Source organism: Achromobacter dolens (assembly GCF_902859745.1).
In the GTDB taxonomy this organism is placed as follows: Bacteria; Pseudomonadota; Gammaproteobacteria; order Burkholderiales; family Burkholderiaceae_B; genus Achromobacter; species Achromobacter dolens.
Genome location: NZ_CADIJW010000018.1, coordinates 1 through 56,511, shown reverse-complemented (window position 1 = coordinate 56,511; position 56,511 = coordinate 1). Strand labels below are relative to the sequence as shown.

The 56,511-nt window shown below is 68.6% G+C and carries 51 protein-coding genes (1 of these 51 only partly in view); 28 read left to right on the top strand and 23 right to left on the bottom strand.

Translation table 11 applies throughout. From position 1 onward, the window contains the following. Nucleotides 1–766, bottom strand: partial view of an ABC transporter substrate-binding protein gene (locus tag HV783_RS15060; RefSeq protein ID WP_054516234.1) — the 5' portion only. The gene continues 236 nt to the left of window position 1, outside the view; the window shows 766 of its 1,002 coding nt (coding positions 1–766); it begins with the start codon at nt 764–766; its stop codon lies beyond the left edge, outside the window. 186 nt (nt 767–952) lie between these two features. Here HV783_RS15060 and HV783_RS15055 point away from each other — a divergent pair, with 186 nt between their 5' ends. Continuing rightward, on the top strand, nt 953–1,651 hold the full coding sequence (locus HV783_RS15055; protein ID WP_064524330.1) for a Crp/Fnr family transcriptional regulator: 699 nt from the start codon (nt 953–955) through the stop codon (nt 1,649–1,651). Nucleotides 1,652–1,727: 76 nt separating this feature from the next. On the opposite strand, the gene HV783_RS15050 is transcribed toward HV783_RS15055, so the two are convergent. Beyond that, on the bottom strand, nt 1,728–2,501 hold the full coding sequence (locus tag HV783_RS15050; RefSeq protein ID WP_054417340.1) for an alpha/beta fold hydrolase: 774 nt from the start codon (nt 2,499–2,501) through the stop codon (nt 1,728–1,730). 159 nt (nt 2,502–2,660) lie between these two features. Between HV783_RS15050 and HV783_RS15045 the strand changes: the two genes are divergently transcribed. After that, entirely contained in the window at nt 2,661–4,106 is a 1,446-nt protein-coding gene (locus HV783_RS15045) for an HD domain-containing phosphohydrolase (protein WP_175189402.1), read from the top strand. Between the two features lie 18 nt (nt 4,107–4,124). Here HV783_RS15045 and HV783_RS15040 read toward each other — a convergent pair whose 3' ends face one another. Continuing rightward, a complete protein-coding gene (locus tag HV783_RS15040; protein WP_253825988.1) occupies nt 4,125–5,312 on the bottom strand; it encodes a serine hydrolase domain-containing protein in 1,188 nt (395 codons plus the stop codon). A gap of 203 nt (nt 5,313–5,515) precedes the next feature. Here HV783_RS15040 and HV783_RS15035 point away from each other — a divergent pair, with 203 nt between their 5' ends. From HV783_RS15035 to HV783_RS15025, 3 genes are all read left to right on the top strand, one after another. Next, nucleotides 5,516–6,559 carry an alpha/beta hydrolase gene (locus HV783_RS15035; protein ID WP_054417330.1) on the top strand — a complete coding sequence of 348 codons (1,044 nt, stop codon included), beginning with the start codon at nt 5,516–5,518 and terminating at the stop codon, nt 6,557–6,559. A gap of 401 nt (nt 6,560–6,960) precedes the next feature. Next, nucleotides 6,961–7,830 carry an RNA ligase family protein gene (locus HV783_RS15030; protein WP_144654745.1) on the top strand — a complete coding sequence of 290 codons (870 nt, stop codon included), beginning with the start codon at nt 6,961–6,963 and terminating at the stop codon, nt 7,828–7,830. Next, nucleotides 7,827–8,963 (top strand): AAA family ATPase, encoded by a 1,137-nt coding sequence (locus HV783_RS15025; protein WP_175189401.1) that lies wholly within the window; start codon nt 7,827–7,829, stop codon nt 8,961–8,963. The genes HV783_RS15030 and HV783_RS15025 overlap by 4 nt, the downstream gene beginning before the upstream one ends. 26 nt (nt 8,964–8,989) lie before the next feature. Here HV783_RS15025 and HV783_RS15020 read toward each other — a convergent pair whose 3' ends face one another. Beyond that, nucleotides 8,990–9,742, bottom strand: coding sequence for a GntR family transcriptional regulator (locus tag HV783_RS15020; protein WP_240317294.1), 753 nt, complete (start codon nt 9,740–9,742; stop codon nt 8,990–8,992). A 94-nt stretch (nt 9,743–9,836) separates the two neighbouring features. Here HV783_RS15020 and HV783_RS15015 point away from each other — a divergent pair, with 94 nt between their 5' ends. The 3 genes from HV783_RS15015 to HV783_RS15005 are packed head-to-tail and all read left to right on the top strand — an operon-like array spanning nt 9,837 to nt 13,737. Next, entirely contained in the window at nt 9,837–11,192 is a 1,356-nt protein-coding gene (locus HV783_RS15015) for a class-II fumarase/aspartase family protein (RefSeq protein ID WP_054502997.1), read from the top strand. Between the two features lie 49 nt (nt 11,193–11,241). Then, on the top strand, nt 11,242–12,222 hold the full coding sequence (locus tag HV783_RS15010; protein WP_116791859.1) for a Bug family tripartite tricarboxylate transporter substrate binding protein: 981 nt from the start codon (nt 11,242–11,244) through the stop codon (nt 12,220–12,222). A 12-nt stretch (nt 12,223–12,234) separates the two neighbouring features. Beyond that, complete coding sequence (locus tag HV783_RS15005; RefSeq protein WP_175189400.1) at nt 12,235–13,737, top strand: fumarate hydratase; 1,503 nt, start codon at nt 12,235–12,237, stop codon at nt 13,735–13,737. 12 nt (nt 13,738–13,749) lie between these two features. On the opposite strand, the gene HV783_RS15000 is transcribed toward HV783_RS15005, so the two are convergent. From HV783_RS15000 to HV783_RS14990, 3 genes are read right to left on the bottom strand one after another with little or no spacing between them, the layout of a single operon-like run. Further along, nucleotides 13,750–14,598 (bottom strand): IclR family transcriptional regulator, encoded by an 849-nt coding sequence (locus tag HV783_RS15000; RefSeq protein WP_064524323.1) that lies wholly within the window; start codon nt 14,596–14,598, stop codon nt 13,750–13,752. A gap of 28 nt (nt 14,599–14,626) precedes the next feature. Beyond that, the gene (locus HV783_RS14995) at nt 14,627–15,481 is read right to left on the bottom strand and encodes a fumarylacetoacetate hydrolase family protein (protein ID WP_175189399.1); all 855 of its coding nucleotides are present in this window, start codon (nt 15,479–15,481) and stop codon (nt 14,627–14,629) included. A 37-nt stretch (nt 15,482–15,518) separates the two neighbouring features. Next, a complete protein-coding gene (locus HV783_RS14990) occupies nt 15,519–16,289 on the bottom strand; it encodes an SDR family oxidoreductase (protein WP_020928760.1) in 771 nt (256 codons plus the stop codon). A gap of 247 nt (nt 16,290–16,536) precedes the next feature. Between HV783_RS14990 and HV783_RS14985 the strand changes: the two genes are divergently transcribed. From HV783_RS14985 to HV783_RS14955, 7 genes are read left to right on the top strand one after another with little or no spacing between them, the layout of a single operon-like run. Next, nucleotides 16,537–16,863 (top strand): UxaA family hydrolase, encoded by a 327-nt coding sequence (locus HV783_RS14985; protein ID WP_024069774.1) that lies wholly within the window; start codon nt 16,537–16,539, stop codon nt 16,861–16,863. A 10-nt stretch (nt 16,864–16,873) separates the two neighbouring features. Then, a complete protein-coding gene (locus HV783_RS14980; protein ID WP_020928762.1) occupies nt 16,874–18,106 on the top strand; it encodes a UxaA family hydrolase in 1,233 nt (410 codons plus the stop codon). Between the two features lie 22 nt (nt 18,107–18,128). Then, nucleotides 18,129–18,812: an amino acid ABC transporter permease gene (locus tag HV783_RS14975; protein WP_020928763.1), complete on the top strand. Its 684-nt coding sequence runs from the start codon at nt 18,129–18,131 to the stop codon at nt 18,810–18,812. A gap of 10 nt (nt 18,813–18,822) precedes the next feature. Beyond that, the gene (locus tag HV783_RS14970; protein ID WP_020928764.1) at nt 18,823–19,482 is read left to right on the top strand and encodes an amino acid ABC transporter permease; all 660 of its coding nucleotides are present in this window, start codon (nt 18,823–18,825) and stop codon (nt 19,480–19,482) included. Beyond that, nucleotides 19,466–20,197 (top strand): amino acid ABC transporter ATP-binding protein, encoded by a 732-nt coding sequence (locus HV783_RS14965; RefSeq protein WP_020928765.1) that lies wholly within the window; start codon nt 19,466–19,468, stop codon nt 20,195–20,197. Before HV783_RS14970 ends, HV783_RS14965 begins: the two co-directional genes overlap by 17 nt. Nucleotides 20,198–20,250: 53 nt before the next feature. Further along, nucleotides 20,251–21,069 carry a transporter substrate-binding domain-containing protein gene (locus HV783_RS14960; RefSeq protein ID WP_175189398.1) on the top strand — a complete coding sequence of 273 codons (819 nt, stop codon included), beginning with the start codon at nt 20,251–20,253 and terminating at the stop codon, nt 21,067–21,069. Between the two features lie 13 nt (nt 21,070–21,082). Then, complete coding sequence (locus tag HV783_RS14955; protein WP_175189397.1) at nt 21,083–22,186, top strand: mandelate racemase/muconate lactonizing enzyme family protein; 1,104 nt, start codon at nt 21,083–21,085, stop codon at nt 22,184–22,186. A gap of 84 nt (nt 22,187–22,270) precedes the next feature. Here the strand turns inward: HV783_RS14955 and HV783_RS14950 are convergent, their stop codons facing one another. Genes HV783_RS14950 through HV783_RS14935 form a run of 4 tightly spaced genes read right to left on the bottom strand, consistent with a single transcriptional unit; the run spans nt 22,271 to nt 26,556 of the window. Beyond that, nucleotides 22,271–23,869, bottom strand: coding sequence for a GMC family oxidoreductase (locus tag HV783_RS14950; protein WP_175189396.1), 1,599 nt, complete (start codon nt 23,867–23,869; stop codon nt 22,271–22,273). Nucleotides 23,870–23,887: 18 nt separating this feature from the next. Next, nucleotides 23,888–24,697, bottom strand: a complete 810-nt coding sequence (locus HV783_RS14945) for a shikimate dehydrogenase family protein (RefSeq protein ID WP_054503003.1) — start codon at nt 24,695–24,697, stop codon at nt 23,888–23,890. Nucleotides 24,698–24,753: 56 nt separating this feature from the next. After that, nucleotides 24,754–25,740: a transketolase family protein gene (locus HV783_RS14940; RefSeq protein ID WP_175189395.1), complete on the bottom strand. Its 987-nt coding sequence runs from the start codon at nt 25,738–25,740 to the stop codon at nt 24,754–24,756. Further along, nucleotides 25,741–26,556, bottom strand: coding sequence for a transketolase (locus HV783_RS14935; protein ID WP_175189416.1), 816 nt, complete (start codon nt 26,554–26,556; stop codon nt 25,741–25,743). 177 nt (nt 26,557–26,733) lie between these two features. Between HV783_RS14935 and HV783_RS14930 the strand changes: the two genes are divergently transcribed. Both HV783_RS14930 and HV783_RS14925 read left to right on the top strand, forming a co-directional pair. Continuing rightward, nucleotides 26,734–27,438 carry a GntR family transcriptional regulator gene (locus tag HV783_RS14930; protein WP_006387160.1) on the top strand — a complete coding sequence of 235 codons (705 nt, stop codon included), beginning with the start codon at nt 26,734–26,736 and terminating at the stop codon, nt 27,436–27,438. A 9-nt stretch (nt 27,439–27,447) separates the two neighbouring features. Next, on the top strand, nt 27,448–28,515 hold the full coding sequence (locus tag HV783_RS14925; RefSeq protein ID WP_049073028.1) for a glycerol dehydrogenase: 1,068 nt from the start codon (nt 27,448–27,450) through the stop codon (nt 28,513–28,515). 138 nt (nt 28,516–28,653) lie between these two features. Here HV783_RS14925 and kce read toward each other — a convergent pair whose 3' ends face one another. From kce to HV783_RS14910, 3 genes are read right to left on the bottom strand one after another with little or no spacing between them, the layout of a single operon-like run. Next, nucleotides 28,654–29,589, bottom strand: a complete 936-nt coding sequence (gene kce / locus HV783_RS14920) for a 3,5-dioxohexanoate:acetyl-CoA acetone transferase (RefSeq protein ID WP_054417316.1) — start codon at nt 29,587–29,589, stop codon at nt 28,654–28,656. Then, the gene (locus tag HV783_RS14915) at nt 29,582–30,544 is read right to left on the bottom strand and encodes a 3-hydroxyacyl-CoA dehydrogenase (protein WP_116791864.1); all 963 of its coding nucleotides are present in this window, start codon (nt 30,542–30,544) and stop codon (nt 29,582–29,584) included. Before HV783_RS14915 ends, kce begins: the two co-directional genes overlap by 8 nt. Next, nucleotides 30,544–31,326 carry an SDR family oxidoreductase gene (locus HV783_RS14910; protein WP_026383327.1) on the bottom strand — a complete coding sequence of 261 codons (783 nt, stop codon included), beginning with the start codon at nt 31,324–31,326 and terminating at the stop codon, nt 30,544–30,546. Before HV783_RS14910 ends, HV783_RS14915 begins: the two co-directional genes overlap by 1 nt. Nucleotides 31,327–31,706: 380 nt before the next feature. Here HV783_RS14910 and HV783_RS14905 point away from each other — a divergent pair, with 380 nt between their 5' ends. From HV783_RS14905 to HV783_RS14880, 6 genes are all read left to right on the top strand, one after another. Then, the gene (locus HV783_RS14905) at nt 31,707–32,858 is read left to right on the top strand and encodes an ABC transporter substrate-binding protein (RefSeq protein ID WP_374700852.1); all 1,152 of its coding nucleotides are present in this window, start codon (nt 31,707–31,709) and stop codon (nt 32,856–32,858) included. 149 nt (nt 32,859–33,007) lie between these two features. After that, complete coding sequence (locus HV783_RS14900; RefSeq protein ID WP_006387153.1) at nt 33,008–33,874, top strand: branched-chain amino acid ABC transporter permease; 867 nt, start codon at nt 33,008–33,010, stop codon at nt 33,872–33,874. A gap of 22 nt (nt 33,875–33,896) precedes the next feature. After that, the gene (locus HV783_RS14895; protein ID WP_144654738.1) at nt 33,897–35,678 is read left to right on the top strand and encodes a branched-chain amino acid ABC transporter ATP-binding protein/permease; all 1,782 of its coding nucleotides are present in this window, start codon (nt 33,897–33,899) and stop codon (nt 35,676–35,678) included. After that, nucleotides 35,671–36,375, top strand: a complete 705-nt coding sequence (locus tag HV783_RS14890; protein ID WP_175189394.1) for an ABC transporter ATP-binding protein — start codon at nt 35,671–35,673, stop codon at nt 36,373–36,375. The genes HV783_RS14895 and HV783_RS14890 overlap by 8 nt, the downstream gene beginning before the upstream one ends. A gap of 19 nt (nt 36,376–36,394) precedes the next feature. Continuing rightward, nucleotides 36,395–37,390, top strand: coding sequence for an NAD(P)H-quinone oxidoreductase (locus tag HV783_RS14885; protein WP_175189393.1), 996 nt, complete (start codon nt 36,395–36,397; stop codon nt 37,388–37,390). Continuing rightward, nucleotides 37,387–38,154, top strand: a complete 768-nt coding sequence (locus HV783_RS14880) for an SDR family oxidoreductase (RefSeq protein ID WP_054503011.1) — start codon at nt 37,387–37,389, stop codon at nt 38,152–38,154. The genes HV783_RS14885 and HV783_RS14880 overlap by 4 nt, the downstream gene beginning before the upstream one ends. Before the next feature lie 61 nt (nt 38,155–38,215). On the opposite strand, the gene HV783_RS14875 is transcribed toward HV783_RS14880, so the two are convergent. Together HV783_RS14875 and HV783_RS14870 are read right to left on the bottom strand one after the other, a co-directional pair. After that, on the bottom strand, nt 38,216–40,417 hold the full coding sequence (locus HV783_RS14875) for a TonB-dependent receptor (protein ID WP_054503012.1): 2,202 nt from the start codon (nt 40,415–40,417) through the stop codon (nt 38,216–38,218). Between the two features lie 289 nt (nt 40,418–40,706). After that, the gene (locus tag HV783_RS14870; RefSeq protein ID WP_175189392.1) at nt 40,707–41,678 is read right to left on the bottom strand and encodes a pirin family protein; all 972 of its coding nucleotides are present in this window, start codon (nt 41,676–41,678) and stop codon (nt 40,707–40,709) included. A 118-nt stretch (nt 41,679–41,796) separates the two neighbouring features. Here HV783_RS14870 and HV783_RS14865 point away from each other — a divergent pair, with 118 nt between their 5' ends. Both HV783_RS14865 and acnA read left to right on the top strand, forming a co-directional pair. Then, nucleotides 41,797–42,705 carry a LysR substrate-binding domain-containing protein gene (locus tag HV783_RS14865; protein WP_116791868.1) on the top strand — a complete coding sequence of 303 codons (909 nt, stop codon included), beginning with the start codon at nt 41,797–41,799 and terminating at the stop codon, nt 42,703–42,705. A gap of 392 nt (nt 42,706–43,097) precedes the next feature. Then, complete coding sequence (gene acnA, locus HV783_RS14860; RefSeq protein ID WP_175189391.1) at nt 43,098–45,803, top strand: aconitate hydratase AcnA; 2,706 nt, start codon at nt 43,098–43,100, stop codon at nt 45,801–45,803. A 101-nt stretch (nt 45,804–45,904) separates the two neighbouring features. On the opposite strand, the gene HV783_RS14855 is transcribed toward acnA, so the two are convergent. Together HV783_RS14855 and HV783_RS14850 are read right to left on the bottom strand one after the other, a co-directional pair. Further along, nucleotides 45,905–46,855 carry an OmpA family protein gene (locus HV783_RS14855; RefSeq protein ID WP_231132912.1) on the bottom strand — a complete coding sequence of 317 codons (951 nt, stop codon included), beginning with the start codon at nt 46,853–46,855 and terminating at the stop codon, nt 45,905–45,907. 168 nt (nt 46,856–47,023) lie between these two features. Beyond that, a complete protein-coding gene (locus HV783_RS14850) occupies nt 47,024–47,797 on the bottom strand; it encodes a DODA-type extradiol aromatic ring-opening family dioxygenase (protein WP_081330473.1) in 774 nt (257 codons plus the stop codon). Between the two features lie 248 nt (nt 47,798–48,045). Here HV783_RS14850 and HV783_RS14845 point away from each other — a divergent pair, with 248 nt between their 5' ends. From HV783_RS14845 to efp, 3 genes are all read left to right on the top strand, one after another. After that, nucleotides 48,046–49,248: a DUF2863 family protein gene (locus HV783_RS14845; RefSeq protein ID WP_054503018.1), complete on the top strand. Its 1,203-nt coding sequence runs from the start codon at nt 48,046–48,048 to the stop codon at nt 49,246–49,248. Between the two features lie 8 nt (nt 49,249–49,256). After that, nucleotides 49,257–50,369 carry an elongation factor P maturation arginine rhamnosyltransferase EarP gene (gene earP / locus HV783_RS14840; RefSeq protein WP_175189390.1) on the top strand — a complete coding sequence of 371 codons (1,113 nt, stop codon included), beginning with the start codon at nt 49,257–49,259 and terminating at the stop codon, nt 50,367–50,369. Between the two features lie 218 nt (nt 50,370–50,587). Beyond that, complete coding sequence (gene efp / locus HV783_RS14835) at nt 50,588–51,148, top strand: elongation factor P (protein WP_006220534.1); 561 nt, start codon at nt 50,588–50,590, stop codon at nt 51,146–51,148. A 95-nt stretch (nt 51,149–51,243) separates the two neighbouring features. On the opposite strand, the gene HV783_RS14830 is transcribed toward efp, so the two are convergent. From HV783_RS14830 to HV783_RS14810, 5 genes are all read right to left on the bottom strand, one after another. Beyond that, nucleotides 51,244–51,702, bottom strand: coding sequence for a DUF1178 family protein (locus HV783_RS14830; RefSeq protein ID WP_144654734.1), 459 nt, complete (start codon nt 51,700–51,702; stop codon nt 51,244–51,246). Between the two features lie 188 nt (nt 51,703–51,890). After that, nucleotides 51,891–52,598, bottom strand: a complete 708-nt coding sequence (locus tag HV783_RS14825; protein ID WP_054503021.1) for a DUF2968 domain-containing protein — start codon at nt 52,596–52,598, stop codon at nt 51,891–51,893. A 114-nt stretch (nt 52,599–52,712) separates the two neighbouring features. Next, nucleotides 52,713–54,119: a sigma 54-interacting transcriptional regulator gene (locus tag HV783_RS14820; protein ID WP_054503291.1), complete on the bottom strand. Its 1,407-nt coding sequence runs from the start codon at nt 54,117–54,119 to the stop codon at nt 52,713–52,715. Between the two features lie 49 nt (nt 54,120–54,168). Next, nucleotides 54,169–56,280 (bottom strand): pilus assembly protein TadG-related protein, encoded by a 2,112-nt coding sequence (locus tag HV783_RS14815; protein WP_254603908.1) that lies wholly within the window; start codon nt 56,278–56,280, stop codon nt 54,169–54,171. 59 nt (nt 56,281–56,339) lie between these two features. Next, a partial coding sequence (locus HV783_RS14810) for a DUF3613 domain-containing protein (protein ID WP_175189389.1) occupies nt 56,340–56,511 on the bottom strand: 172 nt, incomplete at its 5' end.

Below are 56,511 nucleotides of genomic sequence, written 5' to 3'. Positions count from 1 at the left end.
CGCGATGGCTGCGCACGGCCGGAATATCCGCGAACAGCGGATCGGCATAGATCATGGCGGGCGTCAGGCCCGACTCGAAGTTGTTCAGCAGGATCACATCGGGCGCCCAGGCCATGATCTGCTCGATGCCGACCGATTGGCCGGTGCCGACCACTGCCGCGGCCACGTTGCGCCCGCCAGTCAATTGGATGTCGTCATCGAAACTGCTGCCCGCGCCCGAGGTGCGCAATTGCGGCCGGTAGCGCGACAGGTACAGCACGCCCGGCCGCTCGTCGGCGCGCAGGCCGCCGGTGACGCGAAGGATCTGCGCGCGCACCTCGTCGCGCCACGCCAGCAGCCGGGCGGCTTGGGCATCCCGCCCGAGCGAATGCCCCATCAGCCGGATCCATTCGCGGGTGCGCACGTCGGTGCCGTAGAGCAGCGCGGCCACCGGCAGGCCGGCATTGCGCAGCGGCGCGATCAGGTCGTCTCCCATGTGACCCCACTGCCACACCATGTCGGGACGGATCTGCAGCAGGGTTTCCACGTTCGGCACGAAGCCCGACCGGGTGATGTCCGAGCGCACGCTTTCCATGTGCGGGAACAGGCGCGACGGCACCGGGTCGGCCATGCGCGCATAGGAGTCGGGATGCATGCCCGCCAGGTGGCGCGACGAGCCGCCGTCCAATGACATCAACAGCGTGCCGCCCGGCATCGGCAGCGAGACCGCGCGCGTCGCAGGCGCGGCCTGCGTGACCGGGTTGCCGAGCATGTCGGTGAAGCGCACGGGCCCCTGCGCCGCCGCGCCAGACGACCATGACAACGCCGCCGACAAGGCGCTCAAGGCAATGGGAGAACTTATAAGACGGCGCGGTTGCGGCGCGGTCCTGGCCTTGTATTTTTTCACGGGGAGGGCATCTTGAACAGGAATCATTTTCGATTCGAATTCTAGGTAGCCACCTCCGCCGATCAAATGACTATTGTCAATTCGTCTCAGTCGCTTCTGCTCGCCGCGTTGCGGCGCCATCCCTGGTTCGAGGGCATCGCCGACGCCGCGCTCGGCGCGCTGGCGGCGCGCGCCCATTGGCTGCGCTTCGAGGCGGGTGACACGCTGTTTTCCGAAGGCCAGCCGGCAACCGCGTGCCTGCTGGTGTGCGAGGGGCTGGTCCAGGGCCTGCGCTACACCGCTGATGGCGATGACAAGATATTTGGCGAAGTCGGCCCGGGCGGCTGGCTGTCGGTGCTGGCCATGTTCGAGCCGACGCCGCGCCACCTGCATCATGTCCGCGCCCGCCGCGACGGCAATGGTTGCCTGCTGCATCAAGGCGCCTTCCTGCAGCTATGTCGCGACGACGGCCGCTTCGCCTGCCGCGTCGCCGCCCACGGCGCCGCGCTGGTGCGGCATCACACCGACCGGATCGACTGGCTCACTTCCAGTTCGGCGCAGGAACGCCTGGCCGAATACGTGCTACGCGCTGGCAAGCCTCAGGCCGGCCAGCCGTTGACCCTGCCGCTCAGCCACTCGCAGATCGCCGTCAAGCTCGGCATGCGGGCAGAGACCCTCAGCCGCATCTTCTCCAAGTGGCGCCGCGAAGGCATCATCGCCAGCCGCTCCGGCACGCTCTACGTGCTGCGGCTCGCGGCGCTCGAACAACTGGCGTCCGGATGCTGAAACGCCGCGTGTCCCGACGGACGCGCGGCGTTCATGCGTGACCGCCCGGCGTCATGTCGCCGGGCGGTCACAGCCCTCACTTCACGCTCGCCACCGCGTCCAGGATCACCCGCGCCACGGCGTCCGGCTGCGATTGCTGCGGCACGTGGCTGGTCTGCAGGTCGGTGACCTTGGCGCCGATGCGCTTGGCCATCTGGTGTTGCAGCGCCGGCAGGATCATGCGGTCGTGGTTGCTGACGACGAACCACGACGGCTTGGTCTTCCACGCGGCGGTCGACACCGCTTCGCCAAAGGCGCTGGCCTTGATCGGGCCCTGCGTGGCCGCCATCACCCGGGCCTGCGCGGCCGGCACATCCTGCGCGAAATCGCGCGCCAGGCCGGCGGGCGACAGGCTCAGCCAGCCGTGGCTGTCGGCGCCGATGCTGTCCGAACCCGGCGCCTTGGGCGTGCCCTCGGTCAGCGTCGCCACCGACTGGCCGGCGTCGGGCGCGAACGCGGCCACGTAGACCAGGCTGGCGACCTTGGGATGGTTGCCGGCCTCGGTGATCACCGTGCCGCCCCACGAATGGCCGACCAGCACCACCTTGCCGGGCTGGTTGTCGATGGCGCGGTTGGCCGCGGCCACGTCGCCGGCCAGCGATTCCAGCGGGTTCTGCACCGCCTGCACCTGCACGCCCTTGGCCTGCAGCAGGGCGACCACCTTGGCCCAGTCCGAGCCATCGGCGAAGGCGCCGTGCACAATGACGACGGACGGCCGCGCGGCGGCCGGCTCGGCGGCGAACGATTGCGAGACGGGCGCGGCGAACAGGCCGGCTACCAGGAGGGAGGCTGCGATAATATGGCGCTTCATGACGGTTCCTTTTTTTCGGGATCAAACGCCGACATGGCGCTTGCTTGACGCCAGTGTCGTTTTCCCGCCCGTCGCGCGGTATCGGATGATTGACCGATGCGCCGGTTCTCGCTTTCCCGCCCTCTCCTGCCGCCCCCATTCATCGCCCCGCCTGCCCCCATGATCGCCGATAGCGCCATAGAACTGACCGACGCCGTGCTGGCCATGGCCTTCATCGGCGACCTCAGCATGGGCCGCGCCACCGACCATTCGCGCCGCACCGCCTGCCTGGCGGGCCTGCTGGCCGCCGCGCACGGCCTGGATGCGGCCGGCCAGGACCACGCCCGCGCGGTGGCGCTGCTGCGCTGGTCAGGCTGCACCGCCAACGCCGGCGGCTTCGCCGAACTGCTGGGCGACGACATCGCCTCGCGCGAGGCCATGATGGCGCAGACCCTGCCGCCGCTGGATGCGCGCACGCAGTCGCTGATCGTGCCGCTGGCGCTGATCCATTGCGAGATCTCCGGCGACGTCGCCGTCAGCCTGGGCATGCCCGACGCGGTCGTGACCGGTCTGCGCCACGCCTTCGAGCGCCACGATGGCAAGGGCATGCCGCAGGCGCTGGACGGCGGCGCCGTCTCGCCGCTGGCGTTCATCGTCAACGCCGCCAGCGACCTGGAGATCCTCAGCCGCGCCCATGGCCGCGACAGCGCGCTGGACTTCCTGCGCCAGCAGGCCGGCGCCAAGTATCCCGCCGACGTCGCCGCGCTGGCCGCGCGCCACGGCCCGGCCTGGCTCGACCGGATCGACGCCGATCCGCCCGACGGCGCCGACTGGAACCTGGCCGGCGGCCGCCCCGGCGCGCCCGCCGCGCTGACGCTGCTGGCCGACGTGGCCGAACTCAAGCTGCCCTGGCTGGCCGGCTATTCGCGCCGGGTGGCGGCGCTGGCGGTGGCCACCGCCGCGCGGCTCGACCTGGACGCGGCGACGCAGGCGCAATTGCAGGCCGCCGCGCTGGTCCACGGCATCGGCCGCGCCGCGCTGCCGAACCGCCTGTGGAACACCGCCGGCAAGCTGTCGCCGGACCAGTGGGAGCAGGTGCGCCTGATGCCCTACTGGACCGCGCGCGCGGCGCGCCAGATCAAGGGCCTGAGCGAGGCCGCCGAACTGGCCTCGTATGCCTACGAACGGCTGGATGGCAGCGGCTATTTCCGCGGCGCGGCGGGCGCGGCATTGGGCCTGCCGCAACGCGTGCTGGCCGCCTGCGTGGCCTTGCAGGCGCTGCTCGAGGACCGCCCCTGGCGTCCCGCGCTTGCGCTGGCGGACGCGGCGCGGCAACTGCGCCAGGAAGCCGCCACCGGCCGCTACGATGCTGACGTGGCCGAGGCCGCCATCGCCGCGGCGGGTGGCGAAACCGCCGCCCCGCGCCGCGCCGTCTCGCCGCTGTCGCAGCGCGAACTGGAAGTGCTGCGGCAGATCAGCCTTGGGGCCAGCAACAAGGAAGCGGCGCGCGCGCTGAACATCAGCCCCAGCACGGTGCGCACCCACGTCGAAAGCGTGTTCCGCAAGCTGGAATGCTCGACCCGCGCGGCCGCCACGCTCAAGGCGCTGACCTCGGGCCTGCTGTAGCCAGGGCCGCGCGCCGCCTCAACGATCGGCGATCGCCCGCAGCGCCCGATAGGTCTCGCGCTCGTCCTGGTTCTCGCCATAGTCGCTGAGCTTGACGATCACCACGCGTCGGCCGGGATGCACGTACAGGTACTGGCCATGGATGCCGACGGCCGCGAAGTCCGGCCCGCCCGTGGGCTCCAGTTGCCACCATTGCGCGGCGTAGCCCCAGCCGTCGACCGGATGCGGGGCGGGACGCGCGATGCGCGCCACCCAGGCGGCCGGGACCAGGCCTGCGCCCTGCCCGGACTCAAGCACGCGCTGCCCGACCCGCGCGAAGTCGCGCGCCGTGGCATTCAGGCAGCAGAACGCCTTCTCGATGCCGCCGGGCCGGTCCAGGTTCCAGGTGGCGGCGGACTCCGCGCCCATCGGCCCCCACAGCCGCTCGGCGAGCAGGTCGGCCAGCGGCTTGCCGGTCACCCGCGTCAGCGCCATGCCCAGTAGCTGGGTGTCGACGCTGCGGTAGTCGCCCGCGCTGCCCGGCGTGAAATGCATGCGCCGGTGGTCGTGCACAAACCCGGCCAGATCGCGCGTCAGATACATGCGCGCGGTGCCGGTGAAAGGCCAGTAGGCCCGGTAGTTCTCCGACACGTCGATGCCCGAGGCCATGTCCAGCAGATGCCCGAGCGTGACGCGGTCGTAATCGCCGGCGCCCGCCAGCTCGGGCAGCAGCGCGGTCAGGCGATCGTCCTCGCGCAGCTCGCCGCGCGCGATCGCCTGGCCCACCAGCAGCGACACCACCGACTTGGCCATCGACCACGACGACTGCGGGTCGCTGGCGCGCACGCCTGGCCGGTACCACTCGTACTCCAATTGGCCGTCGCGCAGCACCACCAGCGCATTCGTGGCGGTGCTTTGCAGGAACCGCTCGAACGGAATTTCGGCGCCTTTCCACGGCACCGTGGCGGGCGGCGGCCAGGCGCTGGCCGCCAGCACGGACGGCGTGGCCGAGGCCGGCACGACCCGCGCCGGCAACAGGTCGCCGCGGCGCGACGGCGCCGACGCCTCCAGCCGCCACAGCGTGTGCGGCGGCGGGATCTCCATCACGGCCGTGGCCGCATAGGCGGCGGCCGTCAGCGCGGCCAACCCCAGGGCCAGCCGCACGGCGGCGCGGCCCGCGCGGCGGGCGCGCGGGCGCGTGATGCGGGAGGTCGGGTCCGTTGCCATGGCGCGGATCATGCCAAGTCCGCGCCGAATGCACAACAGGCATCGCGCGCTCGTCATCCGCGCGCGACGGCGGCGGCGCGGACAAGGAGATTCAAGTCGCAATGTATCCGCCCGCCCGCGCCGTACATTGCGACACCCCCCACCCCGCCGGGCTGGCTACAACGGCGCCACACCCTGTCACTTCCCTTTCCCGGAGACCCGCCATGCCCGATCCCATCGACACCCGACGCCGCCGCCTGCTCGGCACCACCTCGGCCCTGGCCGGCGCCAGCCTCCTGAACCTGGGCCTGGGCGCCAGCGCGCGCGCCCAGGGCGCCGCGCCAGTCGCCCCTCGCGCCACCGGCACGGCCAGCTTCAGCGCCATCCGCCAGATCCGCGCCGGCGACCTGGACATCGGCTACGTCGACGCCGGCCCGGCCAACGGCCCGGTCGCCATCCTGCTGCACGGCTGGCCCTACGACATCCACAGCTTCATCGACGTGGCGCCGCGCCTGACCGCCGCCGGCTACCGCGTCATCGTGCCGTACCTGCGCGGCTACGGCTCGACCCGCTTCCTGTCGGCCGATACCGCGCGCAACGGCGAACAGGCGGTGGTGGCGGTCGACATCATCGCCCTGATGGACGCCCTGAAGATCGGCAAGGCCGTCATCGCCGGCTTCGACTGGGGCGCGCGCACCGCCAACATCATGGCCGCGCTCTGGCCCGAACGCTGCCAGGCGCTGGTGTCGGTCAGCGGCTACCTGATCGGCAGCCAGGAAGGCAACCGCAAGCCGCTGCCGCCGCAGGCCGAGTTCCAGTGGTGGTACCAGTTCTACTTCGCCACCGAACGCGGCGCGGCCGGCTACGCCGCCAACGTCGACGCCTTCAACAAACTGATCTGGCAACTGGCCTCGCCGCAATGGCGCTTCGACGACGCCACCTACGCGCGCAGCGCCCGCGCCTTCGCCAACCCCGACCACGTCGCCATCGTCATCCACAACTACCGCTGGCGCCTCGGGCTGGCCCAGGGCGAGGCGCGCTACGACGACCTGGAGCGGCGCCTGGCCGTGGCGCCGAAGATCGCGGTGCCCACCATCACGCTGGAAAGCGACGCCAACGGCGCGCCGCACCCCGCGCCCGCCGCCTATGCCGGCCAGTTCAGCGGCAAGTACCGTCACGTCGACGTGACCGGCGGCATCGGCCACAACCTGCCGCAGGAAGCGCCCGAGGCCTTCGCCGACGCGGTGCTGCAGGTGACGCGGCTGTGAATTTCAAAATCACTATCGTGATTTGAATGTAATAGCGCCGTGATACCGCGATACCGCCCGGCGCGTCCCCGTGCCGGGCACAACGCCGCGTGTCCGCCGGACAACAACCGGCGGACGCGGCGTTGACAGCCTCATCATCGTTGCCTTAGGATGCGCCCTTGCTTTTCAACAACCCCTTCTCTTCCGGGTGCCAACGTGTCTGCCATTCGTCAATTCGCCTAAACGCCGACGACTACCTTCCGGTAATCGCGGTCAGCCTGTCCATTCACGCGGCTCGACCTTCCCGGTCTTGAGCGCGACCCGCGGCAGGCGCGGTTCCGGAACGCGCAACACATCCCCCCTCGCTTCCCTTCCCCGCAAGACCGCGTCGTCGGCTTCCCCACTTTTCCTGGAGAAGACCCATGACGCCGGATTTCCGCGCCTGCGCGCAATCCCTTGAACTGTTCCGCTATCCCCGCACCCCGCACCTGGAAGGCTCGCGGCTGCAGGAGGGCGACCACGGCCACGACCACGTGCCTTACCGCGACCTGCGCGGCCTGCGCCTGGTGGTGGAAGAGAAACTCGATGGCGCCAACACCGGCATCAGTTTCAGCCCCGCGGGCGACCTGCTGCTGCAATCGCGCGGCCACTACCTGGTGGGCGGCGGACGCGAACGCCAATTCAACTTCATCAAGGCCTGGGCCCAGGCCCACGCCGGCTGGCTGCTGCAACGGCTGGAAGACCGCTACGTGATGTACGGCGAAACGCTATCGAAAAAGCACTCGGTGTTCTACGACGCGCTGCCGCACCACTTCTTCGAGTTCGACGTGCTCGACCGCCGCACCGGCGCCTTCCTGTCCACCGAGGCGCGGCGCGAACTGCTGGCCGGCGGCCCGGTGCTGTCGGTGCCTGTCCTGTACGACGGCCTGGCGCCCGCGCGCCTGGCCGACCTGAAGGCCCTGCTGCGGCCCTCGCTGGCCAAGACGGCGCGGTGGCGCGACGCGTTCGAGGCCACCGTGCGGCGCGAGGGCCTGGACCTGGCGCTGGCCTGGCGGCAATGCGACAAGTCGGACCTGTCGGAAGGCCTGTACATCAAGGTGGAGGCCGACGGCAGGACGCTGGGCCGATACAAATGGGTGCGCGCCGACTTCGTCCAGGCCATCCTGGCCGCCGACAAGCACCATTCCGAGCAGCCCTACGTCCCCAACCTGCTCGCGCCCGGCGTCGACCTGTACGCCCCGCGTCCGCGGGTCGATTGGGACACGCTGCGCGGCGACAAGGAGGCATCATGAACTACGAACAATTGCGGGCCCTGGCGCCCGCCGCCGGCCGGGCGCCGGACTTCGCCGCCTGTCTGGCGGCCTTTCCGGCGCTGGAGCTGGCCAAGACCACGCCGCAGGACCCGCGCTACCACGGCGAGGGCGACGTCTGGACCCACACCCGCATGGTGGTCGAGGCCCTGCTGGCGCTGCCCGATTACCAGGCCGCCAGCCGCGCCGACCAGGAGATCGTGTTCCTGGCGGCGCTGCTGCACGACATCGCCAAGCACGCCACCACGGTGATCGACCCGGCCAGCGGCGCGATTTCGCAACCCGGCCATTCCGCCCGGGGCGCGATCGACGCGCGCATCGCGCTGTGGGACGCCGGCGTGCCCTTCGCCGTGCGCGAGGCCATCTGCCGCCTGATCGCCGTGCACCAGGTGCCGTTCTTCGCCCTGTCCGGTTCGCGCCGCGGCAAATCGGTGGAATTCATCGTGCGCGAGCTGTCGTGGCAACTGAGCATTCCGCTGCTGGCAATGCTGGCCGAGGCCGACATGCGCGGCCGCGTCTGCCGCGACCAGCAGCAGGTGCTGGACAACATCGCGCTGTTCCGCGAGGCCGCGCGCGAGGAAGACTGCTACGGCCAACCGCGGCGCTTCGCCGACGCGCACACCGCCGTCAGCTACTTTCGCGGCGCCGACGTGCATCCGGACTACGCCCTGTTCCAGGAGCCCGGCTCGCGCGTCATCGTCATGTCGGGCCTGCCGGCCAGCGGCAAGAACAGTTGGGTGGCGGCGCATCACCCCGACCTGCCGGTCGTGTCGTTCGACGACGCGCGCGAGGCGCTCGGCCTGGCGCACGGCAAGAACGAAGGCAAGGTGGCGCACCTGGCGATCGACCGGGCCAAGGCCTTGCTGCGCGCGCGCCGCCCGTTCGTCTGGAACGCCACCAACCTCAGCCAGTTGATGCGCAAGAAAACGCTGGACCTGCTGTACGCCTACCACGCCGAGGTCGAGCTGGTGTACCTGGAGCAGCCGCGCGCCGAACTGCTGCGGCGCAACGCCCGGCGCGACACGTCGCTGCCGAACAAGACCTTGCTGGGCATGCTGCACCGCTGGGACCTGCCGCTGCCGACGGAAGCGCACCGGGTGGTGTACGCGGTGTAGGCGCGGCGGCGCGGGGACCAACCGGCTCAGTGCTCGCGGATCAGCGTCGTCGAAAACTCGTAGCGTCCGGCAGGATGGTACGAGCACGACGCTTCCACGATCTGCCCGGCCTGGTCCTTGTAGTGGCGCAGGATCAGCAAGCCGGGCGACTCCGGCGCCACCTGCAATTCGCCGGCCACCGCCGCCGGCATGGCGCAGGCCGAGATGGTCTGCTCGACCGAGGCGATGCGGCGGCCGTAGTGTTCCTCGATCAGTTCCGACACCAGCCGGTCGGGATGCTGGCGCGCCAGCTTGCGCACGCCCTTGTAGTGGGCGTCCACATACAGCTCGGTCCACACCACCGGCGGCTGCGCCGGCGTGCCTCGGGTCGAGACAAAACGCAGCCAGCGCGTGCCCGGCCCGACGCCCAGGCGCGCGGCCAGTTCCAGGTCGGCCACGATCTCCTGCACCTGCAGGATGGTGCGCGGCGTGCGCGCGGCCAATTGCACCAAGTCTTCCAGCGACCGCAGCGACTGGCTGAAACCGGCCTTGGGCCGGGCCGCCGTGACCACGGTGCCGCTGCCGCGCCGACGCGCGATCAACCCCAGGTCCTGCAACTGGCGCAACGCCGCCCGCAGGGTGTGACGACTGGCGTCGAACTCTTCGGCCAGGGCGTTCTCGGACGGCAGCACGGCCCCCACGGCATACACGCCGCCGGCGATCCGTCGTGCCAGTTCTTCGGAGATGCGGGTGTACAGCGAGATGGACATGGAACCGGGGGTGTTTGCGACAGGCTCCATTCTATCTGCTGCCCGGGCGCGGGTATTCCCCGGCATTGACGCCCGCCGAAGGCCCTGCTTAAATGTACGTACAACTTTTTAAGAGCGTACATTTATGCCAGTCTCGGTTCTCGAATCCACCCTCTTCAAAGATATGTTCGGCACCGCCGCGATGCGGGCCGTGTTCGACGATGCCGCCACCGTGCGACGCTATGTGGAAACCGAAGTCGCGCTGGCGCGGGTGCAGGGCCGGCTGGGCGTGATCCCGGCCGAGGCCGCCCGCGCCATCGAGGCCCGCGCCGACGCCGCCGCCCTCGACATGACGCTGCTGCGCGAGGAAACCGAGATCGTCGGCTATCCGATCCTGCCGCTGGTGCACCAGCTGTCGCGCCAATGCGGTCCGGAAGGCGAATACCTGCATTGGGGCGCGACCACGCAGGACATCATGGACACCGCCACCGTGCTGCAGGTGCGCGAGGCGCTGGAACTGGTGGATGCCGACCTGGCGGCGCTGGACGCCATCCTCGACAACCTGGCGCGCGAATACCGCGACACCCCCATGGCAGGCCGCACCCATTTGCAGCACGCCCTGCCGATCACGTTCGGCTACAAGGCCGCCATCTGGCTGCTGATGCTGCGGCGCCATCGCGAACGCCTGGCGCAGTTGCGGCCGCGGGTGCTGATCGGGCAATTCGGCGGCGCGGCCGGCACGCTGGCCTCGCTCGGCGAGCAGGGCCTGACGGTGCATGGCGCCCTGATGGACGAACTGGGATTGGGCGCCGCGCCGGTGACCTGGCACGTGGCGCGCGACGGCCTGGCGGAAACGGTGCAGTTCCTGGCGCTGGTATGCGGCTCGCTGGGCAAGATCGCGGTCGACATCATGCTGATGATGACCAACGAGCTGGGCGAGGCGTTCGAGCCGTTCGTGAAGGGCCGCGGCGCCTCCAGCACCATGCCGCAGAAGCGCAATCCGATCTCGTGCGAATTGATGTGGGCGGCGTCCAAGACCGTGCGCCAGCACGCCGGGCTGGCGCTGGACGCCATGCTGCAGGACTTCGAGCGCGCCACCGGCCCCTGGCACATCGAATGGTCGGCCGTGCCCGAGGCCTTCGTGCTGACGGCCGGCTCGCTGCGCCAGGCCCGCTTCATGCTCGGCGGACTGGAAGTGGACACCGCGCGCATGGCGCGCAACCTGGATCTGTCCGGCGGCCTGATCGTGGCCGAGGCCGTGATGATGGGCCTGGCGCCGCACATCGGCCGCCAGACCGCGCATGACGTGGTCTACGACGCCTGCCGCGAGGCGGCCACGTCCCGCCGCCGGCTGGCTGACGTGCTGCGCGAGGACGCGCGGGTCGCGCAGCGGCTCGGCGCGGACCAGATCGAACGGCTGTGCGATCCGGCCCACTACCTCGGGGCCGCGCCCCGGATGGTGGACCGCATGCGCGCGCATCTCAACCCCGGCGCCGCCTGAACCGCGGCGCCGGCTTTCCCCCGATAAAAAACACCCACGGAGACAAACCATGAAGAACTGGCTGGCGGCGATCACCGCCACGGCGGCATTCGCCCTGACCCCGGGCGCGCACGCGCAGGACACCTACCCCAACCGCGCCATCACCTGGATCGTGCCGTTCGCGGCCGGCGGCCCCACCGACGCGATGGCGCGCAACATCGCCAACCGCGTCGCGCAGGAACTCAAGCAGACCATCCTGATCGAGAACGTGGGCGGCGCGGGCGGCACCATCGGCGCGGCCAAGGCGGCCAAGTCGACGCCCGACGGCTACACCTTCCTGGTGGGCCACATCGGCTACATGGCGGCCGCGCCGTCGCTGTACCAACGGCTGCCGTACGACCCGACCAGGGACTTCCAGGCGGTGTTCCGCTTCCCCGACACGCCGCTGGTGCTGCTGGTGGGCGAAAGCTCGCCCTACAAGTCGGTGTCCGAACTGATCGCCTTCGGCAAGCAGCATCCGGGCAAGCTCAACTTCAGTAACGCCGGGGTCGGCTCGACCTCGCACCTGGTGGCCGCCATGTTCGCCAGCCAGGCCGGCATGGACATCACGCCCATCGCCTACAAGGGCGCCGGCCCGGCGCTGAACGACCTGATGGGCAACCAGGTCGACGCCATGTTCGACCAGACCAACACCGCCCTGCCTCAGACCCGCGGCGGCAAGGTGCGCGCGCTGGGGCTGACCTCCGCCACCGCCATGGCGCAGTTCCCCAACGTGGCGCCGATGGGCGCGCAAGCCCTGCCGGGCTTCCAGGTGTCCACGTGGTACGGCCTATATGCCCCAAAGGGCACGCCGGACGCGGTGGTGCAGACGATGTACGGCGCCTGGCAGAAGGCGCTGGCCGACAGTGACTTCACCGGCAAGATGGTGGAACAGGGCATCCAGTTGCTGCCGGAGGGCCAGTACGCGCCCGCCGCCTTCCAGCAATTCACCGCCGATGAAGGCAAGCGCTGGGCCGGCGTCATCAAGCAGGCCGGCATCACGCTGCAATAGGCCCGCCACATCATGCGCGTCCTGCTCGCTTCCGATATCGAGACCAGCATCGCCCAGGCCCTGCAGGCGGTCAGCCACACGCATCCGCCCGATTTCGTGCGGGCGCTGAAGGCCGCCCACGACCGCGAAACCGCGCCGGCCGCGCGCCACGCGCTGCTGCAATTGCTGGTCAACAGCAAGATGAGCGCGCGGGCGCGGCGCCCGGTCTGCCAGGACACCGGCGTGGCGCACGTCTATGCCCGGCTCGGCATGGACGCGCGCATCCGCGCCGACGGCTCCGGCCCCACGCCCAGCCTGCAAAGCCTGGCCGACCGGGCCGTGGCGCGCGCCTATGGCTGTGCCGCCAATCCGCTGCGGGCATCGATGGTGCGCGACCCGCTGGGCCTGCGCCGCAACACCCGCGACAACACGCCCGCCGTGCTGCACGTGGAACTGGTGGAAGGCGACGGACTGGAGTTGACCGTAGTCGCCAAGGGCGGCGGCGGCGACGTCAAGGCGCGCTATGCCATGCTCAATCCCAGCGACTCGGTCGCCGACTGGGTGGTGGCGCAACTTCCCGGCATGGGCGCCGGCTGGTGCCCGCCGGGCGTGCTGGGGCTGGGCGTGGGCGGTTCGCCGGAACAGGCCATGGCCCTGGCCAAGCGCGCCCTCTTCACGCCGATCGACATGCCCGAGCTGCTGGCACGCGGCGCGCAAGACCCGGTCGAGCGCTTGCGGATCGAGGTCCACCAGCGCGTCAACGCGCTGCGCATCGGCGCCCAGGGCCTGGGCGGCGACACCACCGTGCTCGACGTCAAGGTCGCCACCGCCGCCTCGCACGCGGCGCTGCTGCCGGTGGCGCTGCTGCCCAACTGCGCCGCCACCCGCTTCGTGACGTTCACGATGCCCGACAGCGGGCCGGCGGTACTGCCGCCGCCCGATCCCGCGGCCTGGGACGGCATTCCGGACGCCCTGCCGGACAGCGCCGGCCGCCGGGTCGACCTGGACTCACTGACGCACGCCGAGGTCGCCTCGTGGCAAGCCGGCGAAACGCTGCTGCTGTCCGGCAGGTTGCTGACCGGCCGCGACGCCGCGCACAAGCGCATGGATGAATTGCTGGCGCGGGGCGAACCGCTGCCGGTGCCGCTGCAAGGGCGCGCGCTGTACTACGTCGGCCCGGTCGATCCGGTGGCCGGCGAAGCGGTGGGCCCGGCCGGCCCCACCACCGCGGCCCGCATGGACAAGTTCATGCCGCGCCTGCTGGCCGACAGCGGCCTGCTGGTGACCATCGGCAAGGCCGAGCGCGGACCGCTGGCGGTGCAGGCGATCCAGGCCCACGGCGGCGCCTACCTCAGCGCGGTGGGCGGCGCGGCCTACCTGGTGTCGCAGGCCGTGCGCGCGGCGCGCGTGGTGGCCTTCGCCGACCTGGGCATGGAGGCGATCTATGAATTCGAGGTGCGCGACATGCCGGTGACGGTGGCGATTGATGCGCGCGGTCGCCCGGTGCATGCGGTGATCCCGATCCAGGCGGCGTGAGCGCGCCCTCCCCTACGCCTGCTCCGGCAGATAACCGCTATACCCCATCAGCGTCGACAACCGCTGGGCGACGTTGGCGACGATCTCCTGCACCTGGGCGATGCTGGGCGATTCCTTGCGGTCGATGCGCTCGATGTGGGGCACGTTGATGGCGGCGATGACCTGGTTGCCCACGCCCATCACCGGATAGGCGACGTTGGTGATGCCGCGGATCTGGCGGCTGGCCATGCAGGCGCAGCCGTTCTTGCGCACGTCCGCCAGGATCGGGAACAGTTCGCCCGGGTCGGACTCCAGCTCGCCTTCCACCTTGATGTGGGCGGCCAGCATGCGGGTGCGCTCGACCTCGTCGCGGAATGCCAGCAACACGTGGCCCGAGGACGTGTCGGTCAGGCCCATCATCACGCCCACCTTCAGGCCGAACGACCAGCGCTCGGGGCTGTCGACCTGCGCGATCACCACCACCCGGCCGGCCTGGTAGACCGCCAGGTGGCACGACTGGCGCGCGCGGTTGGCCAGTTCGCGCAGCAGCGGCAGCGCCACGCTCACCAGCGATTTCAGCGGCTGCTGGCGGTGCGCCAGCTCGAACATCTTCAGCGTCAGCGTGTAGCGGTCGTTGTCGTCGACCTGCACGAAGCCGCGCCGCTGCAGCGTCACCGCCATGCGGAAGATCTCGCTGACGCTGCGGCCGATCTTCTGCGCCAGCTCGGCCAGCGTGTAGCCGGCCGGGCTGGCGGCCAGCGCCTCCAGGATGTCCAGCCCCTTTTCCAGGGCGGGCGCGGCGTAGCGTTGCGCGCCCGGCGCGTCGGCGGCGTCGGCCTCGGTCGGCGTGGAATCGGCGGGGGAAATCTTGGAAGCGGTCATGGCGTCGGCGTTGGAGTGAAACCCGATTTTATTCGGCCCGGCTCCAGGCCCGCAGGGCCTGCCGCTGTTCGCCCAGGCCGGCGATGCCCAGGCGCATCTCGTCGCCCGCCTTCAGGTACACCGGCGGCTTCTGGCCCAGGCCCACGCCCGGCGGCGTGCCGGTGCTGATGATATCGCCCGGCATCAGCGACATGAAGCGGCTGATGTAACTGACCAGCGTCTTCACGCCGAACACCATGGTGCGGGTGCTGCCGTTCTGGAAGCGATGGCCGTTCACTTCCAGCCACATGTCCAGGTTCTGCGGATCGGCGACCTCGTCGCGCGTCACCAGCCACGGGCCGACCGGCGCGAAGGTGTCGCAGCCCTTGCCCTTGTCCCACTGGCCGCCGCGCTCGATCTGGTATTCGCGCTCGGACACGTCGTTGACCACGGTGTAGCCGGCCACGTAGTCCATGGCCTCGCTTTCCTCCACGTACGAGGCCTTCTTGCCGATGACCACGCCCAGCTCCACTTCCCAGTCGGTCTTGACCGAGCCGCGCGGGATGATCACCGGGTCGTTCGGGCCGCTCAGCGACGAGCTGGGCTTGAGGAACAGGACCGGCTCGGCCGGCACCGGCAGGCCGGACTCGGCGGCGTGGTCGGCGTAGTTCAGGCCGACGCAGACGATCTTGCCAACGCCGTTGACCGGGCAGCCGTAGCGCACCACGCCGTCCACGCGCGGCAGGCTGGCGGGGTCGAGCTTGGCCAGCCGGGCCAGTTCGGCCGGGGCGATGGCGGCGGTGTCGATGTCGGCCACCACGCCCGACAGGTCGCGCAGCGCGCCCTGGGCGTCGATCAGGCCGGGTTTTTCCTGGCCGGGCTGGCCGTAGCGTACGAGTTTCATGCGGAATCCTTGAAAGGGAACAAAGCGGAGCGGCGGCTCAGTTGGACCAGCCGCCGTCGATAACCTGGATGGTACCGGTAGTGAAAGCCGATTCGTCGCTGGCCAGGTAGACCGCCAGCGCGGCCACCTCCTCCACCCGGCCGACGCGGCCGATGGGCTGGCGCGCCACGAAGGCGGCGCGCACCGCGGCTTCGTCGCTGCCCTGCTGGCGCGCCTGCGCGGCGATGCGCTCGCGCAGCGAGGGCGACTCGACCGTGCCGGGGCAGATCGCGTTGCAGCGGATACCGCGCGCCACGAAGTCCGCCGCCACCGCCTTGCTCAGCCCGATCACGGCGGCCTTGGAGGCGCCATAGACGAAGCGGTTGGGCACGCCCTTCACGCTGGAGGCGGCCGAGGCCATGTTGATGATCGAGCCGCCGCGTTCCAGCATCAGCGGCAGGTAGGCGCGGATGGTGCGGTACATGGCCTTGACGTTCAGGTCCATGCTGAAGTCCCAGTCGGCCTCGTCGCAGTCCAGCACGGTGCCGGCGTGGACGAAGCCGGCGCAATTGAACAGCACGTCGACCGCGCCGGTCTCGCGCGCGCAGTCGGCCACGGCGGCGCCGTCGCGCACGTTCAGCACGCGGGTGCGCAATCCGTCCAGGCCGGCTTCGCGCGCCTCCTTCGCCAGGTCGGCCAGCGCCGCCTCGTTGATATCGGTGGCCCAGACCTGGGCGCCCTCGCGCGCCATGGCCAGGGCGCTGGCGCGGCCGATGCCGTTGCCGGCTGCGGTCACCAATGCGCGCTTGTCCTGCAAACGTAGGGTCATGTCTCTTCCCGTGGGTGGATAGGCCTGGAGTGCCGGCCGGATGGCCGCCTTCATTTGCCTTATGAAAATTAAATTTCATTCATAAAAACAAATATACTGGATTTATGGCGCATCGCAAGCCAGAGGCATGCCGAAAAACTCAGTAATTACCCGAATTTGAACCCTTTTTCCTCACACAAGGGCAAACGAGTGTTGACCACCAATATGAAACTTGCTTTTATATGCAAAACATCAACACATAAAAATCATGACGAGACAAGCCACCCTGGACCCTCAGCTCCTGCTGATCTCCCCTGAAGACAACTGCCTGATCGTGCGCCACGCCCTGCCCGCCGGCGCCCGCGTGCAGCTCGAAGACGGCAGCGCCGTCATCGCCGCGCCGCTGGGCCTGGGCCACAAGCTGGCGCGCCACGCCATGCCGGCCGGCGAAAAGATCCTGAAGTACGGCGCCATCATCGGCAGCCTGACCACCGCCGTCGCGGCCGGGGACCACATCCACACCCACAACCTCGACAGCGACTACACCCCCACCTACACGCTGGAAGAAGGCCGCGCCTTCACCGACCGGCACTGAGGTTTCCGCCATGACCGATCTGTCCCAGCCCCTGCAGGGCTATCCGCGCGCCGACGGCCGCAAAGGCATCCGCAACGTGGTCGTCGTCGCCTACCTGGTCGAATGCGCCCATCACGTGGCGCGCGAGATCGCGCTCGATTTCCGCGACCTGGCCGGCGACGTGCAGGTGCACCTGGTGGGTTTTCCCGGCTGCTACCCCAACGCCTATGCCGAACGCATGATGACGGCCATCGCCACCCACCCCAACGTCGGCGCCGCGCTGCTGGTGTCGCTGGGCTGTGAAAGCATGAACAAGCGCAAGCTGGAAGCGGCCATCGCCGACTCCGGCCGTCCGGTGCAGACCCTGACCATCCAGCAGCGCGGCGGCACCCGCAGCACCGTGGCGGAAGGCCGCGCCTGGGTGCGCGGCGCTGTCGCGCAACTGGCGCAACAGGCGCGCGTGCCCATGGGCATCGACGAACTGGTGATCGGCACCATCTGCGGCGGCTCGGACGGCACCAGCGGCATCACCGCCAACCCGGCGGTGGGCCGCGCCTTCGACATGCTGATCGCACAGGATGCCACCTGTATCTTCGAGGAGACGGGCGAGCTGGTCGGCTGCGAATTCCACATGCGGCGCCGCGCCGCCACGCCCGAGCTGGGCGAGGAGATCGTGGCCTGCGTCAACAAGGCGGCGCGCTACTACAGCATCATGGGCCACGGCAGTTTCGCCCCCGGCAATGCCGACGGCGGCCTCTCGACCATCGAGGAAAAATCGCTCGGCGCCTACGCCAAGAGCGGCGCCTCGCCCATCGACGGCATCATCAAGCCGGGCGACGTGCCGCCCTTCGGCGGCCTGTACCTGCTGGACGTGGTGCCCGACGGCGAGCCGCGCTTCGGCTTTCCCAACATCAGCGACAACGCCGAGATCGTCGAACTGATCGCCTGCGGCTCGCACGTGATCCTGTTCACCACCGGGCGCGGCTCGGTGGTGGGTTCGGCGGTCTCTCCGGTCATCAAGGTCTGCGCCAACCCCGACACCTACCGCGCTTTGGGCGAGGACATGGACGTGGACGCCGGCCGCATCCTGGAGGGCCGCGGCTCGCTGCAGGAAGTGGCCGAGGAGATCCACGCCCAGGTCCGCGCGGTCGCCAACGGCGCGCCCAGCAAGTCCGAGGACCTGGGCCACCGCGAATTCATCCTCACCTACAAGGCGTTCGAGCCTATCGGCCCGTCCTGCCTGCCCTTGAGCCGCGCGGCCTGAACCGGCCCCAGGGAGCGACACGGTGAACTACACGTTTGATTTCGCCTCGGTGCTTGAACAGTGGCCCCTGCTCGCGCAGGGCGCGTGGGTCACGGTCAAGCTGTCGTTCTGCGCCACCGTGCTGGGGTTCATCCTCGGCACGCTGTGCGCGCTGGCGCGCAACAGCGGCATGGGCTGGCTGCGCGCCGTGGCCGGCGGCTATGTGGAACTGATCCGCAACACGCCGCTACTGATCCAGGCCTATTTCCTCATCTTCGGCCTGTCCAGCGCCGGCCTCACCATGCCGATCATGGCGGGCGCGGTGCTGGCGCTGGTAATCAACATTGGCGCCTACACCTGCGAGATCGTGCGCGCCGGCATCGAATCCATCCCCAAGGACCAGCTCGAGGCCGGCGAGTGCCTGGCGCTGTCGCGGCTGCAGGTGTTCTGGCACGTGGTGCTGCGTCCGGCGGTCGAACGCGTCTATCCTTCGCTGACCAGCCAGTTCGTGCTGCTGATGCTGGCCTCCAGCATCATGTCGGCGGTGGGCGCCGAGGAACTGCTGGGCGTGGCCAACCGCATCCAGTCGGACACCTACCGCAACTTCGAGGTCTTCATCGTGCTGTGGGGCGTGTACCTGGCGCTGTCGTGGCTGATGCGGCTGGGGTTCTGGCTGCTGGCCCAGGTCGTGTTCCCGCGCCGGCGCAAGCTCGGCACGCCGCTGTAGGGGACGCGCCATGGCTTTCTTCATTCCCGAACAACACGCCTGGTATCTGGTGGAAGGCGCCTGGGGCACGGTCAAGCTGTCGGCCTGGACCTTCGCCGGCGGCGGCCTGGCCGGCCTGCTGCTGGCGCTGGCCCGCGTCTCGCCGCGCCGCGCCCTGCGCGCGGCCGCCGCCGGCTACATCCAGGTGATCCAGGGCACGCCGCTGCTGGTGCTGATGGGCCTGTGCTTCTTCGGCCCCAGCCTGTTCGGCCTGGGCGAGCTGTCGGCGCTGGCCGCGGCCGGCCTGGCCATGACCATCTATTCGAGCGCCTTCCTGGGCGAGATATGGCGCGGCTGCATCCAGGCGGTGCCGAAGAACCAGTGGGAAGCGGCCGAATGCCTGGGCCTGTCGCGGCTGCAGCGCATGGCCAAGGTGGTGCTGCCGCAGGCGCTGCGCATCGCCACCCCGCCCACCGTCGGCTTTCTGGTGCAGATCATCAAGAACACCTCGATCGCCTCGCTGGTGATCGGCTATCCGGAGCTGGCCTACAACGCCAAGATCCTCAACAACTCGACCTTCCAGCCCTTCGTCTATTTCGGCTGCGCCGCCGTCCTGTACTTCCTCATGTGCTATCCGCTGTCGCGCTGGAGCCGTTCCTTGGAAAGGAGACTCAATGCATCCCGTCGTTGAACTGGACCAGGTCCACAAGCGCTTCGGCGGCACCCACGTGCTGCGCGGCGTGTCGTTTTCCGTCAACCGCGGCGAGGTCGCGGCCATCATCGGCAAGAGCGGCTCGGGCAAGAGCACCGCGCTGCGCTGCATGGACCGGCTCGAAACCACCGACGCCGGCACCATCCGCGTCTGCGGCCACGCGCTGCACGACAGCGACGGGCTGGACCTGCGCGCGCTGCGCAAGGACGTCGGCATCGTGTTCCAGAGCTACAACCTGTTCCCCCACATGACGGCGCTGCAGAACATCACGCTGGCGCCGCGCTCGGTCAAGGGCGTCAAGCCGGCGCAGGCGCGCGAACAGGCGATGCAGGCGCTGGCGCACGTCGGCCTGGCCGACAAGGCCGACGCCTATCCCGAGCAACTGTCGGGCGGCCAGCAGCAGCGCGTGGCCATCGCCCGCTCGCTGGCGATGCAGCCCAAGGTGATGCTGTTCGACGAAGTGACCTCGGCGCTCGACCCGGAACTGACCGGCGAAGTGCTCAAGGTGATGGAAAACCTTGCCGCCGACGGCATGACCATGATCCTGGTCACGCACGAGATGGCATTCGCGCGCGAAGTGGCCGACAAGGTCATCTTCATGCACCAGGGACAGGTCTGGGAGCAGGGGCCGGCCAGCATGCTGTCGGCCCCCGCCACGCCGGAACTGCGGCAGTTCCTGGGCAGCGGACTGTAGGGCCGCCGGCCCCGCCCCTTGCCCCGACCACAACGACAATGGAGACAACCCGCATGAACAAGTCCGTATTCCCGCCGCGGCTGCGCGCCGCTTTCGCCGGCCTGGCCCTGATCGGCGGCCTGGCCCTGTCCGGCGCCGCCCTCGCCGACCAGCTCGACGACATCATGAAGGCCGGCAAGCTGCGCGTGGCCATCGATCTGGGCGTGCCGCCCTACGGCATGAAGGATGCCGCGCTCAACCCCACCGGCTCCGACGTCGAGACCGCGCGCCTGCTGGCCAAGGGCCTGGGCGTGACCCTGGAGATCGTGCCCACCACCGGCGCCAACCGCGTGCCGTTCCTGCAGACCGGCAAGGCCGACATCGTCATCTCCAGCATGTCGGTCACGCCCGAACGGCAGAAGGTCATCGACTTCTCGGTGCCCTATGCCGCCATCCTGGCGGTGGTCGGCGCGCCCAGGGACATGAAGCTGACCAGCGCGGCCGACCTGTCCAACAAGAAGGTCATCGCCACCCGCGGCACCACCAACGACACCGAGCTGACCAAGATCGCCCCCAAGGACGCGCAGATCATCCGCTTCGACGACGACGCCACCTCGATCACCGCGGTGGTCAGCGGCCAGGCCGACATCTTCGCCACCGCGCCGGCCCTGCTGCGCACCATCAACGACAAGGCGCCGGCCAAGCAGATGGAATCGAAGTTCGTGATGCGCCTGAACATGCTGGCGATCGGCCTGCGCAAGAACGAGCCGGCGCTCAAGGACAAGCTGGACGCCTGGGTGCGCGCCAATCTCAAGAGCGGCGAGCTCAACACCATCTACAAGCAGTTCCACGGCGTCGACCTGCCGCAGGAAGTCGGCAAGGTCGGCGGCTGACCCAGGAGAACCCATGGCCCGCATCGCTTCCGTCGAGATCCTGCAGGTCGACCTGCAGCCCAAGGTCAGGCGCACCGACGCCGTGCAGAGCTTCGAGCGCCAGGAAACGCCGATCGTGCGCATCACCGACGCCGATGGCGTCACCGGCACCGGCTACAGCTACACCATCGGCACCGGCGGTTCGTCCGTGATCCGGCTGCTGGACGACCACCTGGCGCCGCTGCTCCTGGGCCGCGAGGCTGACGACATCGAACAGCTCTGGCGCGACCTGATGTACCGCGTGCACGCCACCACCGTGGGCGCGCTGACCTCGATCGCGCTGGCCGCCATCGACACCGCGCTGTGGGACCTGCGCGCGCGCCGCGCCGGGCTGCCGCTGCACCGGCTGGCGGGCGGCGCCAAGGCGGACATTCCGCTCTACACCACCGAGGGCGGCTGGCTGCACCTGGCGCCGCCGCAACTGGTGGAAGAGGCGCTCAAGGCGCGCGAGGCCGGCTTCGGCGGGGCCAAGATCAAGGTCGGCCGGCCGCACGTGGCCGAGGACGTGGCGCGGCTGTCCGCGGTGCGCGCCGCCGTCGGCGCGGACTGGGACATCATGACCGACGCCAACCAGGGTTTCTCGTTGCCCGAGGCGATCCGCCGCGCGCGCTGCTTCGAGCCGCTGGACCTGGCCTGGTTCGAGGAGCCCATCCACGCCGACGACGTGCAGGCCCATCGCCGCCTGAGCCAGTCCACCACCCTGCCCATCGCCGTGGGCGAATCGCTCTACAGCCTGTCGCAGTTCAAGGACTACCTGCAGAGCGAGGCCTGCTCCATCGTGCAGGTGGACGTGGGCCGCATCGGCGGCATCACGCCGTGGCTCAAGGTGGCGCACATGGCCGAAGCCTACAACGTGCCGGTGTGCCCGCACTTCCTGATGGAGATCCACGTGGCGCTGTGCTGCGCGGTGCCCAACAGCCGCTGGCTGGAATACATCCCGCAACTGGACATGGTGACCGAGCACGGCATGCGCATCGAGAACGGCCGCGCCATTCCGTCCGAAGATCCGGGCCTGGGCATCGCCTGGGACTGGGACCGCATCGGCAAGCTGACGCTGCACCGCAGCCGCCACGGCTGAGGGCGCGCGGCGGACGGCGGCCGCCCCGCAAACCGCGCCGGCCCGCGCACCCGGCGCGGACTTCTCCTTCGAGGTCGCCCTCCGTCACGCCGCCGCAACATCCTCCAGGATCATCTCGGCGCCGCGCTCGGCCACCATCATCACCGCCGCCTGGGTGTTGCCCGACACCATCTTCGGCATCACCGAGGCGTCCACCACCCGCAGGCCGTCGATGCCGTTGACCCGCAGGCGCGGATCGGTCACCGCGCCGCCATCCGAGCCCATGCGGCAGGTGCCGATCGGGTGATAGATGGTCTGGCCGTTGCGGCGCGCGAAGTCCAGCCATTGCTCGTCGCTGTCCACGTCTGGCCCCGGACTCATCTCGCGCTCGATATAGCGCCGCAGAGCCGGCTGCTGCACGATACGCCGCGCCACCCGCATGCCGCCCACCAGGCTGTCGCGATCGATCTGCGCGGACAGGAAGTTGGGACGAATCGACGGCGCGGCGAAGGGATCGGGCGACTTGATGTGAATGGAACCCGTCGACTCCGGCCGCAGTTGCGCCACGCCGATGGTCATGCCCGGCTCGCGGTCGAGGATGCGCTCAGCCGCGTTGGCGTAGCTGGCGTGCACGAAGAAGTACTGCACGTCGGCCGCCGGCAGGTCCGGCGCGCTCTTGACGAAGCCGTGCACCAGGCCCGTGCCCAGCGTCAGGATGCCCTTGCGGCGGGTGTAGTAGCGCGCCACCTGTTGCGCCAGGCGCCAGCCGCGCGACATCTCGTTGAGCGTCACGGTGTTCCTGACCCGCCAGTTCATGCGCGTGGCGAAGTGGTCGATGTAGTTCTCGCCCACCTGCGGCTGCGCGTGCACCAGCGGAATGCCGAAGGATTGCAGCAGCGCGGGATTGCCCACGCCCGACAGTTCCAGCAGTTGCGGCGACTGCACCGCGCCCAGGCACAGCAGCGTCTCGCGCCGCGCCCGCACGGTGAACTCCTGGCCATTCTTGCGGTAGGCCACGCCGACGCAACGCTTGCCTTCGAACAACAGCCGCGTCACGTGCGCGCCGCATTCCACCGTCAGGTTCTTGCGGCCGGCGGCGGGCTTGAGGTAACCGTCGACCACGCTCCAGCGGCGGCCGTGGCGCTGCACCACTTGGTAGTAGCCGACCCCATCCTGACGGCCGGCGTTGTAGTCCGGGTTGAGCGGCAGGCCGTCCTCCTGCGCCGCGCGCAGGAAGGCGTCGGACAGTGGAAAGCGCTCGGCCACTTCCTCCAGGTGCATCGGCCCGGACTTGCCGCGGGTCTCGCCGCCGGGCTCATAACATTCAATCTTGCGGAACACCCGCTCGGCGGTGCCGCCGCCCCAGCCGGTGGCGCCGGCGGCCTCCCAGCCGTCGTAGTCCTGCGGCCGGCCGCGCACGTAGATCATGCCGTTGATCAGCGTCGAACCGCCCAGGCCCTTGCCGCGCGGCACGGCGATGGTGCGGCCGTAGACGTTGTCCTCCGGCTCTGTGGCGAAGCGCCAGTTGTAGTCCGGGTTCACCAACAGCTTGGAAAAGCCCGCCGGGATCGAGATCCACATGCTGCGCGCCTCGTGCCCGGCTTCCAGCATCAGCACCCGGTGGCGGCCGTCGGCCGTCAGGCGGTTGGCCAGGATGCAGCCGGCGGTGCCGCCGCCCGCGATAATGAAGTCGTAGTCGCCCATCGTCTCGTCCGTCGCGCCTCAGCGTTGCGCGGCCGGCGCCACGCCCATCATTTCCGCCATCAGCTCGATCTGCCCGGCCAGCATCGGCGCGCCGTAGTGCACCTTGCAGCCGCGCGCCCGCGCCGCCACCAGCAGCGGCGTGTCGGCCGGCTGCATGATGACCTCGCACACCAGTTGATCGGGCGTCAGCCGCGCCGCGTCCAGCGGCAGCGCGTCGTCCGGCTTCATGCCGAGCGAGGTGCCGTTGACCACCAGGTCATGGCCGGACGGATCGGCCGTGCCGACCGTGATGTCGGCCCCGGGATGCAGCGACAGGATGCGCGCCCTCAGGTCCTCGGCCTTGGCCGGCGTGCGGTTGGCAATGGTCAGCCGCGACACGCCCGCCTGCACCAGCGCGAAGCCGATGGCGTTGGCCGCGCCGCCGGCGCCGGCCAGATAGGCGCGCTTGCCCTCGGGCGCCACGCCGTGCGTGCGCAGGCCGCGCACGAAGCCCTCGCCGTCCAGCATGTGCGCCACCAGGCGGCCATCGGCCTCGCGCCGCACCACGTTTGCCGCGCCGATCTTGCGCGCCACCGGCGTGGCCTCGTCGGCCAGGGCCAGGATCGCCGCCTTGTGCGGCATGGTGACGATCAGGCCGCCCAGGTTCTCCAGCCGGCGCAGCCCGGCCACCACCTCGGCCAGGTTGTCGGGCCGCGCATGGAACGGCACGCAGACGCCGTCAAAGCCGATGCGCGCGAAATGCTCGTTCAGGCGCTGCGGGGTTTTGACGTGGTAGATCGGGTCGGCCAGGATGCCGAACAGGCGGGTGTTGCCGCTGATTTCCTTCATTGCTCTGTCTCCTTGTCGGGGCGCCGGTGGCCGGCGCCCGTGAATGCTGGCACGCCCTATCGCGCGATGAGTCCGCGCGCCACCGCCTCGATGCCGGCGCCGTCGAGTTGGTAGTGCGCGTACAGCGTGGTGGGCGGCGCGATCAGGCTGTATTCGTCATAGATGCCATGGCGCCGCAGCCGCGTGCCGCTGCCGGCATCGGCCAGCACCTCGGCCACCGCCGAGCCCAGGCCGCCCATCACATTGTGTTCCTCCACCGTCAGCAGCGCGCGCGCCTGGCCAGCCGCGGCCAGCACCGCCTCGCGGTCCAGCGGCTTGATGGTGGGCATGTCGATCACCCCCACCGACAGGCCGTCCTCGCGCATCCGGGCGGCCGCTTCCAGCGCCGCGTGCAGCGTGATACCGCAGGCGATGATGTTCAGGTCGCTGCCGGTTGAGTGGACGATGGCGCGGCCGAACGCGAACGGCGCGCCGTCCTCGTACACCTGCGGGTCGCGGCCGCGGCCGATGCGGAAATAGATCGGCTCGGGCCAGTCCACCGAGGCCTTGATGGCGGCGGCCAGTTGCGGCCCGTCGGCCGGCGACACCACGGTCAGGCCGGCGATGGCGCGCATGGTCGAGATGTCCTCGGTGGCGTGGTGCGAGGCGCCATAGAAACCCAGGCTGATGCCGGTGTGATGGCCGATCAGCCGCACCGGCAATTTGGTATAGGCCACGTCCATGCGGATCTGCTCGCAACACAGCAGGCCCAGGAACGAGGCAAAGGTCGCCACGAACGGCATCGCGCCGGTGGTGGCCAGGCCGGCCGCCGCCGACACCATGTTCTGCTCGGAAATGCCGAACTGCACGTAGCGGTCGGGATAGGCCGAGGCGAAGCGGTTCAGGCCGTTGGAATACTGCAGGTCTGCCGAGCCGGCCACCACCGGATGCCCGGCCCGCGCCAGGTCGATCAGCGCGTCGGAAAGATACGACAGCCCGGGGTTCACCGCGTTCAGCGCGCGGTACTGCCAGGAATCGGGGGAAAGCGTCTGTGCCTGTGCCATTCAGATCTCGCGGGTCATGATTTCGTCGATGGCGGCCTGCGCGTCCTGCGGCGCCAGGTAGCCCAGATGCCAGCCGGGTTCGGTCTCCATATAGGAAACGCCCTTGCCCTTGATGGTTTTGGCGATGACGCAGGCCGGCCGCGCGCGCGCCTCGTCCGCGCGCAGCCGCCGCAGCAGCGCGGTCAGCGCCGCCAGGTCATGGCCGTCGACCTCGTGCACCTCCCAGCCAAAGGCCTGCCACTTGTCGCGCAGCGATTCCACGCCGATCACGTCGTCGACCTTGCCGTCGAGCTGGTAGCCGTTGCGGTCGATGATGGCCACCAGGCGCGACAGCTTGTGGTGCGCGGCGAACAACGCGGCCTCCCACACCTGCCCTTCCTGCATCTCGCCATCGCCCAGCATCACGAACACGTTGAAATCGCGCTGGCTCATGCGGCCGCCCAGCGCCATGCCGGCGCCGTTCGAGAGCGCATGGCCGATGGAGCCGGAACTGAAATCGACGCCCGGCACCTTGGTCATGTCGGGATGGTCGCCCAGCGGGCTGCCCAGGCTGGTGTAGCCGTCCAGCAGTTCATGCGGAATGAAACCGTGGTCGGCCAGCACCGGGAACAGGCCCACGGCCGCGTGGCCCTTGCCCATCAGGAAGCGGTCGCGATCCGGCCAGCCAGGCTCGCCCGGCCGCAGCCGCATCACGTCGTAATACAGGGCGGCAAAGATCTCGGCGCACGAAAAGACCGAGCTGTAATGCCCGACCTTGGCGATCTCGATCAGCCTGATGGTCTCCAACCGGATGTGGCGGGCCTTTTCCCGCAGCATCCGGACCTCGTCTTCGCTTGGGTCTCCCCGGTCCTGGCGCATGGCGTCTCCTTCGCTTATCAGAATATATGATATATAATATACCCATCGCGCTTGAATTGGCCAGGGCGGGATAGAATTCAGCCGGGCGCCGTTTCACGGCCTCCGCCATTCCATCGAACCCAAGCCTCGACCGTCATGCCCAGCCTTAAACCGGTAAAAAAAGAGAACCTCTCCGTCAAGGTCTACAACGAGATCCGTAACGCCCTGATCAACGGGCAGTACGAACCCGGAGAGCGCCTCATCATTGGCGAGCTGGCCCAGGAAATGGGCGTCTCGATCACGCCCGTGCGCGAGGCGATCTTCCGCCTCATCAGCGAACAGGGCCTGGAAATGCAGGCCGCCACCGCGGTCTACGTGCCCTATGTCAACTCGGAAAAGCTGCGCGAGATCCAGCAGATCCGCTTCCACCTGGAAGGCATGGGCGCGGCCGAGGCCGCCAGGAACATCACGCGCAAGCAACTGGACAACCTGATCGCGCTGCAGAAGGACTTCATCTCCTGCACCTCGACCGACCCCAAGCGCGCCAGCTACCTGAACCGCAAGTTCCACTTCGGCATCCTGGAAGCCAGCAACAAGCCCATCCTGCGCAACACCGTGGAATCGTTCTGGGTCATCACCGGCCCGATCCTCAAGGTGTTCCACATCAAGACGGCCGGGCTGGACTACTCCCAGGACGAACACCGCCACGAGGCCGTGCTGGCCGCGCTGGAAGCGCGCGACCCCGAAGCCGCCACCAAGGCGATCCAGGCCGACCTGGTATGGGGCGGCAAGATCATGATCGACTGGCTGGTCGAACGCGAAAAAGAACTCGACTACCGCCCGCCCGGGCCTCGCAAATAGGAAGACTCGATGCTGAAGATTTTCGGCGCTCCCGGCCGCTACATCCAGGGAGCCGGCGCGCTCGACGCGCTGGGCGGATACGCCGCCCTGTTTGGCCGCCGCGCCGCCCTGGTCATCGACCGCTACGTGCAGGGCGTGCTGGGCCCGAGAATCGAGGCATTGTGCGGCGCCCACGGCGTGGCGCTGACGGCCCTGCCGGTCGAGGGCGACATCACGCCCGAATCGATCGCGGCGCTGCGCGCGCAGGCCGCGGCCGCCGGCGTCGACATGGTGATCGCGGTGGGCGGCGGCAAGGCGCTGGACGCCGGCAAGGCGGTGGCCAAGGCCGAGCACTGCCACCTGGTCACGGTGCCCACGGTGGCCTCCAACGACGCCCCCACCAGCAAGAACTACGTGCTGTACGACGCCCATCACAACCTCCTGGCGGTCGAGCACATGCTGTTCAACCCCACCATCGTGCTGGTCGACACCGCCGTCATCGCCACCGCGCCCGCGGCGTTCTTCCGCGCCGGCCTGGGTGACGCCATCTCCAAGAAATTCGAAGCCGAACAATGCGCCCGCAACGGCGGACGCAACATGTACGACGGCGTCCCGCCGCTGACCGCCCAGTTGATCGCCGACGGTTGCCTGCGCACGCTGCTGGCCGACGGCGCCGACGCGCTGGCGGCGGCCGGCAGCGGCCAGCCCACGCCCGCCTTCGAGCGGGTGGTGGAAGCCATGATCCTGATGAGCGGCCTGGGCTTCGAGAGCGGCGGCCTGTCGATCGCCCACGCCCTGACGCGCGGCCTGCCGAAGATCGCCGGCCTGGCCAGCGCGCCGCACGGCCTGCAGGTGGCCGTCGGCCTGCTGGTGCAGCTCGACCTGGAGGCGCGCCAGGACGGCATGCTGGCCACGCTGACGCAGTGGTACGAACAGGTGGGGCTGCCCACCACGCTGGCGGCGCTGGGCGCGGCCGCGCCGTCCGACGCCGAACTGGCGCGCGCGGCCGAGCTGACGCTGGCCGCGCGCCATGCCGCCAATTTCGATCGTCCGCTGGACATCAAGACCCTCGTCGCCGCCTTGCGCCGCCACGCCTGACGCCCCGCCGCTCGCGCTGGCGGCGTCCCGCGGGCGGCGCCCGGGAGCGCCGCGACCCGCATCCGGCGGGCCGCGCGCCGCGCCATCGGCAGGGGCATCAATCCGGCGGCGGCGCGCACGCCCTTGCCCGGCCTGGCGTCAGAAAGCCACGTTGTCGCCGCCCTTCAGGCCCAGCTTGGCGCGGGTATCGGCGGGCGTGGCCACTTCCAGGTTGAGCGCCTCCAGGATGGTGCGGATGCGCTCGACCTGCGAGCGGTTCGACTCGGCCAGTTGGCCCGGCCCGATCCACAGCGAATCCTCCAGACCCACCCGCACGTTCGAGCCCATGGCCGCGCCGATGGTGGCCAGCGGCATCTGGTTGCGGCCGGCGCCCAGGATCGACCATTCGTATTCGTTGCCAAACAGGCGGTCGGCGGTGCGCTTCATGTGCATCAGGTCTTCGGGGTGCGGGCCAATGCCGCCCAGGATGCCGAACACCGACTGGATGAACGGCGGCGACTTCACCAGGCCGCGGTCGACGAAATGCGCCAGGTTGTACAGGTGGCTGATGTCGTAGCACTCGAACTCGAAGCGCGTGCCGTTGGCGTTGCCCAGCTCCAGGATCGACTCGATGTCCTGGTAGGTGTTGCGGAAGATCAGCGAGCGGCTGTTCTCCAGGTGCTCGCGCTCCCACTCATGCTTGAAGTCCTGGAAGCGGCCCAGCATCGGGAACAGGCCGAAGTTCATCGAGCCCATGTTCAGCGACGCCAGCTCCGGCTTGAAGGTGGTGGCCGGCCGCATGCGTTCCTGCACCGTCATGTGCGGACTGCCGCCGGTGGTGATGTTGATGATGGCGTCGGTCTCGGCCTTGATGCGCTTGAGGAACGGCTCGAACAGCGCCGGGTCCTGCGACGGCTTGCCGGTTTCCGGGTCGCGCGCGTGCAGGTGCAGCACGGCGGCGCCGGCGCGGGCCGCGCCGATGGCGGCCTCGGCGATCTCGTCGGCCGTCACCGGCAGGTGCGGCGACATGCTGGGGGTATGGATGGCGCCCGTCACGGCGCAGGTGATCACGACCTTCTGTTTCGGCTTAGCCATTTTCGTCTCCGTTGTCTTGCTGTTGCTTGTGGCGCATCAGGCGCATCAGTTGTTCGTCGCGCCAGTAGCGGCGCGTCGTCAGGTCTTCGGCGGGCAGCAGGCCGCGCCGTTCGGCCGCCAGGGCCTCGACCAGCGCGCCGTCCCAGGGCACGGGTTCGCGCTGGCTGGCGCCGATGGATTGGTACAGCCCGCCGTAGCGCGCGCAGTAGTCGGCAAGGCCGCCGGGCGCGTTCAGGTCGATGGTCTCGAACGGCCCCATGAACGACCAGCGCAGGCCCAGGCCGTCCTTGACCGTGGTATCGATGTCCTCGGCGCTGGCGATGCCGGCGGCGGCCAGGCGGAAGGCCTCGTGCAGCAGCGCGCCCTGCAGGCGGTTGAGGATGAAGCCCTCGATCTCGCGCCGCATCGTCACCGGCTTCTGGCCGATGTCCAGCATGATGTCGCGCGCCGCCTGCATGGCGGCCTCGCTGGTCCAGGGCGCCGGGCACAGCTCCACCACCGGGATCAGGTACGGCGGATTGACCGGATGCGCCACCAGGCAGCGCGCCCGGCCGGGCAGGCCTTCGGTGAATTCGCTGGCGGGAATGCTGGACGTGGAACTGCCGATGATGGCGTCGGGATCGGCCGCCGCGTCCAGTCGCGCGAACAGCTCGCGCTTCAGATCCCGCCGCTCGGGCGAGTTCTCCTGGATGTAGCGGGCGCCGGCCAGCGCCTCGGGCAGGCTGGCCGCCACTTCGATGCGGGCGGCGGCCGCCGCCGCGTCGCGCAGCAGGCCGTGCGCCTGCAATGCATCGAGCTGGCGCCGGATCAGCGCGCCGGCCTCGGCCAGCATGGCGGCGTCGACGTCGTACAGCCGCACCTGCCAGCCCTGGCGCGCGAACACGATGGCCCAGGCCTGGCCGATCAGGCCGGTGCCGATGATGGCGGCGTGGCGCCGCCGCGGATCGGCCGCCATCAGTAGAGCTTCTGCGTGAAGCCGTCCACCACGATGGCCTGCCCCGTGACGCTGCGGGCGGCCTCGCTGGCGTTGAACAGCACCATGTTGGCAATGTCGCGCGCCGTGACCATGCGGCCCAGCGCGGCCTGGTTCTCGTAGAGCGCGGCGATTTCCTCGACCGGCTTGTCCAGCGTCCTGGCCTTGGCCTCGATCACGGCGCGGATACGCGGGCCTTCGACCGCGCCCGGCAGGATGGCGTTGACGCGGATGCCGTGGCCGCCCAGCTCGATCGCCAGCGACTTGGTGAAGCCGATCACCGCCCACTTCGAGGCCGAATAGACCGAGCGTCCGGCAAAGCCCAGGTGGCCCGCGGCCGACGACAGGTTGATCATGACGCCGGCGCGCGACTGCTTGAGCAGCGGGATGGCCTGGCGCGCGCACAGGAACTGGCCGGTGATGTTGACCGCCAGGGTGCGGTCCCAGTCGGCCTTGGACAAGGTCTCGACGAAACCCGTGGGGCCGGCCACGCCGGCGTTGTTGACCAGGATGTCCAGGCCGCCCAACTGCTGGCGCACGGCATCGAACAGGGCGGCCACGCTGTCTTCATCCGACACGTCGGCATGCACCGCGCGCACGCCGGGCAATTCGGCCGGCAGCGCGGCCAGCCGCTCGCGGTTGACGTCGCACACCAGCACCGACGCCCCCGCGCGGTGGAACACCTGCGCCATTTCCAGGCCCAGTCCATCGGCGCCGGCGGTGATGAGTACCTTTTTTCCGGCGAAATCCACTTCCTCGAACATGCTCTTTGTCTCCTGGATTCTTATGCTCAAACGCCTTTTGATCATATAGGATATATGATTCAAAGGGGAACTTTCTTGCCAGCAAAGCAGCCATGAAAAGGTCCGCGAAACAGCGCCCGGACAGCGGAATTTGACCTGTCACGCAGGCGAAAACTGCCCGCAAACGCTTTATTCATGCGGCTTGAGGGAAATCCCCGATTCAGCCGGCCAAGTCCGGCACTAGAATCCAGGACGAGGTTCTCACACCCCGCCGGCGCATATATCATATATTCAAAAACAGACGGACGACTCAGACAACAGTCCGCATCCAAACCCACAAAGGAGCGTAGACAGTGTTCAAGATCAAACAATTCGCCATCGCGCTGGGCCTGTGCGGCGTCATGGCCAGCGGCACCGCGGCGGCCGACATCAAGGTGGGCGCCCTCTTCCCGTTCAGCGGCGCGCTGGCGTTGCTGGGGCAGGAGAGCTATCGCGGCCTGGAGCTGGCCGTCAACGAAATCAATGCCGCCGGCGGGATCAACGGCGAGAAGATCCAGATCATCAAGGCCGACGCGGTCGACCCGACCCAGGCGGTGTCCGAGACCAAGCGATTGATCTCATCGAACGTGGTCGGCGTGTTCGGCAGCTACGCCTCGGGCATCTCGTACGCGGCCTCGCCCGTGACCGAGCTGGCCGGCGTGCCCTACTTCGAGCTGGGCGCCACCGCCCACAAGATCACCACGCGCGGCTACAAGTACCTGTTCCGCAGCAACCCCAACACCGCGCTGTACGGCGTGTCGGTGGTCAACGCGCTGCACGACATCATCGGGCCGGGCATGGGCCTGAACCCGAAGGAAGTGCGCATCGGCATCATCCACGAGGACGGCCCCTACGGCACCGACGTGGCCGCCACCGAGAAAAAGCGCGCCCAGGAACTGGGCTACACCGTGGCCGAGGTGCTGCCCTATTCGGCCAAGACGGTCGACCTGTCCTCGCTGATCCTGCGCCTGAAGGGCGCCAAGGTCGACGTGGTGCTGCAGACCGCCTACCAGAACGACGCCATCCTGTACTTCAGCCAGGCGCGCGCCGCCGGCTTCAAGCCCAAGGTGGTGATCGGCGCCGGCGGCGGCTATTCGCTGGCCGACACCGCCAAGGCCGTGGGCGCCGACATGAACGGCGTGTTCGACCTGGACTTCCCGCAGGCGTCCATCAATCCGGCCGGCGCGCCCGGCCTGGACAAGTTCCTGGAAGCCTACAAGACCACCTACAAGAGCGACCCGCAGTCCGGCCACAGCCTGACCAACTATGTCGGCGCCAAGGCCTTCTTCGAAGCCATCACCAACGCCAAGTCCACCGACAAGGACAAGATCCGCGCGGCCGTGCTGGCGTACAAGAAGCCGGCCGGCCAGACCGCCAACGGCTGGGCCTTCGACTTCGGCGAGGACGGCCAGAACAACGCCTCGACCTTCTACGTGATGCAGTGGCAGGATGGCAAGCTGGTCACCATCGCGCCTGACAACCTCGCGCTGGGCAAGCCCGTCTTCAAGAAATAGGACGCCGGGGCCGCCATCGGGCAGGCCCGGCACGGCAAGCCAGCAAACCGGACGCTCGGGGGCGTCCGGCGTTTCACTGGGGCCCGCGGCCCCGGCCCCGCCGGCGACGGCGCGCGGCCGGGACGCGCCCCGTTCCAAGAGGTTGCACCATGGATATCTTCATTCAACTGGTCATCAACGGCCTGTTGCTGGGCGGCGCCTACACCATCATCAGCCTGGGGCTGACGCTGATCTTCGGCGTGGTCCGCGTCGTCAACTTCGCGCATGGCGAATTCCTGATGATCGGCATGTACGCGGTCTACCTGATCGCGGCGCAGTTCGGCGTGCACCCGTACATCGGCCTGGTGCCGGTGGCGGTCATCCTGTTCGCGCTGGGCGCGCTGACGCAGAAGGGCATCATCCAGCCGCTGCTCAACGCCGACCAGCACATCCAGATCTTCGCCACGGTGGGCGTGTCCACCATCCTGCTGAACCTGGCGCTGGTGATCTTCGGCGCCAACGTGTTCCGCGCCCCGGTGCAACTGGGCACCAGCACCCTGGACGTCGGCAACTACTCCATGGTCACCGGCCAGTTGGTGACCTTCGTGGTCGGCCTGAGCCTGGCCGTGCTGCTGCACCTGTTCATGCACCGCACCTACCTGGGCCGCGCGCTGCGGGCGGTGGCGCAGCACCGCTACGCCGCCACGCTGATGGGGGTGAATGTCAACAACGTCTACGCCATCGCCTTCGGCCTGGGCACCGCCTTCGTCGGCATCGCCGCGGGCCTCCTGGCGCCTCAGTATCCGGTGTTCCCGACAGTAGGCACGTACTTCGTGCTGACCGCCTTCGTGATCGTGGTGCTGGGCGGCCTGGGCAGCCTGTACGGCGCGGTGGCCGGGTCCATGATCATCGGCATCGTCGATACGCTGGCCGGCTACTACATCGCCCCCGACCTCAAAGAGGTCGTCTATTTCGGGATCTTCCTCTTGATCCTTGTCCTGCGTCCGACCGGCCTGTTCGGCGTCGGCACAGAGTGATCAGAGCCACAAGGAGCGAGACGTGTTTCCCGACTTTCGAAGCCCCAAAGCCTACGTCAGCCTGATTCTGCTGATCGTCATGTTCATCGTGCCCGTCGTCACGGGCACGCCGTTCTGGACCAACCTGTTCGTCCTGCTGTTCGTCTTTTCCGCGCTGTCGGTGGCCTGGAACATCGTCGGCGGCTACGCCGGCCAGTTGTCGCTGGGCCACGCGGTGTTCTACGGCATCGGCGGCTACACCGCCACCCTGCTGACGCAGAACTTCGGCATCTCGCCGTGGTTCGGCATGCTGGCGGGCGCGGCCATCTCGGCGGCCGTGGCCATCATCATCAGCTATCCCACGCTGCGGCTGCGCGGGCCGTTCTTCGCGCTGGCCACCATCGCCATCCTGGAAGTGGTGCGGCTGCTGGTGATCCACGAGGAAAGCTGGACCGGCGGCTCCAGCGGCATCAGCCTGCCGCTGAACATCGGCTGGGCCTGGATCGTGTTCCGCGAGAAGATCAACTACGTGATCATCGCCTTCGGCCTGTTCCTGCTGGTGACCTGGGTCTCGTGGTACATCCGCAAGTCGCGCATCGGCCATTACCTGATCGCCATCCGCGAGCGAGAGGACGCGGCGCTGGCGGTGGGCATCCACACGGTGCGCGTCAAGATCATCGCCGCGGTGGTGTCGGCCATGCTGACCAGCGTGATCGGCACCTTCCACATCACTTACCTGACCTTCGTCGATCCCAGCTCGGCCTTCTCGCTGGAATTGTCGGTGCAGGTGGCGATGTTCGCGCTGATCGGCGGCCTGGGCACGGTGGCCGGCCCCATCGCCGGCACCTTCCTGGTGCTGCCAATCGCCGAGCTGGCGCGCGGCTGGCTGTCCAGCGTGGGCAACGGCATGCACGGGCTGATCTACGGCCTGATCCTGGTGGCGGTGGTGCTGACCATCCCGCGCGGCCTGGCCGGCGCCTTCGGTCCGGCCATCGAGCGCGCCCTGGCGCGCCTACCCTACCTGGGCACGCCGCGCGCCCGGCGCCAACTGGTCGAACCGGCCCGTCCGACCGACGCGGCGCGGCGCGAGCAGCCGGTGCTCAAGGCCGAGAACCTGTTCAAGAGCTTCGGCGGCCTGCGCGCCACCAACGATGTCTCGCTGACGCTGAACCAGTACGAGATCCTGGGCATGATCGGCCCCAACGGCGCCGGCAAGACCACGGTGTTCAACCTGCTGTCCGGCTTCCTGTCGCCCGACAAGGGCGCGGTGTCCATGGTCGACGCCAAGGGCAACTGGGTCTCGTGCAGCACGCCGGACGAGTTCGCGCACCAGGGCCTGGGCCGCACCTTCCAGATCGCCAAGCCGTTCACCGGCCTGACGGTATTGGAGAACATCATGCTGGGCGCCTTCATCCGCACCGCCGACCGCGAGGAGGCCGAGCAGATCGCGCTCAAGGTGGCCGAGGAAACCGACCTGCTCAAGTACCTGAACACCGAGGCCCGCAGCCTGACGGTAGGCGGCATGAAGCGGCTGGAGATCGCCCGCGCGCTGGCGATCCGGCCGCGCATCCTGCTGCTGGACGAGGTAATGGCGGGGCTGAACCCCACCGACATCGAGAAGTCGATCAAGATGATCCGCCGCATCCGCGATTCGGGCGTGTCGGTGCTGCTGATCGAGCACATGATGCAGGCCACCATGGCGCTGTCTGACCGCATCATCGTGCTGAACGAAGGCGCGGTGCTGGTGAGCGGCGCCCCCAAGGACGTGGTCGAGAACCCCGCCGTCATCGAGGCCTATTTGGGCAAGGAGTACCAGGATGCTTAAGGTTTCGGATCTGTCGTCGGGCTACGGCAAGAGCCAGGTGCTCAACGGCCTGAACTTCGAGGTCAATGCCGGCGAGATCGTGACGCTGATCGGCGCCAACGGCGCCGGCAAGACCACCACCCTGAAGACGCTGTGCGGCGTGGTTCCCGCCACCGCCGGCCGGGTCGAGTTCGAGGGCCGCGACCTGACCAACCGCACGCCCTACGACATCGTCGACGCCGGGATCACCATGATTCCCGAAGGCCGCCAGTTGTTCCCGCACTTCACGGTGCGCGACAACCTGCTGATGGGCTCGTACAAGCGCGCCGCCCGCCCCATCGTGCAGCGCAAGCTGGAGGAAGTGCTGCGGATCTTCCCGCGGGTGCGCGAGCGCCTGGGGCAGTACGCCGGCTCGCTGTCCGGCGGCGAGCAGCAGATGGTGGCGATCGCGCGCGGCATGATGGCCGATCCCAAGCTGCTAGTGTTCGACGAGCCCTCGCTGGGCCTGTCGCCGCTGCTGGTGCAGCAGATGTTCGACATCATCCACGACGTCACGTCCCACGGCGTCACGGTGCTGCTGGTGGAGCAGAACGTGTTCCGCACGCTGCGCCTGGCCGACCGCGGCTACGTGCTGGAGAACGGCGCCATCGTGCGCACGGGCACCGGCGCCGAGCTGCTGGCCGATCCCCATGTCAAGAAGGCCTATCTGGGCCACTGAAATCCGAAGGACCGCATTCATGTCTCTACGCTGCACATTCATCGACCACGGCACCGGCGGCGCGCCCGATTGCCTGCGCCTGGCCGAACGCGAGATGGCCGCGCCCGCCGGCCGCCAGGTGCTGATCGAGGTGGCCTACGCCGGCGTCAACCGCCCCGACGTGCTGCAACGCTCGGGCTCGTATCCGCCGCCGCCCGGCGCCTCGCCCTACCTGGGACTGGAGGTCGCGGGCACCATCGTCGCCGTCGGTCCCGACGCCACGCGCTGGCAGGTTGGCGACCGGGTCTGCGCGCTGACGCCCGGCGGCGGCTACGCGCAGTACTGCCTGGCCGACGAGCGCCACTGCCTGCCGGTGCCGCGCGGCCTGGACCTGCTGTCCGCCGCCGCCATCCCGGAAAACTATTTCACCGTCTGGACCAACGTGTTCGAGCGCGCCCGCCTCGCGGCCGGCGAGAAGTTCCTGGTGCATGGCGGCTCCAGCGGCATCGGCCTGACCGCGATCCAACTGGCGCGCGCCTTCGGCGCCGAGGTCTGGACCACGGTGGGCAACCAGGAGAAGGCCGAGGCCTGCCTGAAGGCCGGCGCGCAGCACGCGCTGATCTACCGCGACACCGACTTCGAGGCGGAGGTCCGCCAGGCCACCGGCGGCCAGGGCGTGGACGTGATCCTCGACATGGTTGGCGGCGCCTACATCAACAAGAATCTCCGCCTGCTGGCGGTGAATGGCCGGCTGGTGCAGATCGCCTTCCTGGAAGGCAGCAAGGCCGAAATCGACGCCCTGCCCATCATGACCCGCCGGCTGTCGTTCACCGGCTCCACCCTGCGGCCGCGTTCGGACGAAGACAAGGGCGCCATCGCCCAGGCGCTGGCCGACAAGGTGCTGCCGCTGATGGAACAGGGGCGCTGCCTGCCGCTGATCCACCAGGTGTTCCCGCTGGAAGAAGCGGCCCAGGCCCACGCGCTGATGGAAAGCAGCCGGCACATCGGCAAGATCATGTTGAAGGTGCGGGCATGAGCGCGCGCTTCCAGGATCAGGTCATCATCGTCACCGGCGCCGTCGGCGGCATCGGTTCGGCCATCGTCGAGGGCTTCCTGGCCGAAGGCGGCAAGGTCGGGCTGATCGACTTCAATTCGCAGGGCGGCCAGGCCTATGAGAGGGAGCTGAAAAAGCGCGGCCATGCCGTGAGCTTCGTGCACGCCGATGTCTCGCACTTCGACCAGTGCCAGGCTGCGTATGACCGCATCACCCGCGACCTCGGCCCCGCCACCATCCTGGTCAACAACGTCGGCATCTCGCCCAAGACCGACGGCCGCGCGCTGAAGGTCTGGGAGATGACGCCGGGCGAATGGGACAAGGTGGTGGCGGTCAACCTGAACAGCGTGTTCTACATGACCCACCTGGCCACGCCGCACATGGTGCGCCAGCGCCAGGGGCGCGTGATCAACATGTCGTCGGTGGCGGGCAAGGCCTATTGCGACATCGTCGCCGCGCACTACGCCGCCACCAAGGCGGCGCTGCTGGGCCTGACGCGCCACTGGGCCGCGGAACTGGGCGAGCACGACGTCACCGTCAACGGCCTGGCGCCGGGGCGCATCAGCACGCCGCTGCTGAAAAGCGTGCCCAAGGAGATCAACGACGCCGTGGCCGAGGTCACCGCGCTGCGCCGGCTCGGCACGCCCGAGGAAGTGGCCGACGCCTGCCTGTTCTTCGCCTCGGACCAGGCGCGGTTCGTGACCGGGCAGGTGCTGGACGTGGCGGGCGGCTGGTTGATGACCTAGACCGCCGGGGCGTTGCTTTTCCTGGCCTGCGCGGCGCCCGCCGGGCGGCGGGCATCCGCGCTCAGAAGTCCATGCTGGCGCTCAGCGAGAAGGTGCGCGGGCCGCCCAGCACCAGGTAACCGTTGCCCGGGTAGCCGCCCACCGACGACCAGTAGTTGCGGTTGGCGATATTCTCGACGCGGGCGCGCAGCGTCACCACGTGGCCGTCCACGTCCATCATGTAGCGCAGGCCGGCGTCGAAGCGGGTCCAGCCGGGCACCTTGAGGGTGTTGGCGTCGTCCGCATAGGAGGCGCCGGTGTAGACCACGCGGCCGTCCACGGCCAGGCCCTGCACGCCGGGGATGTCCCATTCCGCGCCCAGGTTGGCCTGGAAGCGCGGCACGCCGATGACGCGGTTGCCGTCGATGGCGCTGTTGCCGGTGGAACGCTGCTTGGCGTCCAGGAAGGTCAGGCCGCCCAGCACGCGCACGCGGTCGATCGGCTCGCCGAACACGGTCAGCTCGATGCCCTGGTGGCGGTCCTTGCCGGAGGCGGTGAACCGATTGGACGCGTCATAGGCCGCGCGCGGCTTGTCGGTGGAGAACAGCGCCAGGCCCGCGCCCAGGCCGCCGCCGTCGTACTTGACGCCGATTTCCTTTTGCTTGGAAACGTAAGGCTGCAGGCTCTCGCCGCCGTTGGGCACGGGCTTGTCATTTGCCCTAAGCGGAGCGGTACCGCCGGCCACCAGGGCTTCGATGTAGTTGGCATACAACGACACGCTCGGCGCCACCTTGAAGACAATGCCGGCGGCCGGCGAGTTGTGGCTGGCGTCGTAGGAGCCCTGCTCCTTGCCGGTGTTGTAGGCATAGCTGCGCGAGGACAGGCGCTGGTGGCGAATGCCCAGCGTCAGCAGCACCTTGTCGTCCAGGAATGACAACGTGTCGCCGAGTGCATAGCTGCTGAGCCGCGTACGCGCCTGAAGAGCAGGATCGTCAATATCATTGCCCCGCGACGCTCCCGCGCTGAAAGCCGGTTTGTCATATGACTGTGGATCGTAGATATTGGTCGGAAACTTGTTCCCTGCATCCATGATGTAGGCATTCTTCGTTTTCAAGTCGAAGAAGGACGCCGACACCACGAATTCATGCCCCACGGGTCCCGTCCGAACCTTGGCACGCAGCCCCAACTCACCCGTATTGACGTTGTCCTTGCGGGTGTTGTCAAAGCGATAGAAATTGCTGGCGCCCGAATAGGCATTGGTCAGATTGATGTTGCCCAGCGAATTCGCCTCATCGCTACGGCGCATACCAAAGGCGGCCCAGCCGGTAAGCTTGTCGCTGAAATCGTGCTCTGCGCGAATCGTCCCGAAGACATCGCGTTCATTGGAGTACGACCACGGCTGCGCGTAATTGGAACTGGCATCAGGCGCATCGGGCACATGGTCCTTCAGGCCCACAACACTAATGTTCGGCCGCGCGCGCTTGAGCTTGTTCTCCTGCCAGCCGATATCCGCCGACAACCGCGTGTCGGCCGAGCGCCAGTCCAGGCCCAACGACACCAGGCTGGTGCGGGAATGTTCGTCATCGATGCCGGTGTCGCCGCTGCGGTTGGCGACGTTCAGGCGGATACCGGTGCTGTCGTCCGGCCCGAAACGGCGCGCGATGTCGGTCGACACGGAGAACTGGCCGCCGCTGGACACGCCGGTGGTGAAGCGGGTGAGCGGCTCGTTGGGCGCGCGCTTGGGCACCAGGTTGATGACGCCGCCGATGCCGCCGCCGCTGGGCGCCGCCCCCGTCAGGAAGGCCGACGCGCCGCGCAGCACTTCGACGCGCTCGAACAGTTCGGTGGCGATGTACTGGCGCGGCAGCAGGCTGTACAGGCCGTTGTAGGCCACGTCATCCGAACTGAGGATGAAGCCGCGGATGAAGTACGACTCCTGGAAATTGCCGAAGCCGCGCGCCACGCGCACGCCCGGATCGTTCTGCAGCACGTCGCCGACGCTGCGCGCCTGCTTGTCCTGGATCAGCTCGTTGGTGTAGCTGGTGATGCTGAACGGCGTGCTCATGATGTCCTGCGTGCCCAGCACGCCGACGCGGCCGCCGCGGGCCACCTGGCCGCCCGCGTAGGGCTGGGCCAGGCCGCCGGCCGAAGCGTCGGCGCTGGCCTCGACCTTGATTGCCTCCATGGAGACGACGGAGCCGTCGGCGGCGGGCGCGGCGGATTGGGCATGGAGGGCGGTGTACGGCAGGGCCGCAACCACGCACGCAAGAGTTCGTATTTTCATATCGGGAATCGGTAGGCGGGCGCTTCGCAGGAAGCAGGGATCGCAACAATCCCGATGAGGGTCACGCGGGGTAACGGCTTGCCATTCGAACTGCCGCAAAGCCGGCCATGCCGGTCTTGTGGAGTCCGTTCACCAAGGGAGATTGAGATCGTGCGGGGTCGATTCTATATAAAACGAAATCATTCTCATTGCGTCCCTTAATATGGACGACAGCTTTGTTGCTCGCTTACAACGATTAGTTTCCGATGGTTGTCCGCGACGCCGGCTTGCGCCCAGCCCGCGGGGCTCGTCAACCCGGCAGGTCCGCCGGGTCGCGCAGTCGGCCGAATTCCCCGGCTTCGTAGGCCGCCATGGTCCGCCCCAGGGCCCGCGCGTCCGCCATGACGAACGGCCCGCGCTGGATCACGGGCTCGTCGATGGCCCGCCCCGCCACCAGGAGGAAATGAACCGGCGCTCCGGCCGCCAGCAGTTGCAGCAGCCCATCGCGATCCGCCGTGGCCGTCAGCGCCGCCCCCGGCGGCAGGATGGCGAAATCGGGATCGGGGACGCGCCTGTCCGCCACCGCCCCCCGGCCGCGCGGCCGGAACGGCGCCATCGGGCGCGTCCCGAGATCCGCCGGCGGGCGCGCCGGCGCCGTGATCTGGTGGCGGGCCCGCACTCCCAGTTCGCCGTGGACCGCGTATAGCCAGGCGTTCCAGCCGGCCGGCAGCGTCACCAGCCGCGACGCCCCCGGGCGCAGCCAGCCATCCAGGATCAACAACGGCTCGGGGGTGGCCAGCGGCGCTTCCCAGCCATCGTAGCGGCCCGACACCACCCGCACGCGGCCGGCGTCGCCCTGCAGGACCGGCATCTCCCAGGCGCGCAGCAACGAGGCCTCGGGCGGCAGCGACTTGAGCCGCTGCGGCAGGTTGACGTACAACCGCACCCCGTTCAGGCGCGACTCTCCCACGGGCTGCTGATCGTGGATCACGCCGCGTCCGGCCACGGTCCAATGCAGGTCGCCGGCCCGGATCTCATGGTCGTTGTCCATGCTGTCTCGGCTGCGCAGGGCGCCGCGGCTGTCTTCCAGCAATAGCGTCACGGCCGACATGCCGGCGTGGGGGTGCGGCGCGAAGCTGGGGCCGGTCATGACGAAATGCTCCGCCAGCACCAGCGGCGACATGCCGCGCGGAAAATCGGGTTGGCGGAATTGCCGGAACGAACAGGCGTCGCCCGCGGGCTCGAACGGCTTGGCCACGGGCGGACTGAGGCGGATGGTCAAGGAGCTGCTGCCTGGATTTTTGGGTGGCGCAGAGCTTATGGGTTCCGCGTCCGGCACAGTAGACGCTAATTTCAGGAATAATTGTCCTGCGTTACAGGACAATTCCCCAACCTGGCCCATGCATTCCTATATCCATCATCTCGACGACCTGCTGCTTTTCACCGAGGTAGTGGAAAAAGGCGGTTTCTCCGCCGCCGCCCGCGTGCTCAATATGCAGCGTTCCAAACTCAGCCGGCGCGTGGCCGAGCTGGAGACGCGGCTGGGCCTGCGGTTGCTGCAACGCAACACCCGCCGCGTCTCGCTCACGCCCATGGGCGAGCAGATCTACGTGCATGCGCTGGCGATGGCGCGCGAGGCCCGCAGCGCCTTCGACCTGGCGGCGGCGATGGGCGACACGCCCAGCGGCCTGCTGCGCATGACCGCCCCCTCCGCCCTGGCCGTGTCCCTGCTGGGCGAATTGGTGTCGCGCTTCTGCCTGAAGCACCCCGGCGTGCGGGTATTGCTGGACACCCGCGACCAGATCATCGACCTGGTGGGCGAAGGCTATGACCTGGCCTTCCGCGCCCAGGGCGCCTCGCTCACGGATTCGAGGCTGGTGGCGCGCGAACTGGCGCCGGTGCCGCTGATCCTGGTGGCGGCTCCGGAGATGGCCCGGGCCGCGCCGCGCCATCCGCGCGAACTGAGCGCGTTGCCGCTGCTGGCCCACGCCACCCAGGACAGCCCGCAAAGCTGGCATTTCACCGGCCCCGCGGGCGAAGCCGAGTCGATCGAATTCCGCCCCCGCTGCCTCAGCAGCAACCTCGCGGCGCTGCGCGAGATGGCGCGCGCCGGCCTGGGCGTGGCGCTGCTGCCCCACTATCTCTGCGCCGGCTCCCTGGCCAGGGGCGACCTGGCGCAACTGCTGCCCGCCTGGCGCGCTGACCCGGCGCGCATCTACGCGGTCATGCCCGCCCGCCGCGGCGCGCCGCTGGCCCTGCGGCGTTTCCTGGATTTCGCGGCGGCGGAAATGCCGGCCTTGCTGGCCTGAGGCGCGGCGCCTGGATCACCAGGCCTTGCGCCTGGAAGCGGTCGCGGAAATCCGCCTGGCGCATCACCGCGGCCACTGCCTCGCGCAGCTTGTCCGCCTCGACCGGCGGCGTGCCGCGCGGCACGACCCCGGCTCCCGCCGCCATGCGCTTGTAGGACTTCTTTGTTAAAAAAAGGGGACTTGCAGGGACGACGCGGCTGCCGCACAGTAGGGGTTTGCGCGACCGCCGCGCAACCCGCAGGCCGGCGCGGGCGGGAACTTTGACGCGCCCTTCAAGTCTTATATAAGATATAAGACACAGACCGAACCCGCGCCGCTGTCGCCCGGAATGACAAACGCGTCGAAACGCCTGAAAATGCCGGCTTTACGCGGGCAAAACCACGGAGTCCATCATGCCGCACAACACCCTCGACACACTCAAGAATTTCAAGATCGGCAACAAGTCCTGTCAGTACTATTCGCTGCCGGCGCTGGGCAAGGCGCTGGGCGTGGACGTGCAGCGGCTGCCGGTCTCCATCCGCATCGTGCTGGAATCCGTGCTGCGCAATTGCGATGGCAAGAAGGTGACCGAGGAACACGTGCGCCAGCTCGCCAACTGGCAGGCCAACGCCAAGCGCGAGGATGAAATCCCGTTCGTGGTGGCGCGCGTGGTGCTGCAGGACTTCACCGGCGTGCCGCTGCTGGCGGACATCGCCGCCATGCGCTCGGTGGCCAACAAGATGGGCAAGAGCCCCAAGAGCATCGAACCGCTGGTGCCGGTGGACCTGGTGGTGGACCACTCGGTCATGATCGACTACTTCGGCACCAAGAATGCGCTGGACCTGAACATGAAGCTGGAATTCAAGCGCAACCAGGAGCGCTACCAGTTCATGAAGTGGGGCATGCAGGCCTTCGACACCTTCGGCGTGGTGCCCCCGGGCTTCGGCATCGTCCACCAGGTCAACCTGGAATACCTGGCGCGCGGCGTGCACCAGGACAAGAAGAACAATATCTACTACCCCGATTCGCTGGTGGGCACCGACAGCCACACCACCATGATCAACGGCATCGGCGTGGTCGGCTGGGGCGTGGGCGGCATCGAGGCCGAGGCCGGCATGCTGGGTCAGCCGGTGTACTTCCTGACGCCCGACGTGGTCGGCGTGGAACTCAAGGGCAAGCTGCGCGGCGGCGTCACCGCCACCGACCTGGTGCTGACCATCACCGAAATGCTGCGCCGTGAAAAAGTGGTCGGCAAGTTCGTCGAGTTCTGTGGCGAGGGCACGGCCAGCCTGTCCGTGGCCGAACGCGCCACCATCGGCAACATGGCGCCCGAGTATGGCGCCACCATGGGCTTCTTCCCGGTCGACGGCCGCACCATCGATTACTTCCGCGGCACCGGCCGCACCGAAGACGAAATCGCCGCGTTCGAGGCCTACTTCAAGGCCCAGGACATGTTCGGCGTGCCCGCCGCCCAGGACATCAACTACACCAAGCTGTTGACGCTGGACCTGTCCACCGTGGCGCCGTCGCTGGCCGGCCCCAAGCGCCCCCAGGACCGCATCGAGATCGGCAACGTCAAGAGCACCTTCATCGACCTGTTCTCCAAGCCGGTCGCCGAGAACGGCTTCAACCAGCCGGCCGAGAAGCTGCAGCAGACCTTCACCACCAGCACCGGCACCAAGGTCAAGAACGGCGACATCCTGATCGCCGCCATCACTTCCTGCACCAACACCTCCAACCCCAGCGTGCTGCTGGCGGCGGGCCTGCTGGCCAAGAAGGCCGTCGAAGCCGGCCTGAAGGTGCCCAAGCACATCAAGACCTCGCTGGCCCCCGGATCGCGCGTGGTCACCGAATACCTGACCAAGACCGGCCTGCTGCCCTACCTGGAGAAGCTGGGCTTCGACGTGGCCGCCTACGGCTGCACCACCTGCATCGGCAACGCCGGCGACCTGACGCCCGACCTGAACGAGGTCATCACCAGCAATGACCTGGTGTGCTCGGCGGTGCTGTCCGGCAACCGCAACTTCGAGGCGCGCATCCACCCGAACATCAAGGCCAACTTCCTGGCCTCGCCGCCGCTGGTGGTGGCCTACGCCCTGGCCGGCACCGTGACGCGCGACCTGATGACCGAACCGGTCGGCCGCGGCAAGAACGGCGATATCTGGCTGGGCGACATCTGGCCGACCACCGAGGAAGTCGAGGCGCTGCTCAAGTACGCGCTGGACCCCAAGGCCTTCGAGGCCAACTATGGCCAGGTCAAGAGCAACCCCGGCAAGCTGTGGGAGAACATCAAGGGCGTCACGGGCGAGACCTACAACTGGCCCGATTCCACCTACATCGCCGAGCCGCCGTTCTTCGAAGGCTTCGGCATGACGCCGAGCGCGATGCCGACCGTCAAGAACGCCCGCGCGCTGGGCGTGTTCGGCGACTCGGTCACCACCGACCACATCTCGCCGGCCGGCTCCATCAAGGAAACCTCGCCCGCGGGCAAGTGGCTCAAGGAACACGGCGTCATGAAGGCCGATTTCAACAGCTACGGCTCGCGCCGCGGCAACCATGAAATCATGATGCGCGGCACCTTCGCCAACGTGCGCATCAAGAACCTGATGATCCCGGCGCGCCCGGACGGCAGCCGCTTCGAAGGCGGCGAAACCCTGTTCCAGCCCACCGGCGAACAGATGTCGATCTACGACGCGGCCATGAAGTACGTGGCGGCCGGCACGCCCACCGTGGTGTTCGGCGGCGAAGAGTACGGCACCGGCTCGTCGCGCGACTGGGCCGCCAAGGGCACCCAGTTGCTGGGCGTCAAGGCCGTCATCACGCGCAGCTTCGAGCGCATCCACCGCAGCAACCTGGTGGGCATGGGCGTGCTGCCGCTGCAGTTCAAGGGCAACGACAGCGTGCAGTCGCTGGGCATCACCGGCGAGGAAACCTACGACATCTCGGGCCTGGAGAACGGCATCAAGCCGATGCAGGACGTAACGCTGACGATCACCCGCAAGGATGGTTCGAAGCAGGACGTGACGCTGCTGCTGCGCATCGACACCCCGATCGAGGTCGACTACTACCAGCACGGCGGCATCCTGCCCTTCGTGCTGCGCCAGTTGCTGGCCGCGTAACGCGCGGGCCGCAAAGGCAAAGCCCCTGGAACCGAGGTTCCAGGGGCTTTTTTCATGGCCGCGCGCCGCCTGCCATCGCGACGCGTGGCAGGCTCACCCCATCATTGCGCGACCAGTTCGACCCGGCGGTTCTTGGCGCGGCCGGCCTCGGCGTCGTTGGCCGCCACCGGCGCCAGCGAGGCCACGCCCCGCGCCGACAGGCGCGCGGCCGGGATCTTGTAGCCCGCTTCCAGCGCCTTGACCACGGCGTCGGCGCGCTTTTGCGACAGGTCCAGGTTGCCGGCCAGCGTGCCCTGGTTGTCGGTGTGGCCGACCACGTAGACCTTCAGCTTCGGGTTGGCGTTGAGCAGCTTGCCCATCTCGTCGAGCGCGGCCTTGGACTCGGGCTTGACCTCGGCCTTGTCGGTATCGAAGTAGACGCCGTAGACCGCGACGCGGCCCGATTCGGCCAGCGACTTCTGCATGGCGGCCATGTCCAGCACCTTGACCTGGCCGGTCTGCATGGGCTTGGTCTCGATCACCTGCTGGAACACCGGCGTGATGTTGTTGGAGGTGTCGTCCATCACATCCAGGAACACGTAGATGTCGCCGGTGGGCGCCTCTTTCTTGGCCAGCACCGCGTAGTACTTGCCGCCGAACGCCGCGTCGCCCTGCCCCGGCTGGCTGACCTTGCCGCTGTTCAGGACGAACGACTGGAAGTCGCCGCCGCACTGCTCGTCGCCCTTGCATTCGAACAGCGTCTTGAAGCCGCCGGCCTGCAGCGCGCCTTGATAGTTGCGATAGACCTCCAGCGCCGACTTCTTGCCATCGATGCGATAGGCGATGCGCGTCAGCTTGCCTTCCAGCGTCAGGCCCCTGGCCTCGCTTTCGCGGGTGATGGGCTGGTTGGGCATCACGGCTTCGTCGTAGTCCTTGAATTCGTAGGCACGGATCTCGGCGCCCTCGAAACGCGTCAGGGCGGGATGGTCGCGGGAGCCCTCGACGTCCTCGGCCCAGGCGGACGAAGCCGCCGTCAGCGTGGCGGCGACGATGGCCAGACTCGCGGCTTTCACGATATGCGCATTCACGATCTCTACACTCCCGGCCGGATGGCTCCGGCATGCGTCCAGAACAGGAAAACGCCCGCATTGCGGGCGGCTGCCATTATGCATAGACGCAGCGGGGTTTGGTACCGCATGGGGTAACCAAACGTTGGCGGCGGTGAGGGGCGTCAACAGGCCTCAGTTGAATGCATAGGCGTCCATCGCCAGCGCGCCGTACGAGATCTCGTCCGTCAGGCGGGTGGCCTGGCCGCCGCCCGCGCCCAGCGCCACGTAGAGCGGCATCAGGTGATCGTCGTGCGGATGGGCCTGCGCCGCGCCCGGTGCGCGCGCCTGCCAGTCGAGCAGCGCCGGCACGTCGTTGGCGGCCAGGTGTTCGGCATACCACGCCTGGAACGCCGGCACGTAAGGCGCCGGCGGCGCGTCCTGCGGCATGCGCACGTCGCGCAGGTTGTGCGTCAGCGACCCCGAGCCGATGATCAGCACGTCCTCGTCGCGCAGCGGCGCCAGGGCGCGGCCCAGTTCCAACTGGCCGGCGGCGTCGCGGCCCATGTCCAGCGACAGTTGCACCACCGGCACGTCGACCTCGGGATAGAGGTAGCGCAGCGGCACCCAGGCGCCATGGTCCAGCGGCCGGCGCGGATCGCGGTCGGCGGCGATGCCGGCCTCGGCCAGCAGGGCCTGCGTGCGCGCCGCCAGCTCGGGCGAGCCGGGCGCGGCGTATTGCAGCGTGTAGAGTTCGGGCGGAAAGCCGCCGAAATCGTGCCAGGCCACCTGCTGGTCGCGGGTGGACAGGGCCAGGCCATGGCCCATCCAGTGCGGCGAGACCACCAGGATGGCGCGCGGCTTGCGGCCCAGGGACTGGCTCCAGGCGGCCAGCGCGGGGCCGGTCGAACCGGGTTCGACGGCCAGCATGGGGGAACCGTGGGAAACGAAAAGCGTAGGCCAGCGCATGGCGATGACTCCAGGAAAGCTTGATGATGGGTTCATTGTCGGTCGATTCCAATCAGCAATAAATCCCCTAAACAGGCACGATCTGTTGCCAGACCCGCACCAATCCCCGGCGGAAGGCCGGGTCCAGTCCGGTGACCGTCGGCGCCCTTGTGCTGCCCGATTCGCGGGCGCCCGGGCGTCGCCGCGACCACCGCCGTGGCGGGCGTTAAACTACGTCGTTACACACTTACTGGACGTCCTCCGAAGTTATGGCCCGATCCCGCAGCCAATCCGCTCCCCGCTTGACCCGTGACGCCACCCGCCTCATCACGCTTGCCCAGTCGCTCAACCGCTCGGGCAGCCGCGTCGAAGACGTGTACTGGGAGAATCAGCTTGGCGAAGCGATTCCAAAGCTGCTCAAGGCAGGCCAGGATGCCCCGCTGGAAGCCGCGCTGGACCACCTCGCCCAGGGCGACGTGGGCGCCTATGAGGTCCTGATCGAGCAGGCCGAAACGCTGTCCGAGTCGATGAAGATCGAGAAGAACGGCGTGCGCTACGACATCCTGCTGATCGTCGCGCCCATCGTGGCCTGGACCCGCTACGCCATCCCCACGGGCCCCGTGCCGGCCAGCGCCCAGCAGGCCCTGCTGGCGCAACTGCATGGCCACGTGCTGTCGAGCCAGGCCCGCAGCGCGCTGATGCCGGTGCTGGTAAGCGTGGACCAGATGCCACGCACCTTCTCCGAGACCTGGCAATGGCTGCAACGGCTGGGCTCGCAGGCGCTCGGCGCCGAGACCACCAAGCCCGCGCTCAATGCCGAGGCCGAAACCGCCAACATGCTGGCCGACACGCGCTACATCGTGGCGGCCGTGGCGGTGCCCGAGTTCGCGCCCGTGTTCCGCTGGCAGGAGCAGATCGGCGAGGCCGAGGCCAGCCGCGACGCCTGCCTGGCGCAATGGGCCGCGCAGGCCCAGCCGACGCTGGCCGGCCTGCTGCCGGGCTGCGGTTTCGAAGCCCTGCTGCCCGACGCCTACTACGTCAGCAACCGCGAGGCCGACCGCCGCGTGCGCCCGCTGTCGCTGCGCGCCGCCATCAGTTGGCTCGAGGGCGCGGTCAATCTCGAGGCCTCGCAACTGCGCGCCGTGGTGGCCGGCTGCGGCGAAAATCGGGTCGACGAATACCGCGTCAGCTTCACCGCGCGCAACAGCAACGACGTCTACTACGGCTGCGTCTGGCCGCTGTACGGCCGCGAGGAAGACCTGCCGGCCGACGAGGGCCAGCCCGACGTGGTCGACGAGATCGCGGCGCTGCTCAAGGAATACGGCGTGAGCGACGTGCGCCGCATTCCCGGCGTGCTGCCGCCGGAATATTGCGAGGACTGCGGCGCGCCCTACTTCCCCAATCCCCTGGGCGAACTGGTGCACGCCGAATTGCCCGAAGACGCCGAGGCGGCGCCCGCCAAGTTCCACTGAGCGCGTCGATGCAAGCGGACATCTTCTGCCGCGTGGTCGACAACTACGGCGACATCGGCGTCTGCTGGCGCTTGGCGCGGCGACTGGCGCATGGCCGCGGCTGGGAGGTGCGCCTGTGGGTGGACGACCTGGCCAGCTTCGCGCGCATCCAGCCCGGCATCGATGCCACTGTCGCGCGCCAGGCGTTCCAGGACATCGATATCGTGCGCTGGACCGACACGCCGGATCCGGCGCTGGCCGCCCGCGACGTGGTGATCGAGGCCTTCGCCTGCGATCCTCCCGAGGCCTTCCTGGCCAGCATGCGCCAGCGTCATCCCGCCTGGATCAACCTGGAATACCTGAGCGCCGAGGCCTGGGTGGAAAGCTGCCACGGCCTGCCGTCGCAGCGCCCCGACGGGCTGGTCAAGCATTTCTTCTTCCCGGGATTCACGCCGGCCACCGGCGGCCTGCTGCGCGAACCGGGCCTGACGGCCGAGCGCGACGCCTTCCAGGCCGATGCCGAAGCCCAGGCGGCGTTCCTGCGGGGACTGGGCGTGGCCGAGCCTCTCGTGTCGCAACGGCGCGACGGCGCCCGCACCGTGTCCCTGTTTTGCTACCCCAGCGCGCCGATCGACGGCCTGGCGCAGGCGCTGGCGGCCGATGCCCGCCCCGCCCTGCTGCTGGCGCCGGAAGGCGTCGCTCCCGGGCTGGAAGCGGCCTGCGCGCGGCCCGGCGGCCCGGCGGTGGCGCGCCTGCCGTTCGTGGCGCAACCCGACTTCGACCGCGTGCTGTGGTGCGCCGACCTGAATCTGGTGCGCGGCGAGGATTCGTTCGTGCGCGCGGCCTGGGCGGCGCGTCCGCTGGTCTGGCAGATCTACCCCCAGGAAGAGAACGTGCACCTGGAAAAGCTGGATGCCTGGCTCGCGCGCTATCCGGCCCCGGAAACCGCGGCCGCCGCCATCCGCGCCTGGAACCTGCCCGAGGCCGGCACGGCGGCGGATGCGATCGGCGCCGCCCTCGCGCCGGCCGCCTGGCGGGCCTGGACGCAGGCGGCGCGCGACTGGGACGCGGCGCAGGCCGCGCGCCCCGACCTGGCGGAAAATCTGGCCGATTTTTGCGCAGAGTTGGCCAAGAAACGCTAGAATAGAGAGTTTTCTGAGTCGCCCGGGTTTTTCGGCGCCTCAACTATGACGCCTCCCGGGGTGTGCATGAAAGTCGAGCGAGCGGGCCTTTTCGGGCCCGCGGGCTTGAGATGGCGTTGAGATCAAGATGGCGGGCCTGGCCCGTTGCCTGGCGCCCTCACCTGCCGCGGCTTTCTGCAAGCACGGCGAGTGCACCCTTTCCCCCCGGAGTTTTATCGATGAAAACCGCTCAGGAATTGCGAGTCGGCAACGTGGTCATGGTCGGCAAGGATCCCCTCGTGGTCCAGAAGGCCGAATACAACAAGTCCGGCCGTAACGCCGCCGTCGTCAAGCTGAAGTTCAAGAACCTCTTGACCGCCTCGGCCAGCGAATCGGTCTACAAGGCCGACGAAAAGTTCGAAGTCGTCCAACTGGATCGCAAGGAGTGCACGTACTCCTACTTCGGCGACCCGATGTACGTCTTCATGGACGAAGAGTACAACCAGTACGAAATCGAAGCCGAAAGCATGGGCGACGCCCTGAACTACCTGGAAGAAGCGATGCCCGTGGAAGTGGTCTTCTACGACGGCCGCGCCATCTCGGTGGAACTGCCCACGACCATCGTGCGCGAAATCACCTACACCGAACCGGCCGTCCGCGGCGACACGTCGGGCAAGGTGACCAAGCCCGCCAAGATCAACACCGGCTACGAACTGAACGTGCCGCTGTTCTGCGCCATCGGCGACAAGATCGAAATCGACACGCGCACCAACGAATACCGCAGCCGCGTCAACAACTGATCCGGCGACAGGCAAGAAAAAGCGCCAGCCCTTCGGGGTCTGGCGCTTTTTTTTGCCTTGCGCGGCCGTGAAAGCCGCCGCGGCGGCGAACGCGGCTATTGCAGGCGTTCGTCGTCGAGGAAGTCGGGCACGGCCATGACGTCGATGCCATCCTCGGCCAGGGCCTCGCGCTCTTCGCGCGTGGCGGTGCCGCGGATGGGGCGCTCGTCCGCGTCGCCCTCGTGGATACGGCGCGCTTCCTCGGCGAAGCGCGCGCCGACGTTTTCGGTATTGCGCAGCAGCGCGCGCACCTGGCGCATCACCACCGCCTGCAGCGCCGACATCTTCTCGGCGTCGGTGGCGCCGGCCGGCGCCGCCGGCTGCGCCGCGGGCGCGTGCAGGTGCGCCACGTTCAGGCGCGGCGCCGACAGGCGCTTGGTGATGCTGGCCGAGCCGCAGACCGGGCACGACACCAGTCCACGCGCCTGCTGCGCGTCGTAGTCTTCGTGCGAACCGAACCAGCCTTCGAAGATGTGGCCGTGCTCGCACTGGAGGTCGAAAACTTTGAGAGCCATGATGGAAATATGGGGGCTGGCATCCAGAATACAAGAAAGCGCGCGCGCACTCCTGGATACCGGACCGCGAACGGGGTTTTCGGCCGATTCCGGGCGGTTTGGCGGCATTTGCGCCACACACCGGCAGCGGCCGGGCCCCGCCCAATGAAAAGCGGGCCCGGGGGCCCGCTTGCTGGCGTGCGAGGCGCTTACTTGCCGCGCCTGGGCGTGGCGGGCGCCTGGCCGATCTGCGCCTGCTGCGCCTGCAAGGCGTCGATCTGGCGTTGCAGGTCGCGCAGTTGCTGGCGCACGTCCTTCTGCTGGTCGGCCAGCGCGGTGGCTTCCTGGCGGGACTGTTCCTGGCGCGCGGCGACCTGCTCTTCCTGCTGCATGCGCAGGGTGCGGTCGGCCTGCAGCGTGCTCAGCTCGGCGCTGCGGCTGGCCAGCAGCTTTTCGGCGTGGGTATATTCGGCCTGCAGCTTGATGCGCTTGATATCCACTTCGGCCAGGTCGGCCGACTGGGCCGCGAAGGCGCGGTAAGTGGCCTCGGCCTGCTTGTCCGACTTGGTCTTGAGCACGCGCCAGAAGTCCTTCTGCTGGAACAGGGCCACGTAGTACGTCAGATCGTCCGGCTTGAACAGCAGGCTGGCGCCGTACGTGCCGTTGTAGGTCGTACGCAGTTCGGAAACCTGGCGGTTCTGGATCAATGCCTGCAGCTCGGCCACCGTCGAGGACGGGCGCGCGGCGGGCGCAGGCGCGGGCGGGGTGACCGGGGTGGAGGCGGCTTGCTTGTCCTCGACCTGCTGCACCGTCGGGCGCGGGGGCTCGGATTGCGCGCTGGCGCACGCGGCCAGACCGGACAGGGCCGTACCCAACAGCGCCATGCGAGCGGCGGCACGGATAAAGTGGACGTTCATGCCTTCCCCAAAAAAATCGTTGCGGAACTATAGCAATTTATTCCGGTTGAAGCTGACGCGCGTGAATAACACGCGGCGATAGTGTCGCGCGCCCAGGGACATTCCCTATTGCGCTCACGACGCCTCGACAATGCCATCGGCGGTTTCGCCCTGGCCGCCGCCCAGATGCAGCTTGCGCATCTTCTCCCACAGCACCTTGCGGCTGATACCCAAGGTATTGGCGGTGTCCTGGCGGCGCCAGCCGTTGACGTCCAGCGCGGCCAGGATGCGGGCGCGCTCGGCGCGTTCGGCGTCGGTGAATACCGGCGGCTCGCACTGGGTATTGGCGCCCGCCGTCGCCAAGGCCGCCGGCCCGCCCAGCGGCTCGGCCAACTGATCGAAAATGCGCTCGATGCGGGCCTGGTCCCAGGCCTGGAACTGACGCCGCACGATCGCCACGCGCTCGGCCACGTTGGAAAGCTCGCGCACATTGCCGGCGTATCGCGCGCGCGCCACGCGTTCCAGCAGCCAGGCGGGCGGCTCGCCCTCGGCGCCCAGCCGTTCGAGCAAGGCGCGGAAGATCGCCACCTTTTCCTCGGGGCCGCGCTGCTCCAGGTTGGGAATGCGCAGCTCGATCACCGCCAGCCGGTAATACAGGTCGGCGCGGAACTCGTCCTGGCCCACCAGCACACGCAGGTCCTTGTTGGTCGCGGCCACCAGCCGGAAATCGACCGGCACCTCCACGGTGGAGCCCAGCCGCGTCACGGCGCTCTGCTCCAGCACGCGCAGCAGCTTGACCTGCTGGTACAGCGGCAGGTCGCCGATCTCATCCAGGAACAACGTGCCGCCGCTGGCCTGCTCGAAATAGCCCTTGTGCGCGCCCACCGCGCCGGTGAAGGCGCCCTTGGCGTGGCCAAAGAAGTGCGCCTCGAACAGCCCTTCGGGAATGGCGCCGCAGTTGACCGCGACGAACGGCCCGTCCGACCAGGCGGCGTGGTCGTGCAGCAGGCGCGCAATGCGCTCCTTGCCGACGCCGGTCTCGCCGTGGATCAGCACGTTGCTGCGGCAGTCGGCGAACATGTCGGCCTCGGCCAGCAGCGCCCGCATCGGCTCCGACACGGCGATCAGCGGCTGCTCGCGCCGCGGCGCGGCGCGATTGAACTGGTCGAGGGTGCCCAGCAGTTCGAACAGCAACTTGCGCAGATCCGCGGTGGTGAAGGCCAGCGGCAGCGTATAGGAGTATTCCGGCGGGTAATAACGCGGATCGCGGCCACGGGCCTCGGACGCCACCCAGATGACCGGCATGGCCTGCACCGACAGCCAGTCGTAACCGCTGAAGCGGTTGTCGCCCATGACCGAGACCGACACCAGCGCCACCGCGGGCCGCGACGGGTCGCGCGGCGGCGGAAACGCGGTGCCGGCGTCGGCGCGCACCAGCGACACATCCATGCCGGCCAGGCAGCGCTCGGCCCGGCTGGCGATGTCGGACGTGCCCTCCCAGACGTAGACGTCGAACTCTTCGCGCGAGAATTTCTGGGTCATGGCGACCACCGGGCCGGCCACGAAGGGGCGGAAATCATGGGCTTCATCATCAATACACCAGGCGGGGCTTGCCGCAGTCCACCGACAGCAGCGATACATCGGTCTGGCCGACACTCAGGCCAAGCATGTCCAGCAATTGCTGCAGCAGGGTCGACAGCATGCCGAGCAGCGGCTGCAGCAGCGTCACCACGATGGACAGCACGCCGCCCACCTGGTTGCCGCCGCTCAGCGCCAGCGAGGAGACCGTGTTGACGCGGCACTGGCGGATCCCGTCGGGCGTGATCGCCAGCAGGCAGGTCACGTCGCTCAGCGGCGCCAGCAGCAACGAATTGAGGAGGTTGCCCACCAACTGCAGCGTGCCGCCCAGCACCCCGGTCAGGCCGCCGTTGGTCATGCGCTGGCCGAGCTGGTTGAGCGCGGTGGAGGACCACTGCATGTCGTTGACCACCTGCGAAATCGATTTGCCCGGATTGCTGCCGCCGCCGCCCACCAGCGTGGTGGCCAGCGACAAGCGCTGTTCCGGCGTCAGCGGCGTGCCGGTGCCGACCAGGTCGCCCAGGATGCCGCCGACCACGGCGTCGGCCAGGTTCGAGGCCAGCGCGCCAAGGTTGACCGAGGTGGCATTGACGGTGGCGGTGGAATTGGGCGACGGCGGCTCGGTCAGCGTGACCGACACGGGCGCGGTCGAGTTGAAGATCGGCAGCGTGACCTTGCTGGTCAGCGGCAGGATGCCCAGCACGTTCAGGACCTGGTAGCGCTGGATCGATGCGAACGAGCTGGGCTGGCAGCTATTGGTGATGGACAGGAAATTGGCCTGCACGTTGTCGACGGCCGACGACATGCCCGGAAAGCGCCCCAGGCAGATATTGGCGACCGACGAGGTCACGTCGATCGTGGCCTGCGACTCGGTGAGCGGCGCCTGGCACAGCTTGGAGACCGTGCCGGTCGATTGCGCCACGTCGATGATGACAGGCAGGTCGATCTTGGTGCCGAGCGTGTTGGCCAGCAGCGGGCCCACCAGCGGGATGTTGCTGGTGTTGGCGCGCAGGTAGACGCGGATGCCGGCGCTGGTGGCCTGCGTGCCCACCCCGCCCACGCCGATGGTGGGCGGCTCGACGATGCGCACCTGCGACTGCACGCCGAGCAGCGGCACGTTCAGGCCCAGGTTGACCAGGTTCTGGCCGTTGGCGATGACCAGCGCGGTCTCCAGCACATTGAGCGCGTTGATGTTGGCCTGCAGCGCCGAGTTGATGTCGCCGCCCACCACGTTCAGGTCCAGGACGCCACCGTCGCCGAACAGCTTGACCGGCAGGTTCACCGGCATCACGTTCAGCACCACGTTGATGGCGTTGGACAGCAGCCCGAGGCTGGCGCCGGCGGTATCGCCGGCCTTGTTCATCACGGTCAGCGTGGCCTGCAGCAACTGGCCCAGCGTCAGGTTGTTGAGCGCGGCCAGTTGCGCCGGCGTGCCCACGCCGGTGGCCACCGACACCGGCAGGCCCAGCGCCTCCAGCAGGCCCGACGGCGTGATGTTGACGGTGGCCAGGCCGGCCGCGTCCAGGATGTCGAGCTGCGCCGGCGTGGCGCCCACGGTGGCCAGCAACTGCGACAGCAGGCCGCCCTTCTGCAGGCGCAGCAGGCGCGAGCCGACGGTGAACACGGCCACCGGCTGGGTGCTGGTGGCCACCGAGATCACCTGGACCTGCGCGCCGCCCGCCGTGCTGCCGGAGAAGCTGGGGATCAGGCTGGTGAGGGTCTTGTTGACGGTGATGCGCAGCGCGTTCGGCGCCTGGCCGCTGGCGGGATCGAACACGTACATGCCGCTGGCGTCGGCGCGGCTGGTGTCCCACACCTTGCATTCGACGGTGACGTCGGCCGCCGAGAAGCTGTCGAAGATGTTGGGCACGTTGGCCAGCACCGCGGCCCGCCCCGCCGCCTGCGCCCGGGCGCAGTCCGCGGGCGCGCCCATGCCCAGCACCTGCACCGCCGACAGCGCCGCCAGGTCCGAGGCCTTCTGCATTTCGCGCTTCATGTAATAGGCATAGCCCAGTTGGGCCACGCCCAGCAGCACCAGACCGACGATGACCACGAAAACGATGGCCACCGTCATGCTGCCGCGCTGCCGCGGGCAGAACGCAGAACGAGAATGAGTGGCTGGCATGATCGTGGCTCCGTGGCTCGGCGAGACAGGCCCGAGGCTCCTTGTCGTGTGAACAGGCGCTAGTTCGTGTTGTTGGTCTGCACCCGCTTGGTGAACCACTCGGGAATCGGCCGGGTGAAGCTGTCGACGTAGCGGTTCCAGGCGGCGGTGGACGCGGCGCCCAGCACCGGCAGCGCGGCGCCGGCGCGGCGGCCGTCGGCCTGCGCGGCCAGCAGGCCGCGGGTGATGTCG

Bases quoted from the DNA above. Each gene is read 5' to 3' on its own strand.
- HV783_RS15055 (WP_064524330.1), top strand. From the start codon at position 953: ATGACTATTGTCAATTCGTCTCAGTCGCTTCTGCTCGCCGCGTTGCGG.
- HV783_RS15050 (WP_054417340.1), bottom strand. From the start codon at position 2,501: ATGAAGCGCCATATTATCGCAGCCTCCCTCCTGGTAGCCGGCCTGTTC.
- HV783_RS15045 (WP_175189402.1), top strand. From the start codon at position 2,661: ATGATCGCCGATAGCGCCATAGAACTGACCGACGCCGTGCTGGCCATG.
- HV783_RS15040 (WP_253825988.1), bottom strand. From the start codon at position 5,312: ATGGCAACGGACCCGACCTCCCGCATCACGCGCCCGCGCGCCCGCCGC.
- HV783_RS15035 (WP_054417330.1), top strand. From the start codon at position 5,516: ATGCCCGATCCCATCGACACCCGACGCCGCCGCCTGCTCGGCACCACC.
- HV783_RS15030 (WP_144654745.1), top strand. From the start codon at position 6,961: ATGACGCCGGATTTCCGCGCCTGCGCGCAATCCCTTGAACTGTTCCGC.
- HV783_RS15025 (WP_175189401.1), top strand. From the start codon at position 7,827: ATGAACTACGAACAATTGCGGGCCCTGGCGCCCGCCGCCGGCCGGGCG.
- HV783_RS15020 (WP_240317294.1), bottom strand. From the start codon at position 9,742: ATGGAGCCTGTCGCAAACACCCCCGGTTCCATGTCCATCTCGCTGTAC.
- HV783_RS15015 (WP_054502997.1), top strand. From the start codon at position 9,837: ATGCCAGTCTCGGTTCTCGAATCCACCCTCTTCAAAGATATGTTCGGC.
- HV783_RS15010 (WP_116791859.1), top strand. From the start codon at position 11,242: ATGAAGAACTGGCTGGCGGCGATCACCGCCACGGCGGCATTCGCCCTG.
- HV783_RS15005 (WP_175189400.1), top strand. From the start codon at position 12,235: ATGCGCGTCCTGCTCGCTTCCGATATCGAGACCAGCATCGCCCAGGCC.
- HV783_RS15000 (WP_064524323.1), bottom strand. From the start codon at position 14,598: ATGACCGCTTCCAAGATTTCCCCCGCCGATTCCACGCCGACCGAGGCC.
- HV783_RS14995 (WP_175189399.1), bottom strand. From the start codon at position 15,481: ATGAAACTCGTACGCTACGGCCAGCCCGGCCAGGAAAAACCCGGCCTG.
- HV783_RS14990 (WP_020928760.1), bottom strand. From the start codon at position 16,289: ATGACCCTACGTTTGCAGGACAAGCGCGCATTGGTGACCGCAGCCGGC.
- HV783_RS14985 (WP_024069774.1), top strand. From the start codon at position 16,537: ATGACGAGACAAGCCACCCTGGACCCTCAGCTCCTGCTGATCTCCCCT.
- HV783_RS14980 (WP_020928762.1), top strand. From the start codon at position 16,874: ATGACCGATCTGTCCCAGCCCCTGCAGGGCTATCCGCGCGCCGACGGC.
- HV783_RS14970 (WP_020928764.1), top strand. From the start codon at position 18,823: ATGGCTTTCTTCATTCCCGAACAACACGCCTGGTATCTGGTGGAAGGC.
- HV783_RS14965 (WP_020928765.1), top strand. From the start codon at position 19,466: ATGCATCCCGTCGTTGAACTGGACCAGGTCCACAAGCGCTTCGGCGGC.
- HV783_RS14960 (WP_175189398.1), top strand. From the start codon at position 20,251: ATGAACAAGTCCGTATTCCCGCCGCGGCTGCGCGCCGCTTTCGCCGGC.
- HV783_RS14955 (WP_175189397.1), top strand. From the start codon at position 21,083: ATGGCCCGCATCGCTTCCGTCGAGATCCTGCAGGTCGACCTGCAGCCC.
- HV783_RS14950 (WP_175189396.1), bottom strand. From the start codon at position 23,869: ATGGGCGACTACGACTTCATTATCGCGGGCGGCGGCACCGCCGGCTGC.
- HV783_RS14945 (WP_054503003.1), bottom strand. From the start codon at position 24,697: ATGAAGGAAATCAGCGGCAACACCCGCCTGTTCGGCATCCTGGCCGAC.
- HV783_RS14940 (WP_175189395.1), bottom strand. From the start codon at position 25,740: ATGGCACAGGCACAGACGCTTTCCCCCGATTCCTGGCAGTACCGCGCG.
- HV783_RS14935 (WP_175189416.1), bottom strand. From the start codon at position 26,556: ATGCTGCGGGAAAAGGCCCGCCACATCCGGTTGGAGACCATCAGGCTG.
- HV783_RS14930 (WP_006387160.1), top strand. From the start codon at position 26,734: ATGCCCAGCCTTAAACCGGTAAAAAAAGAGAACCTCTCCGTCAAGGTC.
- HV783_RS14925 (WP_049073028.1), top strand. From the start codon at position 27,448: ATGCTGAAGATTTTCGGCGCTCCCGGCCGCTACATCCAGGGAGCCGGC.
- kce (WP_054417316.1), bottom strand. From the start codon at position 29,589: ATGGCTAAGCCGAAACAGAAGGTCGTGATCACCTGCGCCGTGACGGGC.
- HV783_RS14915 (WP_116791864.1), bottom strand. From the start codon at position 30,544: ATGGCGGCCGATCCGCGGCGGCGCCACGCCGCCATCATCGGCACCGGC.
- HV783_RS14910 (WP_026383327.1), bottom strand. From the start codon at position 31,326: ATGTTCGAGGAAGTGGATTTCGCCGGAAAAAAGGTACTCATCACCGCC.
- HV783_RS14905 (WP_374700852.1), top strand. From the start codon at position 31,707: ATGGCCAGCGGCACCGCGGCGGCCGACATCAAGGTGGGCGCCCTCTTC.
- HV783_RS14900 (WP_006387153.1), top strand. From the start codon at position 33,008: ATGGATATCTTCATTCAACTGGTCATCAACGGCCTGTTGCTGGGCGGC.
- HV783_RS14890 (WP_175189394.1), top strand. From the start codon at position 35,671: ATGCTTAAGGTTTCGGATCTGTCGTCGGGCTACGGCAAGAGCCAGGTG.
- HV783_RS14885 (WP_175189393.1), top strand. From the start codon at position 36,395: ATGTCTCTACGCTGCACATTCATCGACCACGGCACCGGCGGCGCGCCC.
- HV783_RS14880 (WP_054503011.1), top strand. From the start codon at position 37,387: ATGAGCGCGCGCTTCCAGGATCAGGTCATCATCGTCACCGGCGCCGTC.
- HV783_RS14875 (WP_054503012.1), bottom strand. From the start codon at position 40,417: ATGAAAATACGAACTCTTGCGTGCGTGGTTGCGGCCCTGCCGTACACC.
- HV783_RS14865 (WP_116791868.1), top strand. From the start codon at position 41,797: ATGCATTCCTATATCCATCATCTCGACGACCTGCTGCTTTTCACCGAG.
- acnA (WP_175189391.1), top strand. From the start codon at position 43,098: ATGCCGCACAACACCCTCGACACACTCAAGAATTTCAAGATCGGCAAC.
- HV783_RS14850 (WP_081330473.1), bottom strand. From the start codon at position 47,797: ATGCGCTGGCCTACGCTTTTCGTTTCCCACGGTTCCCCCATGCTGGCC.
- HV783_RS14845 (WP_054503018.1), top strand. From the start codon at position 48,046: ATGGCCCGATCCCGCAGCCAATCCGCTCCCCGCTTGACCCGTGACGCC.
- earP (WP_175189390.1), top strand. From the start codon at position 49,257: ATGCAAGCGGACATCTTCTGCCGCGTGGTCGACAACTACGGCGACATC.
- efp (WP_006220534.1), top strand. From the start codon at position 50,588: ATGAAAACCGCTCAGGAATTGCGAGTCGGCAACGTGGTCATGGTCGGC.
- HV783_RS14830 (WP_144654734.1), bottom strand. From the start codon at position 51,702: ATGGCTCTCAAAGTTTTCGACCTCCAGTGCGAGCACGGCCACATCTTC.
- HV783_RS14825 (WP_054503021.1), bottom strand. From the start codon at position 52,598: ATGAACGTCCACTTTATCCGTGCCGCCGCTCGCATGGCGCTGTTGGGT.
- HV783_RS14820 (WP_054503291.1), bottom strand. From the start codon at position 54,119: ATGACCCAGAAATTCTCGCGCGAAGAGTTCGACGTCTACGTCTGGGAG.
- HV783_RS14815 (WP_254603908.1), bottom strand. From the start codon at position 56,280: ATGCCAGCCACTCATTCTCGTTCTGCGTTCTGCCCGCGGCAGCGCGGC.